Genomic DNA, 57,671 nt, shown 5'->3' with positions numbered 1-57,671 from the left:
TTGGAGCTTTTACCCAAGCAATTCCGCCATTTCTTAAATGCACGTCAGATCTAAAACCTCTTAAAAACACACTCACATTACCGTCATTAGATTGTACATAACCTCCACCAGTAATACTTTTAAAAGCAGAAGCTAAATCTGTATTTACTTGTTCTTTTAATAATGCATTTGTTACAACTGAATAAGATTGTGGATTGTTACTATTCTTTAACGGAACCTTTGCAACATATTCAGATTCCTTATGTGCAAATTGATTTAAACGTTCTGCAATAATTACAACTTCATTTAATTGCTCTTGATTTTCATCTAACTGAACATCATTTATTTTAGTTTGTAGAGAATTTACTTGAATTTGAATGCTTTTACTGTGCATTCCTATTAATGAAAACTCTAAAGTATAATCTCCGTAAGGAATATTTTTTAAAGAATATTTTCCATCAAAATTTGTAGTAGTACCAAATTTAGTCGACTTAATAATTACATTTATAAAAGATGCTGGGTTACCATCTGATGTTATTACTTTACCTGAAACACTACCTGTACTTTGTTGAGCATAGGTTGAGCTTATTAAAAACAACGCAATAATTGTTTTTAGAATTCTTGATATTTGCATAATATTAATTGATTTTTATTTTTTAAGATTTAAAAATGAAAGTGTAATTTTTAATATAAAATTAGATACCTTAATCTTTTACTGTTCTTATTTAGACTAATTATTAATAATGTTTTATTTTTGTGCAAATCTAGATAAGTAAAAATCTATTATTATAACGCAAAAGGTTTTTTAATCAACGAGAAAAGAAGAAATGAAAACAACACTAAAAAGTGCTATTTTTGATAAAAACATATTAGTAAAATCATTTCAAAAAAATTTTAAAACGTCTAATTACACAGAGGAAACAACTGAAATAAATAACAATAGTATAAAAGGAACACAAACAGAAATCTGTATTAATGGTTTAAGAATTATAATAAGAGATCTTAAAACAAAAGATTATAATATAGACGTACAGCATGATTTTCCGTTATATAAATTACAATTTGAAATAGAAGGTTATAGCCACTATGTACCTTCAGATGCATCACAAACAGAAATTTTTATTCCAAATGCGCATTATAACTTATTTTACTTACCAGAGGTTAATGGAAATCTAAATTATAAAACAAAAAGTAGAAAGACGTTAGAAATACTTTTTACAGAACAATATCTGAAGGATATTATTGGCACAAATTTTAAACAAATACTACATAAATTAGGTACAGCCATCTCTAATAAAACTCCTTTTTTAATGTGGAAAAAAAGTAAGCCAATATCCATAGAATTAAAAAACCACATTAATCAAATTATTAACTGCAAGTATCCTGATGATTTAAAAAAAGCATATCTAGAAGCAAAAATCAACGAATTGCTGATACAGTTATTAGCTAAAACTAATGAAGATAATTATGAAAAAGAAAATAGTCTTTTGCCTATAGAAGATTATAAGAATATTCTAAAAATAAGTGAATACATACATATAAATCTAGAAAAATCTTTAACAATTACTGAATTAGCTGCAACAATAGGAGTAAATACATCTAAACTTAAACATGATTTTAAAGTAATATATGCTACCACAATTTTTAAGTATATAACTAAAATTAGAATGGAAAAGGCAAAAGAATTAATATTAGAAAAAAATTACAATGTAACAGAAGCAGCATATAAAGTAGGCTACAAACATTCACAACATTTTACGGTTGCATTTAAAAAGATTTATGGTTACTTGCCTAGCAAACTAACAGATTTTAATACTTTTAAATAAGGTAAATATCTAAACTTAAATTACTAAAAAAACAAGTAAAACATACACCTAAACCAACTATTCACCCTTTACAAAATCTAAATCTAGCACATTAAAATTATTGGCTGCTTTAACTAATAAAGTAGAGCCAATCGTCTCGAACAAGTCGTTTGTTTTAAGAATAAATTGAGCTTGTTTTTCAATTTTATAATTAGGAATTCCAACAATTGTTAAATCTGTAGATTTAGAATATTTTTTTATCAAACTGTAAAAAGGAATTTGATCAACAACGTTTTCTACAATTACAATTTCTACTAGCACTCTAAGATCTTCTACTAATTCAGATATTTTTGCATGAATAACATCCGGATTCACATTATTATTATCAACAAATAAAACACGAATAGAAGTTTGATTCCATTTTGGGGCAGCAATGATAAAACGGGCAATATTTAGCATCATTTCAGCATTCTTACTATCGGTTTCTCGCCACCATAAATCGATTGTTTTATACCTACCAAATTTCGACTTTCTATCAAAATCTAAATACAATAAGTTATAATCCAAATAAAGCAAGGTTTCCGTCATTTCTGCATATTCCGAAGAACCTTCTAACCCTTTTGGCCAACCCATCATAATCGTATTCGGTTCCACTCCGGAAAAACCAAAAGTAGTAGCAATATTGGTAATTCCTTTATATAAATTATCAACCTTAACTTGTCTAGCAAAAATACCTAATTCATTATAGATGTCTTCTCTAACAACCTGATCTCTCTTCTTTAAAGGAATTTTATTCTCTTTATCAATAATCAACTTAAAGTTAGTAACCACACCCGTTTTACCAGAAACGGCTTTACTTAATTCTAATAAATACCCCTGATGCTCACTACTTCCGCTAAAAAGAATAATATTTGGGTTCCAATTAGTGTCAATATCATGTTTTGTATCAATCTTCATCAAGCCTTTATTCACCACATTTTCCCAAACGCTTTTCCAGATATCTGTAGAATTTATTTTCACTTCCTTTCGTTGCAACATAAAATACAATCCTCCAATTACAGCCAAAGCCCCAATCATTGCAATCATGTCTAATTTAAACATCACTCCAAAACAAGCTACAAAACCCACCAAACCAATCCATCTTTTAATTTTAAAAGTGGGTTGAAAATCTGGGTTTGCCCAACTTTCTAAAAAATAAGACAGATTGATAAAGCCGTAAGCGGTTAAATAAAACATAGAAACCACACGCGCAATAACATCTAATTCACCTATTAAAATTCCGGCTTCTGCAATTAAAAACACCAATAATAATGCATTTACTGGCTCATTATTTTCTCCACTTCCTTTTGCAAAAAAACGAGGTGTAACTTTATCTACAGACATGGCCTGTAAAATTCTTGGGCCACCTAAAATTCCGCCTAAAGCGGATGATAATGTTGCTCCCCAAACTCCAGCAATTACGGCAGGAGCAAAAAAGGCTATTTTCATTAGAATATTATAATCCGATTTTAAAACTTCAGAATCTATGGTGTAGGCTATAAAAACAGCCAAAACTAAATACACAATTAAACCAACCCCAATGGCAAGTAAAGTACCTTTAGGAATAGAGTTTTTAGGGTCTTTTAAATCTCCGCTCATTGCTATTCCAGCAGTAAAACCAGTAACTGCGGGGAAAAATATGGCAAAAACAACCTCTAAAGGAACCGATCCTTCCGTAGAAAACATAGATACCGTTTGTGGTGTAAAATCATGCGACCCAAAGAAGATAGAAACTATTGATAAAACAATGGCTCCTAAAATAAAATATTGAGATTTTAAGGCAACGGATGTGCTTATTAAAGCCAAAGCAGTAAGTAAAACTAAGGCAATAGTTCCCGTAATTCTAAAGTCATTTATTTCCATTCCGAAGCCCAAATAACTATTAAAACTTTCTGCAAAACCTATTAAATATAATGCAATAGAAAAAGCAGTACCTACATACAAAGCAATACCAATAGAACCACCAATTGGAACACCCATACTTCTAGAAAGGACATAATAAATTCCGCCAGCACCAATTTTTTTATCGGTGGCAACAGAAGACACACTAAGACCTGTTGAGATAGAAATAACATGTGCAATTATAATAATTAGAATAGCACCTAATAAGCCTGCGTTTCCAACTACCCAACCAAGACGCATATACATAATTACACCTAAAATGGTAAGTATTGATGGTGTAAAAACACCTGCAAATGTGCCGAATTTTTCAGTTTTTGACATTCCTTAAACCCTGTTTATTAAAATAAAGTAATCTGAATATGAATTTTTAAATTCATCAATTTTCTCTTACTGCAAGATATTAATAATTACTCAACCTAAAAACTAAGTTAATGTTGCATTTTCTAATAATATACGATAGTAATTATGATGTTTTCTTATAACTCCAAACTGCCAAACCATTCATAACAATGGCAAAAAGTAATGTTTTTATTAATTGCGGAAGAATATCTGTAAAACCAGAACCTTTAAGCATTACCATACGCATAACCTCAACAAAATATTTTATTGGATTGAATTCTGTAACTATTTGTGCCCACTCTGGCATACTTTCGATAGGTGTAAACAAGCCGCTCATTAAAATAAAAATAACGGTAAAAAACCAAGCAATAAACATGGCTTGCTGCTGTGTATCTGTAAAGTTAGAAATGAATAACCCGATGCCTAAAATCACCAAAATATAAATAGATGTGTATAAATATAGAAGTGCCAAACTACCAATCATAGGAACGTTAAATATCAGTTTTGCTAAAGTTAATCCTACTGTTAATAGCCCCATTCCTATCACCCAAAACGGAAAAAGTTTACCAATTATAAACTGACTCTTTTTAATAGGTGTCACGTTTATTTGCTCTAAAGTTCCTATTTCTTTTTCTCGAACAATATTCATCCCCGAAAGGAATAAAGTAATCATGGTAACCAGCAAAACAAGAATTCCAGGAACCATAAACGTTTTGTAATTCAATGTTTTATTATACCAGAATAAAGGAATGGTTGCAATACTAATTGGCTGTACGCCTTTGTCTGAAATTTGTAATAAATCTGTTTTTATCTGTTGATTAAAACTCTGTAAAATCTGTGTTACATATACGTTTTCTACACCTGCTGCTGCTCCATCAATGGCGTTAATAGTTACTCCTAATTTATTGTATTTTTCTTTTTGTAAATCACGTTCAAAGTAGTGGGGAATTTCTATAACTACATCTACCTTACCTTTTAGCATTTCTGAACTTGCTAATTTTTCTGAAGGAAAATCGGTTAATACATCAAAATAGGTAGAAGCATTAAATTTTTCTATTAACGCTCTAGAGGTTGATGTATGATCATGATCTATATAGCCAAATTTGATGTTTTTCACTTCAAAAGTAGCCGCATTAGATAAAATAACGAGTTGTAATAACGGTAAAACAAAAATGATTGGAAGCATTCCTTTATTTCTAAAGATTTGCTTAAATTCTTTCTGTATGATGTATAATATTGTTTTCATATTTATAAAAGAATAAAGAGAATAGAATAAAGAAAAAAGACATTTTAGTTTAGCCTATATTTTCTCTTAACTTTATTTACTCTTATCTAAATTTCACTTTTTTGTTTAACTGAATACTGCTACTCTTTACTGTGACTGCAAACTATTTCACTCTAATCTAATTTTATATTTTTTAATACTTAAGGCTATAAAAAACACGGTCATTCCTAATAAAATTAAGGTTTCTTTCCATACATATTGTAATCCAACTCCTTTTAACATAATGCCCTTTATAATGATGATAAACCATTTAGCAGGAATAATATTACTGATCACTTGCAATGGAAATGGCATACTTGTTATAGGGAATATAAAACCAGATAATAAAATTACAGGCAGCATTAACCCCATTAAAGAAATCATCATGGCAGTTTGTTGCGTTGCAGAAATAGTGGATATTAAAATACCCAAAGCCAATGCAGAAATAATAAATAAAACACTTTCTAAACCTAACAATAATAAGCTTCCTTGAACTGGCATTTTAAAGATAAAAATACTCAGCAAAACAATAACGACAGCGTTAATTATGGATAGAAAAATATAAGGAAACACCTTACCAATAATTACCTGAAATGGTTTTAATGGCGATACTAAAAGTATTTCCATAGTACCTAATTCTTTTTCTTTGGTAATAGAAATAGAGGTCATCATTGCAGAAACCAACATTAAAATAATAGTCATAACTCCAGGTACAAACATGTACACACTTTTTAGTTCTGGGTTATACACCATGCGTGTTTCCGGAATAATTTGATATGCAATTGTAATTTCTTTATTTAATTCTTGTTGATATTTTTGAAGAATCGCATTTACAAAATTACTAATGGTATTCGCCGTATTTGGGTCTGTAGCGTCCGTAATAATCTGAACCGTTGCTTTGTTTTCTTTAATCAAGTTTTTACTAAAATCTTTTTCAAAATTTAAAACAGCTTTTACATGTCCTTTTTTAAAAATAGTTTCAATATCAGCTTCTTTTTCAATAATTTGCTTGATACTGAAATATTTTGAGGCCGCTATTTTATTAATAATTTCTTCTGTAGTGGCATCTTTAGAATGATCTAAAATAGCAATATCTACATTGTTGATTTCGTTGGTAATAGCAAAACCAAATAGCATAATTTGAGCAATCGGCATTCCAAAGAGGATAAACAACGAGCGTCTATCTCTAAATATATGGTAGAATTCTTTCTTTATAAAGCCTATAAATCTTTTCATTTCCTTTAAATTATTACACTGAGATTCACAGAGAACTCACAGAGATTCGCTGAGTTTTTTCTACTGAATACTGTGACTGTGACTGAAAACTATTTTTCAACCCCTTGCAAGTTTTAAAAACACATCATTCATATTATCTACTTTAAACTGTTCTTTTAATTTTTTTGGCGTGTCTAAAGCTTCAATTTTTCCATTTACCATAATTGAAACTCTATCGCAATATTCTGCTTCATCCATATAGTGTGTGGTTACAAAAACCGTAGTTCCTTGGTGCGCAGCTTTGTAAATCAATTCCCAAAACTGACGCCTGGTAATTGGATCTACGCCTCCTGTGGGTTCATCTAAAAAAACAATTTTTGGATCGTGAAGCAAAGACACCGAAAAGGATAACTTTTGTTTCCACCCCAATGGTAATGACCCAACCAACTTCTTTGCAACACTTTCTAAGCCTAATTCTGCTATTAAAATTTCTGATTTTTCTTTGATTCGTTTTCTTGATAAACCATAAATTCCGCCAAAAAATATAATATTTTCTTTCACTGTTAAATCGTCATACAAAGCAAATTTCTGACTCATATAACCAATGTTTTTTTTGATATCTTCTGCATGTGTAAACACATCAAAACCTGCAACTTTTGCTTTACCAGAAGTGGGAGTAGAAATACCAATCAGCATTTTCATGGCCGTTGTTTTTCCAGCACCATTTGCGCCTAAAAAACCAAATATTTCGCCTTTTTCAACCTCAAAAGTAATTTTGTTGACGGCTGAAAAATCTCCAAACATTTTGGTTAATTCTTCTACTTGTATAACTTTGTTATTGTTCATTTTGTTTTATTAGAGACCTCACAGGTTTTAAAAACTTATGAAGTCTAATACGTTGTTTATTTTGCTAATTCCATAAAAGTATCCTCTATAGTTGCTGATGTTCTTTCTATTAAAACATTAGATAAATTTTTCGATTCCAAGTATGTTTTTAAATCATTCGGATTAAAATTTTCTCTTGTATCTGTATAATGCACAAACTCTCCAAAAGGATATACACTATGGTTAAATTCATACTCTTTTAAATTATTAATAAGCTGATACATGTTGTTTGCGCCTACATTATAAATTTGATACGGATAATGTTTTACAATGGCTTCTGGCGTATCAATTTCTAAAATTTTTCCATCCTGAATTAAGGCTATTCTATCACACAAAGCAGCTTCATCCATATACGGTGTAGAAACCAAAATGGTGATATCTTTTTGCTGCAAACGTTTTAACATTTCCCAGAATTCTTTTCTAGAAACGGGGTCAACTCCTGTAGTTGGTTCATCTAAAAACAACACTTTCGGTTTGTGGATTAACGCACAACACAAAGCTAATTTTTGCTTCATTCCTCCAGATAATTTTCCTGCTCTTCTATCTTTAAAGGGTGCTATCTGCACATAAATATCTTTTATTAAATCGTAATTTTCTTCAATGGTTGTCCCGAAAATAGTAGCAAAAAAATCTAAATTTTCTTCCACTGTTAAATCTTGATACAATGAAAATTTCCCAGGCATATAGCCAACATTTTTCCGAATACTTTTATAGTCTGTAATTACATCAAAACCAGCAACGGTGGCAACACCTTCATTAGCAATTAAAAGCGTGGTTAACACTCTAAACAAAGTGGTTTTACCTGCTCCATCCGGACCAATCAAGCCAAAAAGTTCTCCAGGCTTTACTTCCAAAGAAATGTCTTCTAAAGCTTTTACCTTTTTATAAGATTTGCTAATATTTTTTATAATTATAGACATTTTCTTTTTTTTCTATGTGTTACTCCGTGATATCGCTTTATGAGTTATTACACAGAGTAAAATGAGTTTCACAGAGGTGTTTTGGTAACAACTAAACTATTATATCAAATTCCTAATTTTTTAACTGCCAACTGCTACTGAGAACTGCTAACTGAATTAATCCACATTTCTGCAGGCATTCCAATTTTTAAGCTTCCGTCATTAGCCACATTCACCTTTGCAGCATATACCAAAGCAACGCGTTCTTCTTTAGTTTGAATAATTTTAGGCGTAAATTCTGCTTCAGAAGCAATCCAACTAATAGTACCTTCAAAAGATTTCATATCTTCAGTAGCATCAATTTTAACCGTAACTTTTTGTCCGATTTTAATGTTTGCCAATTGTGTTTCACTAATATAAACACGTAGTTCCATAGTACTTAAATCTGCAATTTTATACAAAGGCTTTCCAAAAGCAGTAATTTCATTTGGTTCTGCAAACTTGGTTAAAACGGTTCCGTTTACAGGGTTTATTATTTTACTTTTTTTAATTTGATCGTCAATTTGTTTTAATTGAACATCTATACTTTTTAGTTCGTTTACAACAGGTGCATTCTGAATTTCTACACTTCTAATCTGACTTTTAATAACATCTATTTCACCAGAAACATCATCTAATTGTTTTTGCGTACCGGCATTGTCTTTAATTAAATTTTCTACTCTAGTTTTATTAATTCTGGCAGTTTTTAATTTTGAATTTAACACAGAAATCTGTGATAAAACTCCTTTAGACTTGGAGTTAATTACAGACTTTGAAACGATTAATTGTTCTCGTTTTAAAGCGAGTTGTACCGTATCTATAAAACCTACAAATTGGTCTTTTTCTAATTGATCGCCTTCTTCTATAGAAAACTGAATTAATTTCCCGTTATTTTCTGCTGAAATAGTTATTTCTGTAGCTTCAAAATTCCCATAACCATCAGCTTTATCGTTGTTGTTTCCACAGGAAAATAGAGTTGTAGCAATTATGCTTAATGTTAATATGTAATTATAGTTTTTCATTTTGTATGTTTTTTCTCCCGCAGATTACAAGGATTTTCGCAGATTTTTATATTATCACTTTTCTCTGCGCATATCTGCGTTATCTGCAGAAAATATTTACTTTCCTTTTATCGTATTATAATTCGCTTTTGCTAATTGTACTTGTATTTTGTGTCTTAATAAAGTGTTTTCTGCTTCAAATAGATTGGTGAATTCTGTTACATAAACTGATGATGTTATCACCCCATTTTTAAGTTGAGAATCTAATGTTTTCAATACTTTCTTACGAAGATTGATGATTTCTTCATCCGAATTTATAAAAGCTGAAATCTTTTCAATTTCTTGTTGTTGTTTGTTAAGTTCTATATTGGTGTTTAGTTTAAATATTTCAGTTTCATTTTCTATGATATCTTTGCTAATTGCCACTGTTTCTTGTTGTTTTTTATTGGTATTCCAATCAAACACATTCCAATGTAATTTAACCCCCACTATATAATAGGATTGAAAAGAATTATCAAGCATATTCAACCCAGGATTTCCATAACCGCCAGTTGCAAAGCCATTTAATTTTACCGAATTTTGTTTAGAAATAAGTGCTTCCTGACTGTTTATTTCTTCCTTTTTCAATTGAAATAAATCTAGTTCGGGTCTTGATATTTCTGTTTGTAATTCCGTTTTAACTAAAGGTTTTTCAAACTTTGTAGCGGTACTTACAGATTGCCCAATTAAACTCGATAAAGTATTAATTAAAGTTGTTTTCTGACTTTCAATTGCTATAAATTGTTGCTTAATTTTTAATAATTCTGCCTCTAAAACACTATCCGAAGAAGGCAATAAAATGCCGTGTTTTACACCCGATTGTACTTCCTTTAGTTTAGCTTCTAATTGCTTTTTTTTAGCTTCTAATAAGTTGAACGTTTCTTGGGTTAATAGAACAGAAAAATACAGTTGATTAATTTGTGCTTTCAACTGATAGATATTCGTATCCACTTGTTTTTGTTTTGTTTTAAATTGCGCTTTTTTAACCTTTAAATTAGCAGCTGTTAAACCACCATTATAAATCAATTGATTTACAGATAAAGTTGCTTTGTATTGATCCTTATTCAAGGGATTTATATTCGCATTCGGAATCGGAATTTCAATAACATCAGATTGATACGTTGCTTGTGCATCTAAGTTAATTTGTGGCAATTTCGAATTCGAAATAATTTCTGTATCTAATTGATGTTGCGTCTTTAACAACTGATGTTGCTTAATTAAAGGATAGTTTGTTTCTACTAAATTATAACAATCATTAAGCGTTAAACGCTCTTGCGCAAATGCCGAGATACTTAGTATTGCTATTAAAATGAATACTACTTTTTTCATCTTATTTTTTTATTGAATTAATGATAAAATCGGCAACTTCAGTTTTACGATCTTCTATGAGTTTCTGAAATCCGTCTTCTTCAACTGCAATTAAACCTTGAATTAAAGGCTTGGCTATAAAAGGAAATACATTTAAGGCTAGAATATTGATAAATAATTGTGCTGCATTAACATTTTTGATAGTACCATTTTTAACTTCAAGAGCTACCTGTTTTTTAAATTTTTCTAGATTTGGAAATCCATTATTTTCCTTCATTTTTAACATAAAATCAGGATTTCTATTCAATTCTTGAATAATGAAATTAGGTAAATAAGGATGCTTCTCAATAAAGGAAATATAGTTTGATGAAAAATTTCGTACCTTTTCTTCTATGGATGAATCGTCATTTAAAACTGCATTTAATTGAGGCGCCAATAATGAAAATGCATTTTTAAATACAGCTTCAAAAAGTAATTGTTTACTTCTATAATAATAGTGAAGCATCGCTTTGTTTATGCCAGCTTCATTGGCAATTTCTTGCATGCGAGCACCATCCATTCCTTTAGATTGAAATACATTTTTTGCTGCATTTAAAATTTGTTCTTCTGTATTTTCGTTTTTAGTCCCGCTCATTAACTATTTAGTTTAACCAATTGGTTAACAAATGTATAATGAATTGAAACTAGATAAGATGACTTATATCATGTAAGCTATATAAACAGTTATTTATTAAGCTTATTATAGATTTTTTTAATGATAATCAACCCTAAAACACCTCCTAAAACGGAGACGATGCAGTTAATTATAAATAATGAAGTATTAAATGTACCATGTTGCATTATCGATTGCGGATTAAAGCCTAATCGTCCAAATGATTTAATGAAAAAGACACTTCCAAAAACACCCGCTATTGTATTGCCTACAATACCAAATGAATATTTTTTAAACAGCATACCAAAACCAATCGCTCCAATTATTCCTAACAAAATACTCAGTAAAGAAATTAATGTTTCTGTCATAATATTAGATTTAGACTAATGACCGTAATCCATTTTATCAACTTTACCACCCTTTAATATTTTTTGGATAATTGCGTAAATCACAACTAAGATAATACCAATAATCCCCCAAATAAATGCAATAGACAAACCGTATTCTGGTGCCGCAGTATTGTATATAGTAAGTGGCTCGTGAACATCGTTAACAGAAGGTAAAATAACTGGAAATAAAGAAGCCAAAGAAGAAGTAATTCCTCCTAATATTAATAACGTTGATAACCAAAAAGCATGCACATCTTTTTTAATTTTTTTGATAAAAAACAAACCAACTAATCCTGTAAAATACAGCATTGGGAATACTAATAAATAAGGTTTATCAACAAAATTATTTAAAGAGTCTGGATTTACAATTTGCCAAACTGCTACCGAAAAAATAGTAAGAATTGTTAAAACAATATTCAACTTAAAAATAACACCTTTTAATTTTAAATTGATAGACGAATTAGTTTTTAAAATTATCCAATTAGCACCGTGTATTGCTAAAGTTACTACAGAAATTAAACCTATAATAATCGTAAACCAATCGATAACTCCTGGATGTTCTGTTAAAGGGCTAAAACTACTATCCCAAAGTGGTAAGAAAAAATAATGTCCTTCGTAAACAGAGGTTCCGTTTTCTACGCCACCTAAATTTACACCTCTCACAATATTCCCTAGCGCAATTCCAAAAAATAAGGCTAATAATAAACTAGAAACTCCAAAAGAAACATCCCAAATATCTTTCCACATTTGAAACTTAAATTGACTTCTAAATTCAAGTCCAATTGCTCTAAAAATAATCAACCATAAAACGATGATTAAGGGCAAGTAGAACCCGCTAAATACAGAAGCATAAAAAGTAGGGAAAGCCATAAAGAGCATTCCACCTGCAGCCACTAACCAAACCTCATTAGAGTCCCAAAATAAACCTGCAGATTTTGTAATTACTTCTTTATCTTTTTCTTTTTTCGCAAAAAATAAATGAATAATTCCTGTTCCGAAATCATATCCGTCTAAAACAAAAAAGATCCCTAAAACAGTTGCTATTATAATGTACCAAAATATTTCCATCGTTTAATGTTTTTGAAGTTTAGGACCTTCGTTTATCGTTTTGCCAACTAAAACTAAAAATAATAGTCCTAATAGCATGTATAAAGCAACAAAACCCAATAAGGTAAATAAAGTATTTCCCGAAGACACCGTTGGTGAAACACCATCGCTTGTTTTTAGCAATCCGTATACTAAATAAGGTTGTCTCCCCAATTCTGCCGTGTACCAACCTGTAAGGTTAGCAATGTATGGAAACGGAACCAAAAACAGAATAAACCAGAGCAATGGCTTAAAAGTGTACAATTTTTTTCGCCATAAAAAGAAAAGTGCTAATGCCATAATACCAATAAAAATAGTACCTAAACCAACCATTATATGATATGAATAATAAAGTGCTGGAATATTATCTGGCAATTCTTCTTCTTTAAATTGATCCATTCCAGGAATTTGCTTATTCCAATCTTGATGCGTTAAAAAACTTAAAATATTAGGAACTGCAATTTTATTATCTAACTTTTTTTCAACCATATTTGGCTGACCAATCAAAACAATTTCTGCTCCAGCTTCTTCTGTTTCAAAAATTCCTTCCATGGCTGCAAAAGCAGCTGGTTGGTATTTGGCAACATTCTTAGCGTTCCAATCTCCCGTGGGAAAAGCCACCAAAACACTCGAAACCAACCCAAATATTACACCTGTTTTTAGAAATAGTTTTCCGTATTCTATTTGTTTCTTTCTTAAAATATAAAAAGCACCAATACTGGCTACCACAAAAGAAGACGTTACTACAGATGCAAATTGATTGTGTAAAAAAGCAGGTAATAACCAAGGGTTTGAAAACAATGAAGAGAAATTTTCTAATACAAATTTTCCATTATCTAAAATTTCATACCCTACAGGATGTTGCATCCAAGCATTGGTCGCTAAAATAAACCAACCACTTGCCCAAGAACCTAAAAAGACTAAAAAACCTGTTAAAAGATGGAGTTTTTGCCCCATTAATTTTTCACCAAAAATAAAGAGTGCTAAGAAAGAGGATTCTAAGAAGAAAGAAAACAGACCTTCCATTGCTAAGGTTTGCCCAATAATACTACCCGTTAACTCAGAAAATTTTGCCCAATTGGTACCAAATTGAAATTCCATAGGAATTCCTGTAATAACTCCCATTGTAAAATTAATGGCAAAAATTTTCATAAAAAACTTTGCAGCATCATTATATTTTTCATCATTATTTCTTAAATACTTCCATTTAAAATAAACAATCATTAAAGAAAGTCCCATTGTCAATTGCGGAAATATGTAGTGAAAGGTGATAGTAAATGCAAACTGCAGTCTATCATAAAAAATCATGTCTTCCATATTAAAAATACTTGTTATACTTATTAATATCTGCAAAAATATACATTGTCTTACACTCCCTATGTAACATAAGTAGCTAAACCATATTTTACATTGGTAAATTTAATAAAACAAGAACACATAGAGGTGCTATTATTTAATATTACTTTAACAAGTTTGGTAACTAGTGTTACCTACGTAAAGTCTTATTTTATTTATGTTTGTACTTTATAAAAATGTAAAATAAATTAGAAATTATGTTGCTTTTTAATTTTCTTAAAAATTAAGGATATTGATGGGACAAACTTTATAATTACCAATTATAAAACATCCTACATAAATTGACATTAGAAATAGAAAAGTTAAAAAAAGATATAATTTCTTAAAAAATAATAAAATGAAGAAAGATAAAAACACCAAGAAAACGTGGATTCAGAACGGAGTTTTTGTCTTCATAATAATTACACTTTATGTTACAGGTTTGCATACAGAAGTTATTGGTTTCGTACAACGAGGCGTATTGGCTACTGGGTTAATGAACCCTAATGTAAAGGAAATAACAAATAAAAATGCTTCTGAAACCATTTCTGAATACACAAAAGCTGATTTAAATGTAAAGTTGATAGATGGCGATGGTAAAATGACATCTTTAGCAGATTTAAAAGACAAAGTAATATTTCTAAATTATTGGGCAACGTGGTGTCCTCCTTGTATTGCAGAAATGCCAAGTATTAGTAAATTACATAAAGAAATGGGTAATGATGTCGCTTTTATACTGCTGTCTTTTGATAAAGATTTTGAAACAGCAAAGGCTTTTAATAAGAAAAAAGGATATAATTTACCAATATATACACTTGCCAGTAACTTGCCTGCAATGTTACAATCGTCTGCATTACCAACAACTTACATCATTGATGCTGATAAAAATATTGTATTAACACATGAGGGAATGGCTAATTATAATACGGATGAATTTAAAGTATTTCTAGAAAACATCAAATAGATTAAGACTCACATAAAACACACCTTTTAGACTCTCGTATATTACTTCTTCAAAAACTTCACAAACAACTCCATTTCTTGTCTGTTTGGGTAAGAATTATAACATGCTGTAAAAACATCCATTGTAAAATGAGAATCGAAATAAGTGATGTATTCTGTTTTACTTCCACCAAAAGGTGGATGATCATCATTTAGTTTTGCATCAAAAAGCAAGCCTACTAATTTCCCGTTTTCGCCTAACAGACGATTCATTTTCAATGCATACTTTTCTCTTAAATCCGGATGAATTGCACAGAAAAAAGTTTGTTCAATAATCAAATCAAAAGTTTGATCTACATCAAAAAAATCTCCTAAAATTAATTGTGATTCTGGAAAACCTGAAACTCTATTTTTAATATTTTCTAAGGCACTTTTAGCTAAATCTACCACATAAACATTGGTAAATCCATTATTAAAAAGATATTCTGCTTCGTAAGAATTTCCTCCACCAGGTATTAAGATCTTTAATTCTTTGTTTGTTAATTGATCGAAATATGTTTTTAATGGAGGTGAAACCGCTCCTAAATCCCAACCAACTTTGTTTGTTTGGTACTTGTTTTCCCAAAATTTTTCAGATAAGTTCATTTTTTAGCTTATTATAATCATAATTTAACAGAATGATGGCAATCATTTTCCTACCAACAAAATAGAGTTTATATTTGCAACGTAGTTAATAATAAACACTTTTTATGAAAACTTTAGTTAGTGCAAAAAAAAACCTCAACAAAAAAGGATTTTTAGATATTGAAACTCCTAATATTGATTATGTTGAGGAGATTTTGAAACTAAAAAAAGAGAAGAATGCAGTTATCTTAGCGCATTATTATCAAATAGATGAGATTCAAGAAATTGCAGATTTTGTAGGTGATAGTTTAGCCTTAGCACAACAAGCAGCAAAAACAGATGCAGACATTATTGTTTTTGCAGGAGTTCATTTTATGGCAGAAACCGCAAAAATATTAAACCCTACTAAAAAAGTTTTATTACCAGACTTACTAGCAGGTTGCTCTTTGGCAGATTCTTGTCCGCCAGAACAATTCTCAGAATTTAAAAAGAAACATCCAGATCATTTAGTTGTTACTTACATTAATTGCTCTGCAGAAATAAAAGCATTAAGCGATTACGTTTGTACCTCTTCTAACGCTAGAAAAATTATTGATTCTATACCACAAGATCAACCCATTATTTTTGCTCCAGATAGAAATTTAGGAGCTTACTTAAATAAAGAAACAGGAAGAGATATGTTACTTTGGGATGGCGCTTGTATGGTTCATGAAGCTTTTTCTATGGAAAAGTTAATTGACTTATATCAAGAACATCCAGATGCAGAATTAATTGCGCATCCAGAATCTGAAGCGCATATGCTTAAAGTAGCCAAATATATTGGCTCTACTTCTGGTCTTTTAAACCATGTAAAAAACAGCGATAAAAAGAAATTTATTGTTGCTACAGAAGCTGGTATATTGTTTCAAATGTTACAAGAAAATCCTGATAAGGAAATAATTCCTGCTCCTGCAAAAGAAGATAATACTTGTGCTTGTAGCGAATGTGCTTATATGAAAATGAATACAATGCAAAAATTGTATTTATGTTTAAAACACGAATTACCAAATATAGAAGTGGAAGCAGAATTATGTGAAAAAGCAATAATTCCTATCAACAGAATGCTAGAACTTTCTAAATAACGCCTTAAAATGTTACCTGATAAAAACATAATCTCTACCGATTTTTTAATAATCGGTTCTGGAGTTTCTGGATTAACTTTTGCTTTAAAAGTTGCTCTTGAACACAAAGACGCTAAAGTTGTTATTGTTACTAAAGACAAACAAAGCGAATCTAACACAAAATATGCCCAAGGTGGTATTGCTACCGTTTATAATAAAACAGTTGACACTTTTAAACAACATATAGAAGACACTTTAATTGCAGGTGATGGTTTATGTGACGAAGAGGTTGTTAAAATGGTGGTTAGAGATGCTCCAGAAAGATTACAAGAATTAATAGATTGGGGAACAAAGTTTGATAAAAACGAAAAAGGAAATTATGATTTAGGTAGAGAAGGCGGACACTCTCAAAACAGAATTTTACATCATACAGATATTACAGGTGCAGAAATAGAACGTGCTTTATTAGCGCAAGTAAATGCACAACAAAATATAGAATTTCTTACCTATCATTACGCGATAGATTTAATTACAGAACATCAAACTAAAAAGACTAAAACAAAGCGAAATGGCAAAATTTCTTGTTATGGTGCTTATGTTTTAGATATTAATGAAGATAAAGTAAAAACCTTTGTAAGTAAGTTTACACTTTTAGCTTCAGGAGGAAATGGGCAAGTTTACGAAACTACTACAAACCCAACTGTGGCAACTGGAGACGGAATAGGAATTGCATACCGTGCAAAGGCAGAAATTTCTGACATGGAATTTATACAGTTTCATCCAACAGCGTTGTACAACCCAGGCGAATATCCTGCCTTTTTAATATCCGAAGCTGTGCGAGGATTTGGTGCAAAACTAAGAAATTACAATGGTGATTTTTTTATGCATAAATATGATGAAAGAGAAGAATTAGCCTCTAGAGATATTGTTGCAAGAGCCATTGATAATGAATTAAAAAAGAGTGGAAAACCGCATGTATATTTAGACTGTACCAATTTAGACATGGTAAAATTTAAAGAACATTTTCCTAATATTACAGAAAAATGTGCTTCTTTAAATATTGATGTAAACAAAGACTATATTCCTGTAGTACCAGCATCTCATTACATTTGTGGTGGTGTAAATGTGAATAAAAAAGCAAAAACATCTATCAAAAAATTATACGCTTGTGGCGAAGTTACAAGAACTGGTTTACATGGCGGAAATAGATTGGCTTCTAATTCTTTATTAGAAGGTTTGGTTTATGCTCACAACGCCTTTTTAAGTATTTCTAAAAAATACAATAAAGCCAAAAGACCAAAAGATATTCCGGTTTGGAATGATAGTGGTGTTATTAAAAACATGGAAAAAGTATTGCTTACGCATGATAGAAATGAAGTAAAAACTATTATGACGAATTATGTAGGTATTGTGCGTTCTAACGAGCGTTTGTTACGAGCAGAAAAGCGTTTAAAAGTACTTTATGAAGACAACAAACGCCTTTATGACCATTCTGAACTTTCTATAGATTTATGCGAATTAAGAAACTTAATTACAACGGCATATTTAATTACTCAATTTTCTAAAAAGAGAACCGAAAATTGTGGTGGTTTTTATAGTTTAGATTGTATTTCTAAATAAAAGAGGCTGTCTAAAAAAAGGTTTAAAAGACTTAACTTTTTCAAAACATCAACTTAATCAAGTTCTACCTTCATAAGAATCTGAAATAAATTTAGATTGACAAAAATGTCCTTTTTAGAAAACTATTTCTAATCAACCTAGTATTAAATTACTTACCACTGTTATTTATAATAGTGATTAACTGGTTTTTAGGTACTGCACCAGATTGTCTCCAAACTTGTTTGCCAGACTTGTATAAAATTAAGGTTGGTACACCTCTAACTTCATATTTTGCAGCTAACGATTGATTTTTATCAACATCTATTTTAACAATAGAAACTGCATCACCTAATGCATCTTTTACTTCTTTTAAAATTGGACTCATGGTTTTACATGGTCCGCACCATTCTGCGAAAAAATCTACTAAAACAGGTTTATCTTGATTTATAATTTCTGAAAAATTACTCATGCCTAAGAACTTTATATGATTATTTATTAAAGGTAATACTCCAAATTCCTCTTACTTGATTTTCACTATATCCAAATGCTAAATCCTTTGGATATAACTTGTCTATTTGTGCCAATGTAGTGCTTTTAATATCTGAGGTTGGTTTTCCATGGCATTGCAAACACATACTATTTGTTTTGATAGGATAATATACTTTTACCTCCTCGGAAGATACTACTACAATTGGTTCTGACTCTTTATTTTTTTTAGCCTCTTCTTTAAAAATATTAATATAACCTTTTTCTAAAGTGTTTGCAACATTTTTAATATTTCTTGGTTTATCAGAGACTCTTTTTATGGTTGCTTTATGTACAACAGACATACTATCTGTTAAAGGAAAAGCTTGCACATTACAAAAATTTAATGATGCTAGAGTTCCTTCTTTTTGAATTTTACTCATTAAGTTTTTGCCTAAAACAGCCTTGGTGGATAGCGCATATTTTAAACCTCTTTCGCTATAAGATAAGTTTTTAAAATTATTTCCTTGCTGCTGTCTTTGTTTTCCGTTTCCAGTGCTATTTCCCATTCCTTTACCGCCTCCGTTTCCATTACCATGTTGTTGATTATAATGTTCCTCAAACCATTCTGGTTTTTCAATTTCAAACTCAAACATATAATCTGAAATTTCTTTGATAGTTTCTTCAGGAAAAGCTTGTTTTGGCATTACTCCAAAACGTTTTACAGCCCCATACATTTTAGCATTTTCTGCTGTTGGGTTTTTAATAAAATCTTGTATCGACTTTATAAATGCTTCTTTAGAGTTATTCCCCATTAAATAACGCTTTTTTATAGCAATCATTGGTGGTGCAATTCTATTATCTTCTATCGTTGTTGGGTTGTGGCAAACGTAACAGTTTGTTTCTAATAACTTTTTACCGGCATGTTCTTGAGTTTCTAAGACATCGTTTCCTTTAGAATATGTGGGTTTTTTAGAATCTTTGCAACCAAAAACTAAGACAATTACGACGATTAATGTAAGAGATTTCATCTTTTTTATTACAAAAATAAGACACCACTTTAAATTACACAGTAACTAATGTTACAGTTCTAAAACCTTAATACTATTTCTAAATAATTGAATTTTACTTTCGTTTTCTAACTTTTTAAGCAATCTAGAAATGACAACTCTAGACGTATGTAAATCTTCAGAAATTTGTTTGTGGGTAACATTTAAAACATCATTGTGGGTAACCATTGCCTTATCTTTAAGATATTTAAAAAGGCGTTCGTCCATTTTTAGAAAAGCGATGGTATCTAAGGCTTCTAAAAGCTCATCCATTCTATTATGATACGTTTGTAAAATATAAGATTGCCAAGATTTATATTTTCCTAACCACTCTGCCATTTTTTCTTTTGGCAACATAATTAATTCAACATTTGTTTCTGCAACCGCTCTAATCTTACTTTTTGTTTGTCCCATACAGCAAGAAAGTGTCATGGCACAAGTATCTCCTTTTTCTAAATAGTATAAAACAATTTCATCTCCTTTTTCATCTTCTCTAAGAATTTTAATAGCTCCAGAAATTAATAAAGGCATCGATTTAATATAATCTCCAACTTCTATAATGGTTGTATCTTCTTTAAAAGTTTTAGAAACACCCAATTTTTCTATTTCTAAAATTAAATCTTCCTCAAAAAGGTAACCAAAATTAATTTCTAACTTACTTGTCATTATACTTTATTTTTTACCTATAAAAATAGTGAAACCTAGTGTAAAAATAAAGTATATTCTAGTTTATTGCAATAACAAAAGCCCAAGATAAACTCAGGCTTTTATTAATATTAGGGGGAAAATAAAATTATTTTGCTTTTTTATCTGTGCTCATTAATAAGTAAACGGCTACAACTAGGCCAACAACAACCAATGCAAAAATGCCTATCATAATGGTACCGTTTACCCAAGAGACTTGTGGTATATTTAAAAAGCTCATATTCATATAATTTTGAATTCAAAAATAAAACATAAGATTATTTTAAAATATGACCAAAATCAGTTTTTAAAAATTGACATTTAAAATATCTCCACTTAATTGTAAAAGTTGTAATTCTATCAGTTTTGCATCAAATTTAGCATTGTTAAAAGATGTTTTAGAGTTTAGTAAATTAATTTGTGCTTGCCTAAATTCTATAGATGTTATTTGTCCCAATTTATAACGCTCTGTACTTCTATCGAAATTATTCTGTGTTGTTGACACATTTTTTTCTTGTGCTTTTATAATAAATAATTGGTTCTGATAATTCTCCCAAGTATTTTTTAAATTATTATTGATGGTCACTTTTTGTTGCTCTAATAGTATTTGCTGATTTTCTAAATCAATTTTTGCATTGGCAACCTTCGTTTTTGTGCTTCCACCATCAAACAAATTCCAAGACAAACTTAAACCAGCATTTAACCCGTTAGATGATGTAGATTTTGGCTGAAAGGCATTGGCAAGGTTTTCATTATCATTCTGGTTCCAACCATAAGATGTATTTAAAGCTAAAGAAGGTAAATAATTAGCCTTATTTACTTTAATATTAAACTCACTAATTGCAATGTTTTTTTCATTTTGTTTAAGGGTAGAATTATTAGCAATTGTTTTTTGCTGAAGTTCCTCTAAATTCATCATTTTATTAAAAACAACCTCCGTTTCAACATTATAAGTTACTACTTTTTCAATTCCTAAAATAATGTTTAAACCACGTTTTGCATTGCTTAACTGCTGTTTAGCACTTATTAATGTTATGCTATCATTATTTACATCTACCTCTGCATTTAACAACTCTAACTTGGTAGATTGCCCGTATTCGTATTGATATTTTGCACGCAGTAAACGTTGTTTAGAAATAGACAATGCTTCGTCTAAATTTGTTTTATTTTCTGATAACCTTGCAATTTGAAAATACGCCGTAAACAATTGTAAATACGTATTTTCTATCGTTTCTCTAGCTTGTAATTCGGTTAAATTATAGGTTTCTTTTAATTGCTGATAATTGTATTTTCTTCCCAATCCATCAAAAAGAGTATAATTTAAACCAATACTTGCGTTATAAGACTTAGTTACAGCACCTGTAGTAGATGTTGCCGCTCCCGTTTGTGGTGTGTTGGTTTGATTATTATTACTATAATTTGCACCCGAAGTAACGGTTGCGGTTGGCAAAAAACCAGTATTGTAAATACTTTTATTGTTGTTTGCAACTTCTAAGTTATTGTTTGCTATTTTAATTCCGAAATTATTTTCTAAGGTAATTTCTAGTGCCTCTTTCTTCGTTAAAATTTCTTGTGAAATTCCTTGTAAAGTCGATAAAAACCCTACTAATAATATGGTTTTTCTAATGATCTTCATGTTCGTCGAATTTAGATTCTATAATTGCTCTTTCTACTTCCTCTTTATTTACTTTATCTCCTGTTTTCAACCATTTAAGTCCAACTTTTATAGAATTAGAAACAGACAATAATAATGGTAACATTACCAAGGTTAAAATAGTAGCAATTGCAATTCCGTAAGAAATAGAAATTGCCATCGGAATTAAAAATTGTGCTTGTCTACTTTTTTCTAACATTAAAGGGGCTAAACCAGCTACTGTAGTTAAAGAAGTTAAGAAAATTGCTCTAAAACGAGATTGACCAGCCAAGACTAAAGCGTCATCAAATAACATTCCTTCTTTTAAATAAGCGTTAAATTTACCTATTAAAACCAACCCATCATTTACCATAATACCTACCAGTGCAATAATACCTAGCCAAGATAAAATGTTGATTGGAAAATCGTGAATATAATGCCCTAAAACGACCCCAATCATACTAAAAGGAATCATTATAAGTAATAACAACGGCTGACTATAAGAACGAAATGTAAACGCTATTACAATATAAATTAAGCCTAAAATAATCCACTTTAACCATTCTAAAGAATCTATGGTTTTTTGGGCCTCTCTATTCTGACCTTCGTAAAGTGGAGATACAGAATGATATTTAGAAATTATTAACGGCATTACTCGTGTTTTAATATCATCTAAAATTTCAGTTGCACTTTCTTTTGGATCTTTTAAATCTGCAGAAACTTGAATTTCTCTTTTTCCGTTTAAGTGATTTATAGCAATATCTCCTCTTTTAATTTGATACGTTCCAATTTCTGAAAACGAAATTCTTGATCCGTTTGGAGCTACAATTTGCATATCATCTAAGTTTTTAATAGAAGATCTATCTTCTCTATTATATCGTACCCAGACTTTAATTTCGTCTTGTCCTCTTTGAAAACGTTGTGCTTGAAATCCGAAGAAACCATTACGAATTTGCGCCATTACAGATTGTAAATTCAAGCCCAATAAATAGGCATTGTCTTTTAAAGTAATGCTTACCTCTTTAATTCCTGCCGGATCATTATCAGAAATATCTTTTAATAAAGGATTATTTTCTAACTCTAGCTTTAATTCTGCTTTTGCAGCTTTTAACTCTTCAATATTATTTCCCAATAAAGAAACTGCAACTGGACTTCCTCCAAAATTACCTCCAGAACCAAAAATTAAACTTTCTACACCGTACACTTTTCCTACTTTTTCTCTAATAGAATTTGTTATTTCTGGTGATGAAAACTCTCTACTTTCTCCTGCCAATAAATTGATATTTAAAGTAGCATTCGCACTTCCTGGACCAACTCTTTTTATGATATTTTGTACAACCTGCTCGTTTCCGGATTGTTTTGCTGTGTATTCTTTATTTATCAACCAAACTTTTTCTTCAATTTTAGAAATTATAGAATCCGTAATTTGCTCGTTTGTACCTTGTGGCATTTTTAAGGTTACTTGTATTTTATCACTTGCAATAGAAGGAAAAAACGATGTTCTTACAATTCCTCCACCAATAGATGTTATACTAAAGATTAACAACGCAATAGGCATTGAAAAAGCAAATATTTTATTTTTTAAAGAAAACTTTAAAAAAGGTACGTATAGTTTTTCATTTACTTTTGTTAACCATCCGTCTGCAAATCTGTTTATTTTATTAAAAAAAGCATCAATTACATTCTTCTTTTTCACTTCACCATTTTCTTTCCTTTTTCTATCTAAAGCTTTAGAGTGTGCAATATGTGCTGGTAAAATAATTAAGGCTTCAATTAAAGAAACTGTTAATGTTAAAAGTACAACTGTAGAAACTTCACTAAAGAAATTACCAATTCTACCATCTACAAAAAATAAGGTCGAAAAAGCAATAATAGTCGTTAGTATTGCCGAAACAATTGGCGGAATTACTTCCATTGTACCATCTATGGCTGCTTGAATTTTAGATTTACCTAAATCATAATAATGATGATAAATGTTTTCTCCAATTACAATTCCATCATCCACCAAAATACCAATAACGATAATCATACCAAACAGCGATAAGATATTTATAGTAACATCAAATTGTGCTGCTAAAATAAACATTCCAAAAAATGAAATAGGCAAACCAAAGGCCACCCAAATTGCCAAACGCAGATTTAAAAACAATGCTAAAAAGAAAAGTACAAGTAAAATACCTACAACTCCATTTTCTATTAAAAGTTTGGTTCTACCCTGTAAAGTAACACTTCTATCATCTGTAATATCTAAATGAATATTTTGGTTTTGCTGATTAAATTTGTGGATGTATTCTTTAATTTTATCCGCAGAAGAAAGTAAATCTTCATTGTTTGTATTACTTATAGAAATATCAATGGCCAAATTACCATTGTAGTATAATCTATCTGGAGTTTCAGACCAAGTATCTTTAACCTCTGCAATATCTTTTAGGCGAATTATATGTCCGTTTGTTTCCGTTCTAACGATAAGGTTTTGTAATTCTACACCATAATAAGAACGATTACTTGCTCTAATTAAATAATCTTCTTGAGCAGTTTTAATATTACCTCCAGTTATTAAAAGATTAGAGTTTTGAATAGCCGTTGCTACATCTGTAAAAGACAAATTATACGCACGTAAATCGTTTTCTTTTACAGCAATTTCTATTTCTTCGTCTGGAAATCCAGAAAGAGACACTTGAGAAATTCCTTCAATCCCTCTAATATCATTTTCTATATTTCTAGCATACTGTTTTAAAGAACCTAATGAAATATCGTCTCCACTAATCGTAAAACTAATGGTTGGTCTAATATTTTCTACTTTTGCAATTACAGCAGGCTCCATACCAGAAGGAAAAGACGGAACTCTATCTACCGCATTTTTAACATCTGTTAAAACAACATCTATATCTTTCCCTTTTTCTACCTCTATATTTACCGTTGCAGAGTTCTCACTAGAAACAGAGGTTACACGGTCTACACCAACAATTCCTTTTAAATTATCTTCAATTTTAAGAACAACACCTTCTTCCATTTCTGCAGGAGAAGCACCTGGATATGCTAAAGATATGTTTATCAATTCTGAGTCTGTCAACGGAAAAAAAGACGATTTCATTGTAAGAGCGCCCACTAAACCAAAAGCTACAAATGCAATAATAAAGACATTTACCGCAACAGGATATTTAATAAAATATGTAATTATTTTTTTCATCTAATTACTGTTTATTAATTTTTACAATCATACCGTCAAAAGCACCTGGCAATACTTGTGTTAATATTTTTTGATTATTATCTAAACCTTTAATCACCACTTTTTCGCTACCAAAATAAACTGGTTGAATATTTGTTAACGTTAAAATACTGTCGTTTTTAATTGTATAAACAGATTGGTTATCTACTAATAATTTTCTAGAAATTTCGATAGCATCAGTTTCCGATTTTGCAACTAAGTCTGCTTCTAAAAACATACCTTCTTTTAAATCGGCATGTATTACATCTACATATGCTTTTATAGTTTGTGTTACTTGGTCAACTTTTCCGTTAACACGAACCACTTTTCCTGTGTATTTTTTTGTTTTTTCTAAATTAGATAAGTCAACAGAATTACCAACTTTTAATAAGTCTGCATATTCTGAATTTACAGAAACTTCCATTTCATATATTTTAGGATCTATAAATTCACCTAATTTCTGACCAACTCTAACCAAAGTTCCAGGGCTAACTAAAGCTTCAGTTAAAACACCCGAAAAAGGAGCTCTAATTTGATGTTTAGACAAACGTACTTCTAGGTTTTTAACATTATAATATGCTGTTAAAATTCCTCGTCCAGAAATAAAGTACTTTTCTTTATCTGATGAGAATTTAGGTAATTTTGGTGTTGATTTATTCATATCAAAACCTTGTAAATAATTTTCCCAATTCTTAAATTCAACCGGATAATCTAAACGTAAATCTGGTAAAATAGCTGTAATTAAATTATACAAGTTACTTTTCTGAGACTGTAAGCTCGCGTAAAATTCATCGCTATTTATACCTAATAAAGTTTCACCACGGTTATATTTTGTACCTGCCTTAAATAATTTATTAGAAACTTTTAAAACTCCAGAAACTTCAGAGTAGATTTCTATTTTATTTTTTGCAATTAAGCTTCCGCTTGCAGTTAAAATAATAGGAATATTTTTATTAATTACATTTTCTACAAAAACAGTTTTTATTTGTCTTTCAAATGTTGGTTTTGGTTTTTGGTTTTTATCAATAAGGTAATTGCCTAATAAGATAGCACCTACAATTGTTAAAACACCTAGGATCGCTAGAATAATCTTTCTCATAATTGGTTAGTTGTACTTTTAATTTATACTTATAAAGTATTGGATTTTTGCAAATATACTTTTAAGACGTTCAGCACGTTAAATAGTTTACAAGTAAGAATGTTAAAGAAACGTTATAATTTTTAATTGTTGAGTTAAAAGTTAAAGATTATAAACCAATTAGTAAGCAGTTACCCTTGTATTACGACTTATTACTTACCAGTAAAAAAACATAAATTAGAATGTCATTTTTAGGTACCATCGTTTTAGGAATTAAAAATCTTAAAATAGGCTGTTTTTTAATGCTGAAAACAATCAGATAACAGTTGTTTAAATTGTTAATACCTAAATTTACCTTAGAAAAAGTAATATTATTACTAAAGAAAACGGAACTTTGCACCTAAAGAAAGTCCTTTTAGAAAACTAAAACTATATAATTAATTTGATTTGTTGCACCCATACAAATACTGCCAAATTTTTCTCTTCTATTGATGAAATTCCTTCCCAAATATGGGATGCTTTAAATTGTAGAAAAAACAGTTATTTTCATCCAGATTTCTTAAAGTATTTAGAACAAAATCACCCAGAAATAACGTTTTCATATATTGTTTTGGTTGATCAAAAAAATAAGCCAACAGCTTTTGCTTGTTTAACAATAATTAATTTTGAACTAAATTCTATAAAAAACGACTTCGAAGTTTTAAAAGATATTGGAAAGAAACTGCATGTATTTCCTGATAAAAAACCGTTACAACTGCTTATCTGCGGAAATCCTTTTGTGAGTGGAGAACATGGTATTTTTATAGCGGAAAATCAAGATAAAAAAGCCATTCTAAAAGAATTAGCAGAAAGCATTAATCACTTTGTAAATTCTGATAAAAAACTAAAAAAACAAATTGATGCACTCCTTGTAAAAGATTTTACAAAGGAATCGTTAGACATAACAGATACCTTAAAAAAATTTAGTTATCATCCGTTTTCTGTAGAGCCAAATATGAAGCTTCAATTACATGAAAATTGGCAAAATTTTGATGATTATTTAGCTGCTATGAAAACCAAATTTAGGGTAAAAGCTAAAAAAGCTTTTAAACAGAGCGCTGCAATTATAATAAAAGATGTCACTTTAGAAAACATTGATAAGATATTGCCAGAAATGACTACACTGTATGAAAAAGTAGCCTCTAATGCAGATTTTAATTTAGGTGTTTTTAATCTAGAAACTTACAGAGATTTTAAAAAACTGTTCGGAGAAAATTATATTTTAAAATCTTATTGTTTGGATGATAAAATTGTAGGATTTGTATCTGGAATTATCAACCAAGAATCTTTAGACGCACATTTTGTAGGCATCGATTATCAATTAAATAGAGAGCATGCTATTTACCAAAGAATGTTGTACGATTATATAGAAATTGCCATCGATAAAAATTTAAAAACCATTAATTTTGGAAGAACTGCCAGCGAAATAAAAAGTTCTGTTGGCGCAGTTCCTCAAGATTTAACCATGTATCTTCGTCATCAGAAAACTATTAAAAACAAAATTTTAAAGTTATTTTTGCAAAGAGTTCAACCAACTCCATTTCAACAAAAATTTCCATTTAAAACTTTAGAAACTAAGTATGAAAAACACTAAAGAATTAATTTCACTTTTAAATTTAGAAGATTTAGGCAATCATAATTTTAGCGGAAATAGCGTAACCATTGGTAGTCCAAATGTTTTTGGCGGACAAGTTATAGCACAAGCAGTTAATGCCGCTTATAAAACCATACCAGAAAATCGTTTTTTACATTCTTTACATTCTTATTTTTTAGAGGCTGGAGATTTAACAATTCCTATTAATTATCATGTACAAGAAGTAAGAAATGGAGGTAGTTTTTCTACAAGAAGAGTTACTGCAAGCCAAAATGAAAAAACTATTTTTATTCTAGCGGCTTCATTTCATAAAGAAGAAGATGGTTTTGAACATCAAGCTACATTTGATGCTAGCATAAAACAACCAGAAAAATTATTGAGTTGGGATGATATGTTGGAAAAATTTGGTGATTTTTTACCAAAATCTATGAAATACTTTTTAAGTATAGAAAGACCTATAGAGTTTAAACCGGTAAGAATACCAAACCCGTTACAACCAGAAAACTTACCTCCCAATGAGCAAGTTTGGTTTCGCTTAAAAGGTAAAAAGCAAGAAATGGATTTTAGAACAAAACAAGAAATTCTTGCCTATATTTCTGATTATAACATACTAAACGCCGCTTTTAATCCGAATGCAAGTAATTACAATTTTGGAAATACTCAAACTGCAAGTTTAGATCATTCTATGTGGTTTTTTAGAGATTTCGATTTTGATGATTGGATGTTGTATTCTGTAGAATCTCCAAATGCTTTTGGAGCTAGAGGTTTATCTAAAGGAAATATTTTTACAAGAGACGGTAAATTAATTGCCTCTGTAGCGCAAGAAGGATTGTTAAGACCTCTGAAAAAGTAGGTAGTAGCAAAATTAAAAAATTAGAATTATGAGTGAAACTTTAATATATATACTTACCACAAACGGTTTATTATTTTTAATCAGTATTCTTTTTTGGAAATTCCCTCCAAAAAAAGTGAATGGAATTTATGGTTACAAAACACCAAAAGCAATGCTAAACCAAGAAATATGGGATTTTGCAAATGCTAATTTCAATAAAAGTTTTTTAATCTACTCTGGTATTTCGTTTTTAGGTGCTTTAGCTCTTGTAAACTTTGCTACTATAGAATTAACTTGGCAACCAATGGTTTTAGCGCTATTGTCTATTTTAGTTAGTGTTATAAAAACAGAAAGAGCAATAAACGATAATTTTACTGAAGAAGGTAAAAAGAAGAAAAATTAAAAGTTTTTTCAAACTAAAAAATAGTTGATTGAAAAAATCTTATTTCTTGTATCTTTTAGCGAAGTGGTCTTGAGTCTTTTTAGCTGAACACTTTGGTGTATCAACTAAAAACAGTTTCTAAAATTTGAAGTGATTTTGGCTTTCGAAATCCATCTAAGTGTAGTTCGAAATACTGAATTATAATTTTTAAAACGATCTGTCTTTCTTGTTTACCAAAAGATACATTTTCTATTTCATCAAAAGTAATTCCTAACAGTTTTTTGAATTGGTAATAATAATTACCAGAAATGAGGTTTTTTTGAGAGGTTAAATCAGAGAAAACCCCTTCGCTTAAATCAAATCCCAATTTATCAGCATCAGACAAATCTGGATAAAAACCAAGAAAACGGGTTAAATTCAGTAAAAATAACAAATGAAAATTTGCAATTTTATTATGTAAATCCAACCAAATAAGTCCCGATTCTAAATACTCATAAAGCCCTTCATTCTTTTCCTCTTCTTTTATTGCATAAGACAATACTTCAGATAAAAATAACACCACAGATTGCTTCACAATATCTCTATAGATAGTTTGATAAGGGTATGAAACCTGAACCTCTTTAATAGAATTTAAAGTCCCTTTATTATTGTGGCTTGCAACAATTGTTAACTGCGTTAATGGCTGAAAATAAGCTGCTTTCAACCCTCCTTTTTTAGCTTTTAAAATACCTCTAATTAAATAAGACTTTACCCCTTCTTCTTCCGTAAAACATTTTACAATTAAGCTTGAGTCTCCAAATTTTAAAGCACTTAAAACAATCGCTTTTGTAGTTACAACAGCCATTTTAATTTACAATTGCAATTTTAGTAACCCCTGTTTCCGTTGCATCCTCATTAGATAACAACACAATATAAATTCCGGAAGCGACATTAGTACCTGCAAGGTTTTTTTTATCCCAAACTACTTTTCCTCCTTGCAACTCCTGTCCTTCTACCACATTGGTTTCATATACTAAGTTACCGGCAACATCAATTATTTTTACGTTGGTTCCTTTTGGTAAATGTGTACCGTTTCTACCATCAATAGTAACCGTTTCATGATTTTTTAAAGCAGGATTTGGGTAGGCGTAAATATCTGGAATAACATCGCCAAAAGGCGCCACCTTACTATTATAAACTACAATACCTTTGTTGGTTGCAAAATAAACTTTACCGGTACTTTCATCAACCGCTATTTTTACAATTTTATTAGATGGTAATGGCGAATTGTCCATACTAAAATTGGCAAGAGTTGTTTGTCCGTTTGGATTGGTATAAATTACACCACCATTATCTGTACCAAACCATTTATTATCTGCACCATCTACCACAATGCTATTAACCCGTTGATCTCCTAAAAGTCTTTCTCCAAAACCTTCCGCGTTTCCGTTAATAACTACTGCATTTGCATTTGGTGTAGCATCATCAAAAACACCTGATGCATTACTATACATTACCAAACCAGACCTAGTACCAATCCAAACTCTATTACTACCATCCACAGCCACTGCTTCCACATTTGCATCCGGAAGGTTTCCTAAATTTGGTGTAGCAACTAATGCTTTTTTTCTATTTCCGTTCTCATTAAAAACATAGACTCCGTTTCCTCTTGAGCCATACCAAAGACTATTATTGCTATCTATATCAATTTCACTTAAACCAGCCTTAGTAGCATCTGTTTCTACAGATCTCATATCAAAATTAGACCAATTACCACTTGCAGAAAATTTGACTAACTCGTTATCTACACCTATATTGGTAATCCATAAATTTCCTTGAGAATCGAAAACGGTACCACTAACTCTTATGTATGCATTATCAGGGTTGTTCCTTTCTATAGCACTATTACTGTTATTGTGATTATAAAATGTTTTAATCTCATCATTTTCTACCACTAATAAACCTCCTGTAGAAACGCTATTAATGTCATCTGTTTGTCCAAAAGAACTAATATATACTCTATTTTCTGCATTTGGATCTATAGAAATATGGTTTAAATCTATAACAGGATAATTTACATCAAACTTAGTGTTTAACCAATTTTCTCCATTAAAGTGACTAAACCCCTTACGATTCTGAATTACCGCATAAACATCTGTATAACCACCATAAACAACCCAAACATTATTATTGCTCGCTGCTATTGAAAACACATCATTTTCTAAAGGTCCTTCTGGGTGAATTTCTAAATAATCGACGCTAGTACTATTACTTTGCAAAACACCAAATTCTGTGGTTGCTAAAAAAATGGTATCATCTTCAAAAAAAGAATTGTTAAGCGTAAAGTTGAAATCTGGTGTGGTGTTAAATTGAAAAGCGGTATTTAAAGCAGTATCAAAAATTACAGAATTTTGACCTAAAGTAACCGTTAAAAAAGAGGCTGAACTTTTAATAGAAATAATGGGTTGAGAAAAATCTCTTCTTTCATTTAAAACACTTCCATTTATTTCATATAATTTCGATCCGGAAATTGTAAATACCTTATTATTAAACGTTACTAATTCCTTAAAATAATTGCCGTTAAATTGCTGATTCCAATTATTAAAATCTATCAACGATGTATTGTTTATATCGGCTGTATAAATTCCGTCTTCGGTAGCTGCATAAATAACATCATTTAAAACAGTCGTTGCATTAATCCTTATAGCACTAGAACCCGAACCAATAAAATAGGTGTCTCCAAACTCTAATCTATCAATATCATATACTACAATAGCAAATGGCGTAGACAAATACAGTTTGCCATTATACTCTGTAATATCGTTGATACTTTTCTCTCCAGATTGATTAAAACTAACAATATCCGAAGAAATAGTTATGATACCATCCTCATCTACAACCTCTACCAATCCGTTTTCATAACCAATTACAAGCCTTCTAAAAGCACTATTATAATGAATAGAGCTTGTAGTTTCTCCAGACAAACCTTGTACGGAAGACAGTTTTTCAATCTCTTTTGTAACCACATCATACGTAAAAACAGCATTGTCTGATAAGGCATAAATTACATCATCTACCTTCACAAAATCTTTTACATTGTTGTAAGAATAAAAGTCTTCCCAAGAAGCACTATAATCTGTCTGAGCAGAAAACGATACTGAGAAAAATAAGATAGAAAGTATAAAGAGTTTTTTCATCGATTAAGTTTAATATCTCAAAGATATTTCTTTTTTATCATTAAACGTAAACATGCTAGTATTAGTACACTTTTAAACCCTATTTCTAAGATATATTCTAATTTGTTATAAATAATCTAACTAAAAAGAATACTTATAGAGGATGACAGTTTATTTTAAAAAAGTATTTTTGTACCAATTGTAAAATAGAATATGAAACTGATTACTTTAGATGACTTTATAGACACGTATTTTAAAGCAATACAACGAGGTAGCAAGTTTTTCTTTTCTAAGTTTACGTTTAACAAAGAAGGTAGAACAAAAAGTGCTTTTAACAATACTGCCTCTATTTCTTCTAACTTTTGGTCTATTCCTAAGGTTGTAGAACGATGGAATCTTTTAATTTCTGGTGATAAAAATATAGGTTATATTCAATTTCTTACGGATGATTTTTTGAAAGACAAAACCAACCTAAGGCTTCTTTCTTTAGGTTCTGGTATTTGCAATCCAGAAATTGAATTGGCTAAAAACAATACCATTTTTAAAGAAGTTGTTTGTTTAGATATTGCTGACAACTTACTACAAAAAGCAGCGAAAAAAGCAGCAAAAAATGGTCTAACAAACATTAAATTTATTGCTAAAAACATTGATGATTTTGAGTTTAAAGAAAATGATTTTGATGTTATATTCTTTAAAGCTTCTTTACATCATTTTGATAAAATAGACTCTTTATTATCCGGTAGCATACAAAAAGTATTAAAGCCAGATGGATTGCTTATAATTAATGAATTTGTAGGCGCAACAAGGCATCAGTTTTCTAAAACACAAATTACAGCCATCAATGAAGCGTTAAAATCTATTCCTAAGAAATTTAGAACACGGTTTAAAAGTAAGCAACATAAAAATAAATACCGAGGCGTTGGTGTACTTCGAATGATTATAGCAGACCCTTCTGAATGCGTAGATTCTGAGAGTATTATTCCGGCAATTCACAAACATTATAACACCCTTATAGAAAGACCTTATGGAAATAATTTATTGATGAGCACACTTAGAGATATTTCTCATCACTTTTACGAATTAGACACCGAAAAAGAACAAGTTTTAAACAACCTTTTTGCCCTAGAAGACAAGTATCTAAAAGAAAACCAATCTGATTTTGTGTTTGGCATTTATCAGAATAAAAAATAACACTATTTATTACAATACTTAAATTACAGCAAAAAACATCCATTTTATGAGTTTAGAAATAGAAAGAAAATTTTTAGTGAAAAATGACGATTTTAAAAGTGAAAGTTATGCTCAAAAAAGTATTAAACAAGGGTATTTAAATTCTGATAAAAACAGAACTGTAAGAGTTAGAATATCCGATGAAAAAGCTTTTATGACTATTAAAGGAAAATCTAACGCTACAGGAACAACCCGTTTTGAGTGGGAAAAGGAAATTGAAAAATCGGAAGCCGAAAGTTTACTTTTATTGTGCGAACCAAGTATTATTGATAAAACAAGATATTTGGTTAAAGTTGGTGATCACACTTATGAGGTGGATGAATTTTATGGCGACAACCAAGGTTTAACGGTTGCAGAAGTAGAATTAAACTCAGAAACTGAAACTTTTATAAAACCAAATTGGTTAGACCAAGAAGTTACTGGGGATGTAAAATACTATAATTCTAGCATTAGTAAACATCCTTTTAAAGACTGGATTTAAAAACTACAAGTAGTAAATTGCTATAAAATGACTGATACTGCCCAATAAAACAAATACGTGAAAAATGGCGTGGTTATATGGTATCTTTTTAATGGAATATAAAATAGCTCCGATGGTGTAAAAAACTCCTCCACCAATTAATAAATTTAAATTAAAAGTGGGTAAAGCAACCATTAAAGGTTTTATGAAAAACACTACTTGCCACCCCATTAAAAGATACATTGCTGTAGAAATTTTATCGAACCTTCCTGTAAAAAATAGCTTTAAAATAATACCTGTTAAGGCAAAAACCCAAACAGCTATAAACATATACCAACCTAAATCAGAATTTAAAGCGACCAAGCAAAAAGGGGTATAACTCCCAGCAATTAAAGCATAAATAGCCGCATGGTCAAAAATATTTAACCGTCTTCTTTTCTTCGGATTTTTTGCTGCATGATAAAATGTAGAAGCTGCATATAAAACAATTAAACTCAACCCATAAATCACAAAACTTGTAACCTCCCAAAAGTTAGTATAGTTGGATGCTTTTACAATTAAAAAAGGAAAAGCAATAACACTTGCAAGCAATCCTAAACCATGAGACCAAACATTTAAGCGTTCTTCTGTTTCTGAATATCCGGGATTTAATTTTACATTCATTTTGTGCTATTTGTATCTTTCATAAACTTTTTATCATTTGCCAAATCGTTGTAAATGATATTGAATGTTTTGTCTTTTAACTGATCTCTTTCTTTTATAGACAATCCTTTTGTAGCAATAAAATTGTGCTGGCGCACTCTAAAAACTCCCATACCACCTTTAAAAACGTTCCAAGAAAACAACCGTTTACAATCGTAATAAACTTGTGGTACAATTGGTATCTCAAACTCTATAGCTAAACTAAAAGCTCCTTTTTTAAATGGTGCTAAAATTACATCTTCCTCAGGCACTAATCCTTCAGGAAAAATAGCCATACTTACGCCGTTTTGCAATCTCTTTTTAGCCATGCTAAAAACTCTTCTTCTACTTTCCGGATTATTTCTATCTACCATAATAACCACTCGTTTATAAAAAAAACCAAAAACAGGAATTTTAACCAACTCTTGCTTACCAACAAATACAATAGGGTTTTTACTGATGGCAATCAAAACAAAAGGATCCATTAAAGAAGTATGATTGGGGCAAAACATATAACTTTTATTAGGTTCTAATTCTTCATCAAATTGCACATCTAAACGAAACCCCATTCCGTAAATTAGCACTTTAGATAAAACTCTAGCGATTCTCCAAAAAATATGGTAATGCTCTTCTTTAAAAGTAAATAACAATAAAAGTGGTGACATCACTAAAATTGTTACAATCATTAAAAGGTAAAACCACAAGCGCCAAATTAAAAGAAAAGGAATTTTAAGGTACTTCATAGAATCAATAAAAGTTGCTTGATTATTTAAATAGTAATCACTTAAGAGAATAAAGTTACTATCCTAAATGCTACTTAAGAAACAAAAATACTAATATTCTTTTGTTTGATAGGTTTTCTTAAACAAAACCTTATTTTTGTAATTGCAGAGAGTAATGAGAAGCTCTCCATCAAAAAAAAGATAAAAACAATATAATGTCTAGAATTTTAACAGGTGTACAAAGTACAGGAACTCCACATTTAGGAAATTTATTAGGAGCTATTTTACCAGCAATAAAGATGGCAAATAGTCCAGGAAATGAATCTTTTATATTTATTGCAGATATGCATTCTTTAACCCAGATTAAAGATGGAAAAGAATTAAGAGAAAACACGTATAGTGTTGCTGCTACTTGGCTTGCTTGTGGATTAGACATTAATAAAACTATATTTTACAGACAAAGTGATATACCACAAACAACAGAATTAACGTGGTATTTAAGCTGTTTTTTCCCGTATCAAAGACTAACTTTAGCACACGGATTTAAAGATAAAGCTGATAGATTAGGAGATGTTAATGCAGGTTTATTTACCTACCCAATGTTAATGGCTGCAGATATTTTATTATATGATGCAGAGATTGTACCAGTTGGTAAAGATCAATTACAGCATTTAGAAATGACCCGTGATGTTGCTAATAGGTTTAACAATATCGTGGGAGAAACATTGGTTCCGCCACAACCAGGAATACAAGAAAACACAAAATTAGTTCCCGGAATTGATGGTGAAAAAATGAGTAAATCTAGAAATAATCTTATCAATATTTTCTTACCAGACAAAAAGTTAAGAAAACAAGTAATGTCTATTAAAACAGATAGTTTAGGTTTAGAAGATCCTAAAAACCCTGATACCGATAATGTTTTTGCTTTGTATAAATTACTTGCAACCGAAGAACAAACAGCAACCATGAGAGCTAATTACGAAGGTGGTAATTACGGTTATGGTCATGCAAAACAAGCTTTATATGAATTGATTCTTGAGCAATTCTCTCCAATAAGAGACCGCTACAATCATTATATGGAAAATAAGCATGAACTTGATGAGGCTTTAAAAATTGGAGCAGAAAAGGCAACTGTTGTTGCTAACGGTGTTCTAAAAAGAGTGAGAGCAAAAATTGGTTACTAACGGAATAAAATCCGTAAAAAATATATGAGAATTCATTTTTAATTAAATTTGGGTTGAATTACATAAAAAAATCCGAAAGCAGTTGCTTTCGGATTTTTTTATATTTATAAAGTACTTTTATTTATTTAATCTTCATAGATTTTGCAGTTGCTTCCAACTCAAACAAAAATGCTCTTTTATTAACAGAAGGAGCGTAAGTGAACCCTTCAAAAATAATTAATCGGTTGTTCTTTTTATCCACCACTGTATAGTTTAAAAATGGTCCTGCCATAAAATCGTTTTTAACTTCCCACTTCCCTCTAGTTTCATACGCTTTTTTACCATCTATAGTTGCATCAAAGGTAAAAGGAGTATATGCTTTTTCTGTAATCATGTGCATGGTTTCTGGATCTGAACCTGGTATGTATTTCTTTCCAATTCTATTTCTAACAGCTACAATACTATCAGAAACTTGTGTTTCATCATCTAAAGGAACAGAATACACTAAAATATTATTACTTCCTGTTTTTGCAATTCCGCTTGATAAATGCTGACGTAACCATAAAAAATCTCCCGTATCATCTACGATGTTAAATTTATTATTGATGGTTAATGAAATTCCTAAATTTTGAAGTGTTTTAAATTGAGAATCATCTAATTTATTTTTGCGAAACAAATTTTGAAGCATTTTAACATCCGACTCGATAAAGGTTTTAATAATTTCTTCATGATGTTTTTTAAACAAGTTTACAACGCCTTCTTTGTCTTTAGCATACACATAAACAATAGTCTGTGGTTGTGCATAAACATTGTTTCTAACAAAATATTTCTCTTCATCGGCAACACCAATAACCATAATATTTCTACCAGCTTGCATCATCTTTCCAAAACCATTAGGAGCCACTTGAGAAACAGATAAAAGAGGCTCTGGTTGTGGCAAACCGACCATCAATTCTCCAAAAGAATTTCTTATTTCTTTACCAATATCACCAGCCCAATCACTAGCTTTAGTAACTACCATTACTTTGTTTACTTTACCAACAGATGATCGTAAAGTAATTTTATCATTACCTCCACCACATGAGGTAAATAAAACTGTAAATGCAAGTAGCGTAAATATTTTTTTCATGAGTTTAGTTATTTTTATGTTATAAAGTTGGTTCTAACTTCTAAAAGTTTAACACTCCAAATACTGTTCCACTTTTAAAGTATTTCTAAGAAAAACAAAAATGTTTATCAGAAATACTTTACAGCAGGTTTACAATGTATTTTTTCTGTTCTGTTTTAATACTTTACTGTCTCTTTATACAGAGACTATTTCCCTAACTTTTTAGGATAAACAGACAATCTTTGCCCTATTTTTAATCGGCTTGTTTTTAAACTATTCCAACGTTTTAGATCACTTACTCGAACGCCAAATTTATTTGCTATTTTACCTAAAAAATCTCCATTAACTACTCTGTAACGGATACGTTGATCCATTTCGAAATACTTAGGTAAAGGTTTTTCTCTTTGCGCATCATCTGTATCTGCCAAAGCATAAATTTCTTTTTCCTTATCTAAAAACTCAATAATCTTGTTACTTGGTAATATTAAAGCATATTTTTTATCTTCTACAAAAGGAATAATATCCAATTTATAAGACGGATTTAACTCAGACAACACCTCTTCATCAATAGCGATCTTCTCTGAAATTTGATCGAAACTAATGGTTCTTTTAACATGAATTGTATCTGTCTGAAAATTAAAAAACTGTGGAAGTTCAGAATAAATATTATGTTCATTTGCATATTCAAAAATATACATCGTTGCATAAAAAGCAGGCACATAACTTGCAGTTTCTCTCGGCAAATAAGGCCTTATATTCCAATAATTTGTATATCCTCCAGAACGCTTTATTGCTTTTCTTACATTTCCAGGTCCAGAATTGTAAGCTGCTAAAGCTAAATCCCAATCTCCAAAAACAGTAAATAACTGACTTAAATATTTACAAGCAGCAATGGTTGCTTTTACCGGGTCTTGGCGCTCATCTACATAAGAACTCACTTTTAAATCGAACTCTACTCCTGTGCCATACATAAATTGCCACAAACCTGTTGCACCAGCTCCAGACTTAATTTTTGGTCTTAAAGCAGACTCTACAATAGCCAAATACTTCATTTCTAAAGGAATATCATATTGATCTAGATATTGCTCGAACATTGGAAAATAGTATTTTGCTTTTGCCATTAAAGCTGGATAGTATCTTTTACGATGCAATAAATAACTATTAATTACTTGTTCTAAAGAAGGATTAAACGCTAAATTAAAAGGCGTTTTATTATTTAAAGCAGTAAGACGTAATTTTAATAAATCTGTTGTTAAAACAGTGCTTGTGTTTCCTATAATATCTATATCATTTATTACATAACTTAACGAATCTACTAAAGCCGAATTAAATTTTTCATCAACTAATAAGCTATCAATTGCATCTAAATCAGCATCAGAAAAAAAACTTTTTCTAACAGGCTCTTTTAAGGTGTCTTTTTTTATTTGAGAAAAAATAGTACTAGTAAAAAGGAGGAATATAATTAATTTATTCATGTTTTGTTTTAAATGTCGAGTTCTACTGCAATTGGGCAATGGTCAGAATGTTTTGCTTCTGGTAAAATATAGGCTCTAGAAATTTTTTCTTTTAAAGGTTCTGAAACCATCGCATAATCTAAACGCCAACCTTTATTATTTGCTCTAGAATTTGCCCTGTAACTCCACCAAGAATATTCTTGTTTTTCTTGATTTAAAAAACGAAAACTATCTATAAATCCGTTCTTAATAAATTCACCAATCCATGTTCTTTCTACTGGTAAAAAGCCAGAAACATTTTTCATTTTTGGATTGTGAATATCAATTTCTTCATGACAAATATTATAATCTCCACAGATTACTAAATTCGGAATTTCGAGTTTTAAATTATTGATGTATTCTTGAAATTCATCCATGTATTTAAACTTAAAGTCTAATCTTTCAGAATTAGTACCAGAAGGTAAATACAAGCTCATTACAGAAACACCATCGAAGTCTACACGTAAATTTCTACCTTCAAAATCCATAGATTCAATTCCAGTTCCATACTCAATATGATTTGGTTTTTCTTTACAAAAAATAGCTACAGAAGAGTATCCTTTTTTCTGTGCAGAAAACCAATAATGATATGGGTAACCTGCATTTTCAAAATCGGTAAGATCTAATTGTTCTTTATGTGCTTTGGTTTCTTGTATGCAAATTACATCTGGATTTGCGGCTTCTAACCAATCTAAAAATCCTTTTTTTAATGCGGCTCTAATTCCGTTTACGTTGTATGATATTATCTTCATGTATGCTTTTTAATTTCCTGATAAAGGAAAACACTCTTATTTTTAATTTATTGTTCTAGCACTATTGGATCCTTTAAAAATATCCAAGTAATCTGCTTTTTTTTTCCTGTTTGAGTTAGAATTATTTTTTTTCTTGGCGATATTATAAATGCTAAAACGGCACAAATACCTCCTTTTAAAAGGAAGTTATCCATTGTATATAATTGATCAAAAATGAACATAAATACTACAATAAGAATTGGATAAATTAACCAATATGTTTTCTTAAATAAATTCATTTTAAAACTTCATTTCTGGTATTTCTCCATTAACTACCAATGTTCCTTCTGTTGCATTCTTAATATCTTCTACAGAAACACCAGGAGCTCTTTCTAACAAGTGAAACACATTATCTCTTACTTCTAAAAATGCTAAGTTTGTTACTATTTTTGTTACACAACCAACTCCCGTTAAAGGCAAAGAACATTTCTTTAAAATTTTAGACTCACCACGTTTATTGGTGTGCATCATGGCAACAATAATATTTTCTGCAGATGCAACTAAATCCATTGCGCCTCCCATTCCTTTTACCATTTTACCCGGAATTTTCCAGTTGGCAATATCACCATTTTCTGCAACTTCCATTGCTCCTAATATTGTTAAATCTACATGTTTCCCACGAATCATAGCAAAACTCATAGAAGAATCGAAAAAACTTGCTCCAGGCATCGTTGTAATCGTTTGTTTCCCTGCATTTATAATATCTGCATCCTCTTCACCATCAAAAGGAAAAGGTCCCATTCCTAGAACACCATTTTCACTTTGAAACTCAACCTCAATACCTTCACGGACGTAATTTGCAACCAAGGTTGGAATACCAATACCTAAGTTCACATAAAATCCGTTTTGAACTTCTTGTGCGATTCGCTTTGCGATTCCTATTTTGTCTAACATATTATTAATTTGATGATTAATAGATTTGATAATTAGAAAATGTATTAATTCGATCTCATGTTATTCCTGTAAAAACAGAACTTTATCATTAATTTAAAATTAATACAGTATCGATTCCTGTCTACGCAGGAATAACAAACGAATAATTATTCGCGATTACGCACCGTTCTTTGTTCAATCCTTTTCTCGTAATCTTTACCTTGAAAAATACGTTGTACAAATATTCCAGGAATATGAATATTGTTTGGATCTAGTTCTCCAACCTCAACCATCTCTTCTACTTCAGCCACTGTAATTGTTGCGGCGCCACACATATTCGGATTAAAATTTCTAGAAGTTCCTTTAAAGATTAAATTACCTGCTGCATCACCTTTCCAAGCTTTTACAAAGGCAAAATCGGCTTTAAAAGCAGGCTCTAAAACATACATTTTGCCATCAAACTCTCTGGTTTCTTTTCCTTCTGCAACTTCTGTTCCGTAACCTGCAGGTGTATAAAATGCAGGAAAACCAGCTTGTGCAGCTCTACATTTTTCTGCTAACGTTCCTTGTGGAGTTAACTCTACTTCTAACTCTCCAGATAACATTTGCCGTTCAAACTCATCATTTTCTCCTACATAAGAAGAAATCATTTTTTTGATTTGTTTATTTTGAAGCAATAAGCCTAAACCAAAATCATCTACACCTGCATTATTAGAAATACAAGTAACATTTCTAATATCTAGTTTTACAAGTTCTGAAATTGCATTTTCTGGGATTCCACATAAACCAAAACCACCCAACATAAAAGTCATTCCATTTTTAACGCCTTTTAAAGCATCTTCTACGTTTTTTACCTTTTTATTGATCATAATGTTCGTGTTTTAGAGCTTCCCGACTATGCGCGAAGTGACATTCTTGTAATTTACTAAAAAATAAATTTAGCACAAAATAAAGAATTTATTGAAATAAAGAATCTCCTAAAAACTTAGGAAACTCTTTCTATACTAAAAATCGGTATCTACATCTATAGGAGTATCCTCATCATCAGATGTATCATTACAGTCGATATTGATTGATAAATTAGCTGGTTTTTCAAAATCTTCCTTACTCACATTTAACGTTTCATCTGCATATACTTTTTGCATATATAATGCCCAAGAAGGTAAAGCCATTGTAGCCCCTTGTCCTTTTGCAATACCTGCAAAATGAGTTGCTCTATCTTCTCCACCAGTCCAAACACCTGTTGCTAAATTAGGTACAATCCCCATAAACCAACCATCTGATTGATTTTGAGTAGTCCCTGTTTTACCAGCAATTGGATTTTTAAATCCATAAGGATTACCTGTAATATAATCTGCTCTTTTCCAAGTCAAACGTAAACGAACACCAGAACCAGATTGGGTAACTCCCTTTAATAAATCTAACACAACGTAAGCAGATTCTTCGCTTAAAACTTCTTTCGTTTCTGGTGTAAATTCTTCTAAAACAGTTCCATTTTTATCTTCGATTCTTGTTAAAATCATTGGTGCAACTCGTAAACCTTGATTTGCAAATGTAGAATAGGCACTTACCATTTCTAATAATGATAAATCTACGGCTCCTAATGCAATAGAAGGGTTTGCAGGGATATCACTTTCTATACCAGCAGATTTTGCTAAACGCACTACATTTTCTGGACCAACCATATCTATTAATCTTGCAGACATTGTATTTACAGAACCCGCTAAACCATCTTTTAAACTTAGCATTCCACCATACTTTCTACTTGCATTTTCTGGAGTCCAAGCTTTAGGTATTCCATATTTTCCTTTTGGAATTGTATAAGGTATGTTTGGAAACTCATCGCAAGGAGATAGTTTTAATTGATTAATTGCAGCAGCATATACAAATGGCTTAAAGGTAGAACCTACTTGCCTTTTCTGTTGCGCAACAGCATCATATTTAAAATGTTTGTTATTAACACCTCCTACCCAAGCTTTAATATGACCAGATTGTGGCTCAATAGATAACAATCCAGCACGTAAAAAGTATTTATAATATCTTACAGAATCTATTGGAGACATAATAGTATCAATATCACCTTTCCAAGAAAAAACACTCATTTCTGTTTTTGTTTTGAAAACTTCATCAATATACTTATTAGATTTTCCTGCAATTTTTAATCGCTTATATCTATCTGAGTTTTTCTTAGCTCTTTCTAAAATTCTGTTAATTTCAGATTCTTTTATATCATAAAAAGGTGCTGTTTTGTTTCTTTTTTGTTCTGTAAAAAAGTAAGACTGTAAATTAGACATATGTTCTTCAATAGCTTCTTCCGCATATTTTTGCATTCTAGAATCTATAGTTACATAAATCTTTAAACCGTCTCTAAAAATATTGTATTCTTCTCCATTTGGTTTCGGATTTTCCTCTACCCATTTTCTTAAATATTTTTGTAAATACGTTCTAAAATAAGTTGCAGAACCATCACTATGTCCTTCTTTATGAATATCTAAACCTAAATCTAATGCCTGTAAAGAATCTTTTTCTTGTTCTGAAATAAATTCGCTACGGTTCATTTGTTTTAACACAACATCCCTACGATTTTTTACACGTTCAGCTCTTCTTAAAGGATTAAATAGTGATGCATTTTTTAACATCCCTACCAACATTGCAGATTCTTGCACCTCTAATTCTTTTGGTTCTTTACCAAAATAAATACGAGCTGCAGAACGAATACCAACTGCTTGGTTTATAAAATCGTACTTATTTAAGTACATTGTAAGAATTTCGTTTTTAGTATACTGTCTTTCTAATTTTGTAGCAACCACCCATTCTTTTACTTTTTGACCAACTCTTAGAAAGATATTTCTAGAAGCTCTACCAGTAAATAACATTTTTGCTAATTGCTGTGTAATTGTACTAGCACCTCCACTTCCGGGTTTTAAGATAGCTCTTGCAGTTCCTTTAAAATCGATACCAGAATGCTCAAAAAAACGTTCATCTTCCGTTGCTACTAATGCTTTTATTAAATTATCTGGTAAATCAGTAAATTTAATAGGTGTTCTATTTTCTGTAGCATATTTACCCAATGTTTTACCATCTGAAGAAATAATTTCTGTAGCTAAGTTATTTTCTGGATTCTCTAACTCTTCAAACGTTGGTAATTTTCCTAAACCACCCCAAGAAGCAATTAAAAACAATAATAATATTGATGCAAATCCACCTAGGACTAGCAACCAAAACCATTTAATATATTTTTTAAAATCTGTCGTTTTCTTCTGTGTCATTTTCTAATTTAATTTTCTATGCTAAAACCAACATCCTGAATTCCTTTTAAAAATTCAATTGGTTTTACTTCTCCATTTTTACGCATTGCATGGCGCACATTAAATGTATAATTTCCAGAAACTGGAAATGCCTTTTTTTCTTTATAAAATAATTTATTTTCTTTAATCTCTGTAAAACCAACACCTAAAAAACGTCCTGTTTTATCTGCCATTTCGTATTGTAAAGTATCTACAACCTTTGTTTCATTAGGAAAAACAAGCTCTGTAATAAGGTACAAATTACTATAGGCATACTCATTATTATTTCTAATATTGATAAATAGATTTTTTGGAGAAATAGTGTCTTTTACATCAAACTCAAAAAATATTTTCTCATTCGCTTTCCAACCATCATTATCTATTGATTTATATAGATTAAAATCTGATTTATCATCACAAGAAAACAGCAATAAAAGAGATCCTAAAACAATTAAAAAAGGATTACTTTTCAGAATTGTTGTCATTTTTAGGGTTATTATTTTTACGGTTTCTATTATTTCTTCTTGGCTTATTTACCTTTTTAACTTCACCTTCTGGCTTTTTTATATCCTTAGATTCTCCTTCAGGTTTCTTTACATCTCCTTGAGGTTTCGGTCTGGGTTTTCTTTGTGGCCTTGGTTTAGGCTGAGTGTTTGCATTAGCCTTCTGATTTGGGTTTGCATTTGCATTCGGATTCAGTTTGGCTTTAGGCTTCTGATTTGGATTTGTATTTGGTTGTTTCTTAGCCTGTGGCTTTCTTTTCTGATTTGGGTTCGGCTTTTGGTTATTGTTCGGCTTTTCGTTAGGATTTGGTTTTTGATTTGGGTTAGACCTTGTCCTTGGCTTATTGGAATTATTATTAGCAACTGCCGCCGGTTTTTTCTTATTTCTTCTCTTACGATTGCTTGTTTTAGGAGCATCAAAACGCGTTAAACTATCTTGCCCAACAGCATCTTCGAAATCTACTTTTACAGGAATTTCTACATCCGCTTCATATTCTTCTAACGAAATAGATTTTTCATTATTTTTATTAAGCGCTATGATTTCTAAAACTTGTTCTAACGTAAGTCTAAACCATTTAAAACGTTCTTCTTTGTAGGTATACCAAAGATGGTTCTTAAAAATATCCATCTTTACAAAAACAGCATCTCCTTTTTCGGTTTTTAATACCAAATCTTGTTTCGGAAATGATTTTAAAGCATCTAAATACGTGTCTAATTCAAAATTTAAACAACACTTTAGTTTACCACATTGTCCTGCTAACTTTAGCGGATTTAAAGATAATTGCTGATAACGTGCCGCAGATGTTGTTACTTTTCTAAAATCTGTTAACCAAGTAGAACAACATAATTCTCTACCACAAGAACCAACACCACCTAAACGCGCAGCTTCCTGTCTTGCACCTACTTGTTTCATTTCTACACGAATAGAAAAAGCACTTGCTAAATCTCTAATTAACTGTCTAAAATCTACTCTTGTATCTGCTGTATAATAAAATGTAGCTTTGTTTCCATCACCTTGATATTCTACATCAGACAATTTCATTTGTAAACCTAAACGACCTAGAATTTCTCTACCTTTTCTTTGCGTTTCTTCTTCTTTCCCTCTTGCCTCTTGCCAAATATCGATATCTCTCTGACTCGCTTTTCTGTAAATTTTCTTTACATCTTCATGATCTGCGGTAATTTTGCGTTTTTTCATTTGCACTTTTACCAACTCTCCTGCCAGAGAAACCGTACCAATATCATGTCCTGGAGATCCTTCTACCGCCACAATATCTCCCATAGTGATGGGTAAATTATCTGGGTTTGTATAAAAATGTTTCCTTCCGTTTTTAAAACGGACTTCAAAAATATTAAATCTTTCTTGTCCGCTTGGTAACGTCATGTTAGACAACCAATCAAAAACGGCTAGTTTATTACTACCACTTCCGCAGGTTCCTGACCCACAATTACCATTACTCTTGCAACCTTTTGGTACTCCATTTTCTGTTGTACCACAACTTCCACATGCCATGTAAGTATATATATTTTTATAGTTGATAGTCTTTAAAGTTTATTATTAGCAGCAAATCCACTAAAAACATCGCTATAAAACCTAAAAACCTCTTGGTTCATAAATTGATTATCAAGCAGATACTAACACACCGCCTCATCTTCACTAATTCGTAAATATACGCATTCTCAAAGAATGAAAAAATAGCTTTATGAAAGTTAACAAAACTAGTTTTTAATTTATTGATACTTCAAATGTAGTCTGAAAAATTGTTTACTTCTTAATCCGTTTAGTATTTGCATGGGTTTAATTAGTATTCGTGTAAAAACCTCTTTTTTTAACAAAAAAAAGCCCTCAATAGATGAGGACTTTATTTTAAAACTTATCTTATGTAATTCTTAAACTTGTTTTACTTCAATAATTTTTACAGGACATGCTTTTTTAGCTTCTAAAGAAGGATAAAAAATAGATTCGTCAAAAGATTTTATAGTGAAAAAACCTTTCTTCTCTATGGAATGTAATAACACAGATTTTCCGTCTTTTTTTGACATCTGAAACTGACTTGGAGCAACTTCTACACAATAATTACAACCAATACATTTGTTTCTTTGTAATGTAATTACTACCATTAGTTCTGTGCGAATTCTGTTTTTACAATCTTATATAACTTGTCGCTTCTTCTTATTTTGAAATCTAATTTCATGGTAACTTCGTCTCCTTTGGTTGCTTTTTCAGCCGCAACATCATTCACAAACATTTGCTTAACTTCCATTTCTTGTGCTCCTGTTGTTGGCCCGGTTATTAGAATTGTATCGCCTAAAGCAACATCATACGCATCAATTTTAAACTGACCGATTTTTGCTTTGTCAAAATAATGTTCTCCTTTCCCTAAGTAGACTTTCTTTTGCGTTGCATGAGAACCAGACTCTTTACTCCATTCTCCTAATTTCTGACCTAAATAATATCCGTTCCAAAAACCACGATTGTAAACTTTCTCTAGCTCTTGCATCCAAGAAATTACTTTTGCTTTATCGTAGGTTCCGTTTGCCAAACTATCAATAGCATCTCTGTAACATTTAATTACTTTGGCAACATATTCTGGTGCTCTTCCTCTACCTTCTATCTTTAAAACTTTTATTCCGGCATCTGCAACTTGGTCTAAAAAATCAATCGTACACAAATCTTTTGGAGACATTATGTATTCATTATCCAACTCCATTTCAAAACCAGTTTCCTGATCGATAACCGTATATTTTTTTCTGCAATTTTGTTTACAAGCACCTCTGTTTGCTGATGAATTTGAAGAATGCAAACTCATATAACATTTACCCGAAACCGCCATACACAAAGCTCCATGACCAAAAATTTCAATTTCAACCAACCTACCTGAAGGTCCTTTTATTTGATCTTTCTCAATTGCTTCTGTAATCTTTTTTACTTGTCGTAAACTCAACTCTCTACTTAAAACAATAGTATCTGCAAAAAGAGCGTAAAACTTTACAGTTTCTATGTTTGTAATATTGATTTGCGTAGAAATGTGCACTTCCATTTGTTGTTCTCTCGCCATAGAAATTACGGCTTGATCCATGGCAATTACCGCCGTAATATTTGCTTCTTTTGCGCGTTTTATCAATGTTTTTACTATTGATAGATCATGATCATAAACTATGGTATTTAATGTAAGATATGTTCTCACATTTTTTTCTGAACATCTTTTAGAAATCTCTTCTAAATCATCTAAAGTAAAATTAACAGAAGCTCTTGCACGCATATTTAGTTGCTCTACCCCAAAATAAATAGAATCGCAACCATTATCTAAAGCAGCTTGCATAGATTCAAAATTACCGGCTGGCGCCATTAATTCGATTTTTTGCATGACTTTATTTTTTAAATTTTAAAGCTTCAGAGCGACCTTTCTTAAAGATTTTGTTGCTGTTTCCTTTTCCTTTTCTTAATTCCTTTTGCTCCTCAAAAGATAATTGAATTATTTCTTGGCAATCTGCAGAACAAGTGTTTTCTGTTCTTTCTGCACATTCATCACATTGAATAAATAATAAATGACATGCTTCGTTTGCACAATTTGTATGCTCGTCACACGCTTTACCACATTGGTGACAGTTAGAAACTACATCGTCTGTAATACGTTCTGCTCTTCTATGATCAAACACAAAGTTTTTACCAATAAATTTATTTTCGATGCCTTCTTCTTTTACCTGACGTGTGTATTCTATAATTCCGCCTTCTAATTGAAAAACGTTTTTAAATCCTTTGTGTTTGTAATAGGCTGATGCTTTTTCACAACGGATTCCGCCAGTACAATACATCAACAAATTTTTGTCTTCTTTGTTATCTTTCAAATCCTCTTCTATAATATCTAAAGAATCTCTAAACGTATCTACATCTGGAGTAACAGCACCATCAAAATGACCAATTTCACTTTCGTAGTGGTTACGCATGTCTACACAAACCGTATCTGGGTTTGCTAACATTGCATTGAATTCCGCAGCATTTAAATGCACACCTTTGGCAGTAACATCAAAAGTTTCGTCATTTAAACCATCGGCAACAATTTTGTTTCTCACTTTTACTTTCAGCTTTAAAAAAGACTTATTGTCTTGCTCTACAGCAACATTTAAACGAATGTCTTTTAAGAAAGAAATACTGTCTAACTGGTCTTTTAAAGCGTAAAAGTTTTCTGATGGAACAGATAATTGAGCATTGATCCCTTCATATGAAACATAAATTCGACCTAAAACATCGAGTTCATTCCATTCTAAGAATAACTTATCTCTAAATAATTGTGGGTTTTCTATCTTAAAATATTGATAAAAAGAAATTGTTAAGCGGTCTTTGCCAGCTTCGTCTATTAATGCAGCGCGCTCTATTGCGCTTAACTTATTGTACAGTTGCATGCTATACTAATTAGGTTAACGTTTTAAACTGAACTCGTTTCAGTTTTTTTTATAAGCCGCAAAGTTACTGATTTTAGAAAGAGATTTTATGATTTATATCATGGATTTCATAGGTTTTACTTGGTAAACAGGTAAGTTTAGCTTTGATAGTGCTCGTTTGTAACGAGTACCCGAATTACTTTCAGAACCAATCTTTAACAACACCCGTTATAAACTAGCGTTAGCGGGGTTCAACGTTACGTTATCCTTGTTATGTGACTTCTCACGCTGTTCGAAGTGACAATTGTTGTGGTTTTTGTGTTTTTTTATTATTAATTACTCAGTAATAAAAATAGCCAATTATATGCGCAATATAGTTTGGATATAACAAATAATCTGCAAACAAGTTTAGCCCTGATTGAACGGTTTGTTTGAGCTCTTTTTTGTTTTTTACAAAAAAAGCGAGTAGTGAAAGCAGGAAATAGCTTCAAAAGAATAAAGAACCTATTATTTAAAAATTACCACAAACTGTTTAAATTTAAACATTAGAAAAATTTGTGATTCAATTTTAAACTTTGGTTGATTTATAAGGGATTAAGTGATTTATATAATTATAATTTTTAGGATATTTGCAACTCAATATAATATTAAATTTTTAGGCGATGAAAATAGCTGTAGTAGGTGCAACTGGAATGGTGGGCACAGTAATGTTAAAAGTTTTAGAAGAGCGTAACTTACCAATAACGGAATTAATTCCTGTAGCTTCTGCAAGATCTGCTGGAAAGAAATTATCATATAAAGGGAAAGAATATACCATAGTTACTTTAGAGGATGCTGTAAAAATGAAGCCAGATGTTGCTTTGTTTTCTGCCGGTGGAGACACTTCTGTAGAATGGGCACCTAAATTTGCTGAAGTTGGTACAACAGTTATCGACAATTCTTCTGCTTGGAGAATGGACCCAACAAAAAAATTAGTGGTTCCAGAAATTAATGGAGACGTTTTAACAAAAGACGATAAAATAATTGCAAACCCTAACTGTTCTACAATTCAGTTAGTAGCAGTTTTATCTCCGTTACATTTAAAGTATAAAATGAAACGTGTAGTTATTTCTACATATCAATCTGTTTCTGGTTCTGGCGTTAAAGCTGTGCAACAATTAGATAATGAAGAGGCTGGTATAGATGGCGAAATGGCATATCCTCATAAAATTGGTAGAAATGCAATTCCGCATTGTGATGTTTTCTTAGAAAACGGATACACCAAAGAGGAAATGAAATTAGTAAAGGAACCTAAGAAAATTTTACGTGATGATTCTTTTTCTGTTACTGCAACTGCGGTTAGAATTCCTACTGCGGGTGGACATTCTGAAGCTGTAAACGTTCAGTTTGAAAATGCCTTTGATTTAGCGGAAGTTCGTAAAATATTAAGTGAAACTCCTGGTGTAATTGTAGAGGATGATTTGGCTAACAACGTGTATCCGATGGCAATAAATGCACATGATAAGGATGAAGTTTTTGTTGGTAGAATTAGAAGGGATGAATCTCAAGAAAATACCTTAAATTTGTGGATCGTTGCAGACAACTTACGTAAAGGTGCAGCTACAAACACAATACAAATTGCCGAATATTTAATTGCAAATAATTTGGTATAAAATAAACATTTTTAATGGCAACATTTCATAAAGTAAATATACACGAAGTGATAAGAGAAACCGCATCTGCGGTTTCTCTTGTATTTAAAATACCCGGAAATTTAAAGTCTAAGTTTGCTTTTCATCCAGGGCAATACTTAACACTTAAAAAAACAATTAACGGTAAAGAAGTTAGAAGAGCTTATTCTATTTGTTCATCTCCTAGCGATTCTTATTTAAAAGTAGCAATTAAAGCAGTAGAGAATGGTACTTTTTCTACGTATGCAACTACAGAATTAAAAGAAGGAAATTTTATTGAAATTTCTGAACCTGAAGGTCTGTTTACATTAGAAACAAAACCTAATAAAAACTACATCGCTTTTGCTGCAGGATCTGGTATTACACCAATTCTATCTATGGTTAAAGATGTATTAGAAAACGAAGTTTCGTCTACTTTTACATTAATTTATGGTAACAAAACTGTTGCAGATACTATTTTTAAAGATGAATTAGATGCTTTAAAAGAAGCAAACCCAGATCGTTTTAACCTACACTACATTTGTAGTCGAGAACAGATAGAAGGTTCTTTATTTGGCAGAATAGACAAAGCACACACCAATTTCTACATTAACAATAGTTACAAATCTACTTCTTTTGATGCTGCCTTTTTATGTGGACCAGAAAGTATGATTGATGAAGTTTCTGCAACACTTACAGAACGTGGTTTTGCTAAAGGAAATATTCATTTTGAATTATTTACAACCTCTATAGACGAAGAAGCTGTAGCGGAGATAAAAGAAGGTACTACAGAAGTTATTGTAATGCTAGATGATGAAGAAACTACTTTTACTATGAACCAAACTGACGATCTTTTATCGGCCAGTTTACGTAACAATTTAGATGCTCCTTATTCTTGCCAAGGCGGAGTTTGCAGCACTTGTATGTGTAAAGTTACAGAAGGAAATGCTATTATGGTTAAGAATTCCATTTTAACAGATAGCGAAATTGAAGAAGGATTGGTTTTAGCTTGTCAAGCGTATCCTACAACTTCAAAAATCTCTATAGATTTTGATGATGTTTAAAATTATTTAGTTGTCCTGCAAGGTTTCAAAAGCCTTGTAGGTATCAACTTTTATACATAACACTATTTTTTGGGCGTTCGAGCGGGCTTTCCGCTATATCTTTTTGCTAAAAAACAAAAAGGATGTCGCTACTATCCCTAACGCGGATTCAGTTATGTGTATTACATATCGCAAGAATATCACTTCAAAGTATTAAAAAATCTATTAAAAGTAAGCACACAAAGTTTAACTACTTTATGTAATTTCTTCCAAAAGGATCGAAAAGACAAACTGTGGAATGAAAAAACCATCTGGTAAAATAAGTTTTAAACGCCCCAAAAATCACAATCGTGTAACTTGGAACCTAGAGAGAAGTCTCATAAAACTGACAACATTATTCTACTTAAACTTGCTACATTACTAAGACAATTTAAAAAACTGATAATTGGTAAATCGTAATTAAACAATTACCTTTATCCAATGGATATTTACGACTTTAAAAATGCTTTTCTAATAGGTTTTTTCATGGCTTTTATGATAGGACCTGTTTTTTTTATGCTTATTCAAACTAGTATATTAAAAGGAGCAAGAGCCGCAATTGCATTTGATCTTGGTGTACTTTTGGGTGATGTTACTTTTATATGTATGGCATATTTTGGAAGTAGATCTTTTTTAGAAAAAATTAAAGATGATCCTAGACTATTCTTTATTGGTGGTCTTGTTCTTATTGTATACGGTCTAATAACTTATTTTGACAAACAAAACAAAAAAGAGGCTTTAGCATCTGCAGAAACAATAGTCGTACCTGTTAAAAACAATTATATAAAACTGTTTTTTAAAGGTTACTTTTTAAACTTTATAAATATTGGGGTGTTAGCATTTTGGTTAGGTACCGTGTTGGTAATTGGACCTACTTTAAACATGAATTCTAACAGTATCTTTTGGTATTTTGCTACCATAATTTTAGGTTATGCAATTACAGATCTTGGAAAAATACTCTTGGCAAAACAGCTAAAAAGCAAAATGACTCCTTTAGTAATCTATCGACTAAAGAGAATTATGGGAATTATATTAATTATCTGTGGTGTATTCTTAATTCTAAAAGGGTTTATACCTAATGATAAAATAGATAATTTTATCAGTTAGAATCGTCATTTATTAAATTAAAACGATACATCAAAGCATCATACTTTACATTTATATCAATTGATATCTCTTTAGTTTTCTAATGATAACGAATACTATTTCTGTACAATAACAGCCATTGAATTGAGTACTAATGTTAAATTACATGTGTAAAAATTCTACTATTTAAGTTTTGAAAAGTTTTAAAAAAGCTCTTTTAAAGACCTATTATTCTGATCCCTAATGGAATTTATTATAAAGTAAAAACGCCGCATTAGTAAGCTATCATAAACTCTAAAACAGCTAACAATAACTTGTTCTACTTCAGTTGTTATGCTTTTCTACATATAAATACTTTATTAATTCATTAGAGACAAAATCACTCAACAACCACACTTTCTAACGAATACTATAAACACTTATAAAAACAAAAAAACCAGTGAATAAATTCACTGGTTTTATATCTTAAATATCATTTAAAACTAAATGATGTATTTTATTTTCTAAGAAGGTTCTTCACCCTCTAATAATGGCACAGTTTGTAACACAAAGTCTTCACCATGTAAATAAGCACTATCATCATCTTCTGGATCTACACGCTTACTATAATCATATGCCCATCTATGTACTTCTGGTAATTTCCCTGGCCAGTTTCCGTGTACATGATCTACAGGAGTTGTCCATTCTAAAGTAGTTGCATTCCAAGGATTCATTGTTGCTTTTTGTCCTCTATAAATAGATATAAAGAAGTTTGCAATAAAAAATATTTGAGCAAAACCACCAACTAAGGCAAACAATGTAATTACTATATTAATATCAGATAAATCATCGAACATAGGAAATGCTGTGTTAGAATAATATCTTCTTGGTAAACCAGCTAAACCTATAAAGTGCATTGGCCAGAAAACTCCGTAAGCACAAATGATGCTTAACCAGAAATGCCAATATCCTAATGTTTTATTCATCATTCTACCATACATTTTAGGAAACCAGTGATACACACCAGCAAACATTCCAAAAATAGCAGAAACCCCCATTACTAAGTGGAAATGCGCTACAACAAAGTACGTATCATGCACATTAATATCTAAAGCTGAATCTCCTAAAACAATACCTGTTAAACCTCCTGTAACGAATGTAGAAACCAATCCGATAGAGAATAACATGGCGGGGTTTAATTGAAGATTACCTTTCCACAATGTAGTTAACCAGTTAAATGATTTTACTGCAGATGGAATTGCAATTAATAACGTTGTAAATGTAAATACAGACCCTAAGAAAGGATTCATACCTGATACAAACATATGGTGTCCCCAAACAATTGTAGATAAAAATGCAATTGCTATAATAGAACCAATCATTGCACGGTAACCAAAAATAGGCTTACGTGAATTGATTGCTAAAATTTCTGATACAATACCCATGGCAGGTAAGATTACAATATATACCTCAGGGTGACCTAAGAACCAAAATAAGTGCTCGAATAATACAGGAGAACCACCTTGATAATGTAAAACTTCACCAGCAATAAAAATATCTGATAAATAGAAAGAAGTACCAAAACTTCTATCAAAAATTAATAATAAAGAAGCAGACAATAATACAGGGAAAGAAACTACACCAATAATGGCAGTTACAAAGAATGCCCAAATTGTTAAAGGCAATCTTGTCATTTTCATTCCTTTTGTTCTTAAGTTAAAAACAGTAGCTATATAGTTTAAAGATCCTATTAAAGAGGATGCAATAAAAATAGCCATAGAAACTAACCATAATGTCATACCCATTCCAGAACCTGGAATTGCTTGTGGTAAGGCACTTAATGGAGGATAGATTGTCCATCCTGCTGCTGCAGGACCAGCTTCAACAAACAAAGAGCACACCATGATGATACATGAAACAAAGAACATCCAGTATGAAACCATGTTTAAAAAACCAGAGGCCATATCTCTAGCTCCAATTTGCAATGGTATTAATAAGTTAGAAAATGTACCACTTAAACCTGCCGTTAATACAAAGAATACCATTATAGTACCATGTATTGTTACCAAAGCTAAGTACATATCTGGATTCATTACACCGTCTGTTTGGTGATCTCCTAAAAATGCTTCAATTATAGAAAATGATTTTTCTGGCCATGCAATTTGCATACGAAATAACATAGACATAAATACCCCAATAATTCCCATAAACATACCAGTTACTAAGAACTGCTTAGAAATCATTTTATGATCTTGGCTAAAAATATATTTTGTTACAAATGTCTCTTTATGATGATGTTCTGACATAATCTTATTTATTTGTAGTGTCTTTTAATTATTATTGTTTAAAACTGATGCTAATGTTGGTTGCTCTGCAATCCATTTGTCATATTCTTCTTGCTCTACAACTGTAATTTTCATTTGCATGTTATAGTGAGAAGCTCCACAAATTTTATTACATAGCAATAAATAATCAAACTCATAAGGATCTTCTCCATTAGCTTTTCTTATTTTATTGATACCTGCAGTTTTCTCTACTACCTCAGATTGTTGTCTCATCTCTGCAGTAGTATATTTTGGAGTAAAACCAAATTCAGTAACCATACCTGGTACACAATTCATTTGCGCTCTAAAGTGAGGCATATAAGCGGAGTGTAAAACGTCTTGAGAACGAAACTTGAAATGAACTTTTCTACCTTTAGGTAAATACAATTCAGTTACTTGTTTATCATCTAAAGCATTTTTATCATCCATATCAACACCAATAGTGTTCATACCTTTAATATAGTTTACGTTTCCTAAACCTAACGTATTATCTTCACCTGCATAACGAGCATCCCATCTAAATTGCTGAGCATAAACCTCTATCACTACAGGATCTTCTAAGTCAGATAAATCCATAATGTTATTCCATTGCCATAATCCATAACCAATTAAAACAACTAAAACAACAGCTGGAGTAATGGTCCAAATAGCCTCTAATTTGTGACTATCTGAATAGAATTTTGCTTTCTTTCCTTTCTCTCCTTTATACTTAAAGGTAAAATAGAAGATTAAGAATTGCATTAAAAATTGAACAATACCAATTAACCAAAATGTAATATCAAAAAGGTTATCATCATGTTCTCCTTCATAAGAAGCAGATTCTGGTAACATTACAACATTCATGAAGATTAAACAATAAATCATCATTGCATATAAAAAAACCATAAAGTAAATGGCATTTCTACCTTGGGTTGCGTTGTCTTTATCAGTAGCGATTACGCTTCTTAAGTTTAATATTCTGGTTATTTGCCAAAAACTTACACCGATTGCAACAGCTATAAAAATATAAAATAGAGCTAGCATATTTATCTCGTCTTAATTATTTTAATTCAAATTATTTATTAATGATGATCTCCTGAACCTTCTCCTCTGTGTTCAATATTATAATAGTGGTAATGTTTACTTTCTTCTATGAAAGGATTACCAGTTGGTATAGCACTTGCTTTTGCAAAAGAACTAAAAGTAGCATATATAAAGACTCCTAAGAAGAACAATATTGCTCCAATTTCAGGGATACCGAAAGACCATTGAGCTCCAACAGTACCAGGCATAACCATTACAAAAATATCTATATAATGTCCGCAAAGAATTGCAACACCTCCAATAACGATAAACCAAGGAATACTTTTAAAGTCACTGTTTAATAATAACAATACTGGAAAAGCAAAGTTCATTACTACCATTGCTAAGAAAGGAAAGTTATATTCATTAAATCTCATCGCAAAATAAGTAGTCTCCTCTGGAATATCTGCATACCAGATTAACATAAATTGAGAAAACCATAAGTACGTCCAGAATATAGAAAAACCAAACATATATTTTGCTAAATCATGAATATGACTATCGTTTACACCAGGTAAAGCTCCTTTAGAACGTAAGTATATTGTTACTAGTGCAATTACTGTTAATGCACTTACTAATAAACTAGATAAAACATACCAACCGAATAATGTAGAGAACCAGTGAGGGTCTAATCCCATAATCCAATCCCAAGACATCATTGTTTCAGTTATCATAAATACGAAGATAAAAGCAACAGACGCATTATAACTCAACTTATATGTTTTTCCACCATCATTTGCCGTATCTTCTTTAATAGAATTTCTACGGATAAACCATCTGTATGCATTCCATAAAGCTAAATATATAATACTTCTAATAGCCCAACCTGGTACGTTTATCCACCAAGATTTACCATCTACAATAGGATCATAATTAGGACTTGTAGGATCAAATACTCCTTCTGCCATCCATGGAAACATATGATTCCAATGCATTACAGCCGAAATTACTATAAGAACCATTACAATTGAAGTTGGTACTAAGTTAGCAGTAATTGCTTCCATTACCCTAAACAAAAGTATAGACCAACCCGCTTGCGCAACTCTTTGAATTGCATAAAAAGCTAATACCAATAAAGTAATTCCTAAAAAGAAAAACAATGCTACATATACTGCAGACCATGGTTTATTTTTTAACTGATGTAAAACATGTTCAGCATGTGCGTCATCATGAGATCCATCTACTGAAGCATGGCTTTCACCATGTGCTTCACTTTTATGCCCATCAGCACTAAC

At 30.9% G+C, this 57,671-nt stretch carries 52 protein-coding genes (2 of these 52 only partly in view); 13 read left to right on the top strand and 39 right to left on the bottom strand.

The genetic code is table 11. The features are described 5' to 3' along the window. Positions 1-613 carry the 5' portion of a TonB-dependent receptor gene (locus tag WHD08_RS13180; protein WP_165731712.1) on the bottom strand. The gene continues 1,754 nt to the left of window position 1, outside the view, so 613 of the gene's 2,367 nt are visible here — the first part of the coding sequence; the start codon lies at positions 611-613; its stop codon lies off the left edge, out of view. A gap of 193 nt (positions 614-806) precedes the next feature. Here WHD08_RS13180 and WHD08_RS13175 point away from each other — a divergent pair, with 193 nt between their 5' ends. After that, positions 807-1,805 (top strand): helix-turn-helix transcriptional regulator, encoded by a 999-nt coding sequence (locus WHD08_RS13175; protein ID WP_165731711.1) that lies wholly within the window; start codon positions 807-809, stop codon positions 1,803-1,805. A gap of 57 nt (positions 1,806-1,862) precedes the next feature. On the opposite strand, the gene WHD08_RS13170 is transcribed toward WHD08_RS13175, so the two are convergent. From WHD08_RS13170 to WHD08_RS13120, 11 genes are all read right to left on the bottom strand, one after another. After that, entirely contained in the window at positions 1,863-4,046 is a 2,184-nt protein-coding gene (locus WHD08_RS13170; RefSeq protein ID WP_208890515.1) for an amino acid permease, read from the bottom strand. Positions 4,047-4,188: 142 nt separating this feature from the next. Continuing rightward, positions 4,189-5,310: an ABC transporter permease gene (locus WHD08_RS13165; RefSeq protein ID WP_208890516.1), complete on the bottom strand. Its 1,122-nt coding sequence runs from the start codon at positions 5,308-5,310 to the stop codon at positions 4,189-4,191. A 147-nt stretch (positions 5,311-5,457) separates the two neighbouring features. After that, positions 5,458-6,564, bottom strand: a complete 1,107-nt coding sequence (locus WHD08_RS13160; RefSeq protein ID WP_208890517.1) for an ABC transporter permease — start codon at positions 6,562-6,564, stop codon at positions 5,458-5,460. Positions 6,565-6,660: 96 nt separating this feature from the next. Then, the gene (locus tag WHD08_RS13155) at positions 6,661-7,389 is read right to left on the bottom strand and encodes an ABC transporter ATP-binding protein (RefSeq protein WP_208890518.1); all 729 of its coding nucleotides are present in this window, start codon (positions 7,387-7,389) and stop codon (positions 6,661-6,663) included. A 56-nt stretch (positions 7,390-7,445) separates the two neighbouring features. Beyond that, positions 7,446-8,348 (bottom strand): ABC transporter ATP-binding protein, encoded by a 903-nt coding sequence (locus tag WHD08_RS13150; protein WP_208890519.1) that lies wholly within the window; start codon positions 8,346-8,348, stop codon positions 7,446-7,448. Positions 8,349-8,482: 134 nt separating this feature from the next. Then, positions 8,483-9,388, bottom strand: coding sequence for an HlyD family secretion protein (locus WHD08_RS13145; protein WP_208890520.1), 906 nt, complete (start codon positions 9,386-9,388; stop codon positions 8,483-8,485). A gap of 96 nt (positions 9,389-9,484) precedes the next feature. Then, complete coding sequence (locus tag WHD08_RS13140; RefSeq protein ID WP_208890521.1) at positions 9,485-10,735, bottom strand: TolC family protein; 1,251 nt, start codon at positions 10,733-10,735, stop codon at positions 9,485-9,487. A gap of 1 nt (position 10,736) precedes the next feature. Then, positions 10,737-11,348: a TetR/AcrR family transcriptional regulator gene (locus WHD08_RS13135; protein ID WP_208890522.1), complete on the bottom strand. Its 612-nt coding sequence runs from the start codon at positions 11,346-11,348 to the stop codon at positions 10,737-10,739. 89 nt (positions 11,349-11,437) lie between these two features. Then, complete coding sequence (locus tag WHD08_RS13130; RefSeq protein ID WP_165731702.1) at positions 11,438-11,734, bottom strand: hypothetical protein; 297 nt, start codon at positions 11,732-11,734, stop codon at positions 11,438-11,440. 15 nt (positions 11,735-11,749) lie between these two features. Then, on the bottom strand, positions 11,750-12,823 hold the full coding sequence (gene cydB, locus WHD08_RS13125) for a cytochrome d ubiquinol oxidase subunit II (RefSeq protein ID WP_208890523.1): 1,074 nt from the start codon (positions 12,821-12,823) through the stop codon (positions 11,750-11,752). Positions 12,824-12,826: 3 nt separating this feature from the next. Beyond that, the gene (locus tag WHD08_RS13120) at positions 12,827-14,158 is read right to left on the bottom strand and encodes a cytochrome ubiquinol oxidase subunit I (protein ID WP_208890524.1); all 1,332 of its coding nucleotides are present in this window, start codon (positions 14,156-14,158) and stop codon (positions 12,827-12,829) included. A 376-nt stretch (positions 14,159-14,534) separates the two neighbouring features. Here WHD08_RS13120 and WHD08_RS13115 point away from each other — a divergent pair, with 376 nt between their 5' ends. Then, positions 14,535-15,140: a TlpA family protein disulfide reductase gene (locus WHD08_RS13115; protein WP_208890525.1), complete on the top strand. Its 606-nt coding sequence runs from the start codon at positions 14,535-14,537 to the stop codon at positions 15,138-15,140. 41 nt (positions 15,141-15,181) lie between these two features. On the opposite strand, the gene WHD08_RS13110 is transcribed toward WHD08_RS13115, so the two are convergent. Then, on the bottom strand, positions 15,182-15,763 hold the full coding sequence (locus tag WHD08_RS13110) for a methyltransferase domain-containing protein (protein ID WP_208890526.1): 582 nt from the start codon (positions 15,761-15,763) through the stop codon (positions 15,182-15,184). Between the two features lie 104 nt (positions 15,764-15,867). On the opposite strand from WHD08_RS13110, the gene nadA reads away from it, so the two are divergent. Continuing rightward, entirely contained in the window at positions 15,868-16,863 is a 996-nt protein-coding gene (nadA, locus tag WHD08_RS13105) for a quinolinate synthase NadA (RefSeq protein ID WP_165731697.1), read from the top strand. Positions 16,864-16,872: 9 nt separating this feature from the next. Beyond that, on the top strand, positions 16,873-18,462 hold the full coding sequence (gene nadB, locus WHD08_RS13100; protein ID WP_244183312.1) for an L-aspartate oxidase: 1,590 nt from the start codon (positions 16,873-16,875) through the stop codon (positions 18,460-18,462). A gap of 148 nt (positions 18,463-18,610) precedes the next feature. Here nadB and trxA read toward each other — a convergent pair whose 3' ends face one another. From trxA to WHD08_RS13065, 7 genes are all read right to left on the bottom strand, one after another. Next, positions 18,611-18,910, bottom strand: a complete 300-nt coding sequence (gene trxA, locus WHD08_RS13095) for a thioredoxin (RefSeq protein WP_208890527.1) — start codon at positions 18,908-18,910, stop codon at positions 18,611-18,613. 19 nt (positions 18,911-18,929) lie between these two features. Further along, the gene (locus WHD08_RS13090; protein WP_208890528.1) at positions 18,930-19,937 is read right to left on the bottom strand and encodes a Tll0287-like domain-containing protein; all 1,008 of its coding nucleotides are present in this window, start codon (positions 19,935-19,937) and stop codon (positions 18,930-18,932) included. A 51-nt stretch (positions 19,938-19,988) separates the two neighbouring features. After that, positions 19,989-20,621 carry a Crp/Fnr family transcriptional regulator gene (locus WHD08_RS13085; protein WP_208890529.1) on the bottom strand — a complete coding sequence of 211 codons (633 nt, stop codon included), beginning with the start codon at positions 20,619-20,621 and terminating at the stop codon, positions 19,989-19,991. Positions 20,622-20,748: 127 nt separating this feature from the next. Continuing rightward, positions 20,749-20,880 carry a hypothetical protein gene (locus tag WHD08_RS13080; RefSeq protein WP_261972279.1) on the bottom strand — a complete coding sequence of 44 codons (132 nt, stop codon included), beginning with the start codon at positions 20,878-20,880 and terminating at the stop codon, positions 20,749-20,751. Positions 20,881-20,946: 66 nt separating this feature from the next. Continuing rightward, a complete protein-coding gene (locus tag WHD08_RS13075) occupies positions 20,947-22,275 on the bottom strand; it encodes a TolC family protein (RefSeq protein WP_208890530.1) in 1,329 nt (442 codons plus the stop codon). Then, positions 22,262-25,462: an efflux RND transporter permease subunit gene (locus tag WHD08_RS13070; RefSeq protein ID WP_208890531.1), complete on the bottom strand. Its 3,201-nt coding sequence runs from the start codon at positions 25,460-25,462 to the stop codon at positions 22,262-22,264. Before WHD08_RS13070 ends, WHD08_RS13075 begins: the two co-directional genes overlap by 14 nt. Before the next feature lie 4 nt (positions 25,463-25,466). After that, entirely contained in the window at positions 25,467-26,579 is a 1,113-nt protein-coding gene (locus WHD08_RS13065; protein ID WP_208890532.1) for an efflux RND transporter periplasmic adaptor subunit, read from the bottom strand. Between the two features lie 421 nt (positions 26,580-27,000). Between WHD08_RS13065 and WHD08_RS13060 the strand changes: the two genes are divergently transcribed. The 3 genes from WHD08_RS13060 to WHD08_RS13050 are packed head-to-tail and all read left to right on the top strand — an operon-like array spanning position 27,001 to position 29,426. Next, positions 27,001-28,191: a peptidogalycan biosysnthesis protein gene (locus WHD08_RS13060; RefSeq protein ID WP_205860219.1), complete on the top strand. Its 1,191-nt coding sequence runs from the start codon at positions 27,001-27,003 to the stop codon at positions 28,189-28,191. Next, positions 28,178-29,044, top strand: coding sequence for an acyl-CoA thioesterase (locus WHD08_RS13055; RefSeq protein WP_208890533.1), 867 nt, complete (start codon positions 28,178-28,180; stop codon positions 29,042-29,044). The genes WHD08_RS13060 and WHD08_RS13055 overlap by 14 nt, the downstream gene beginning before the upstream one ends. 28 nt (positions 29,045-29,072) lie before the next feature. Continuing rightward, positions 29,073-29,426: an SdpI family protein gene (locus tag WHD08_RS13050; RefSeq protein ID WP_165731689.1), complete on the top strand. Its 354-nt coding sequence runs from the start codon at positions 29,073-29,075 to the stop codon at positions 29,424-29,426. 100 nt (positions 29,427-29,526) lie between these two features. Here WHD08_RS13050 and recO read toward each other — a convergent pair whose 3' ends face one another. Beyond that, the gene (gene recO / locus WHD08_RS13045; protein WP_165731688.1) at positions 29,527-30,249 is read right to left on the bottom strand and encodes a DNA repair protein RecO; all 723 of its coding nucleotides are present in this window, start codon (positions 30,247-30,249) and stop codon (positions 29,527-29,529) included. Between the two features lies 1 nt (position 30,250). Further along, complete coding sequence (locus WHD08_RS13040) at positions 30,251-32,581, bottom strand: hypothetical protein (protein WP_208890534.1); 2,331 nt, start codon at positions 32,579-32,581, stop codon at positions 30,251-30,253. Positions 32,582-32,773: 192 nt separating this feature from the next. Here WHD08_RS13040 and WHD08_RS13035 point away from each other — a divergent pair, with 192 nt between their 5' ends. Continuing rightward, positions 32,774-33,751 carry a class I SAM-dependent methyltransferase gene (locus tag WHD08_RS13035; protein WP_208890535.1) on the top strand — a complete coding sequence of 326 codons (978 nt, stop codon included), beginning with the start codon at positions 32,774-32,776 and terminating at the stop codon, positions 33,749-33,751. A 46-nt stretch (positions 33,752-33,797) separates the two neighbouring features. Then, the gene (locus WHD08_RS13030; protein ID WP_165731685.1) at positions 33,798-34,271 is read left to right on the top strand and encodes a CYTH domain-containing protein; all 474 of its coding nucleotides are present in this window, start codon (positions 33,798-33,800) and stop codon (positions 34,269-34,271) included. Positions 34,272-34,274: 3 nt separating this feature from the next. On the opposite strand, the gene trhA is transcribed toward WHD08_RS13030, so the two are convergent. Together trhA and WHD08_RS13020 are read right to left on the bottom strand one after the other, a co-directional pair. Continuing rightward, entirely contained in the window at positions 34,275-34,913 is a 639-nt protein-coding gene (gene trhA, locus WHD08_RS13025; RefSeq protein ID WP_165731684.1) for a PAQR family membrane homeostasis protein TrhA, read from the bottom strand. Continuing rightward, a complete protein-coding gene (locus WHD08_RS13020) occupies positions 34,910-35,674 on the bottom strand; it encodes a lysophospholipid acyltransferase family protein (RefSeq protein WP_165731683.1) in 765 nt (254 codons plus the stop codon). The genes trhA and WHD08_RS13020 overlap by 4 nt, the downstream gene beginning before the upstream one ends. Before the next feature lie 194 nt (positions 35,675-35,868). Between WHD08_RS13020 and trpS the strand changes: the two genes are divergently transcribed. Continuing rightward, on the top strand, positions 35,869-36,837 hold the full coding sequence (gene trpS / locus WHD08_RS13015; RefSeq protein WP_165731682.1) for a tryptophan--tRNA ligase: 969 nt from the start codon (positions 35,869-35,871) through the stop codon (positions 36,835-36,837). Between the two features lie 121 nt (positions 36,838-36,958). Here trpS and WHD08_RS13010 read toward each other — a convergent pair whose 3' ends face one another. The 12 genes from WHD08_RS13010 to WHD08_RS12955 all read right to left on the bottom strand — a co-directional run bounded on the left by WHD08_RS13010 (position 36,959) and on the right by WHD08_RS12955 (position 49,275). Further along, entirely contained in the window at positions 36,959-37,945 is a 987-nt protein-coding gene (locus WHD08_RS13010) for a DUF4837 family protein (RefSeq protein ID WP_165731681.1), read from the bottom strand. Between the two features lie 185 nt (positions 37,946-38,130). Then, positions 38,131-39,399, bottom strand: a complete 1,269-nt coding sequence (locus tag WHD08_RS13005; protein ID WP_165731680.1) for a lytic transglycosylase domain-containing protein — start codon at positions 39,397-39,399, stop codon at positions 38,131-38,133. A gap of 8 nt (positions 39,400-39,407) precedes the next feature. Further along, positions 39,408-40,169 (bottom strand): exodeoxyribonuclease III, encoded by a 762-nt coding sequence (locus tag WHD08_RS13000; protein WP_165731679.1) that lies wholly within the window; start codon positions 40,167-40,169, stop codon positions 39,408-39,410. A gap of 47 nt (positions 40,170-40,216) precedes the next feature. Then, positions 40,217-40,447: a hypothetical protein gene (locus WHD08_RS12995; RefSeq protein WP_165731678.1), complete on the bottom strand. Its 231-nt coding sequence runs from the start codon at positions 40,445-40,447 to the stop codon at positions 40,217-40,219. A gap of 1 nt (position 40,448) precedes the next feature. Continuing rightward, complete coding sequence (locus WHD08_RS12990; RefSeq protein ID WP_165731677.1) at positions 40,449-41,102, bottom strand: 3-oxoacid CoA-transferase subunit B; 654 nt, start codon at positions 41,100-41,102, stop codon at positions 40,449-40,451. Between the two features lie 146 nt (positions 41,103-41,248). After that, positions 41,249-41,950 (bottom strand): CoA transferase subunit A, encoded by a 702-nt coding sequence (locus tag WHD08_RS12985; protein ID WP_165731676.1) that lies wholly within the window; start codon positions 41,948-41,950, stop codon positions 41,249-41,251. A 135-nt stretch (positions 41,951-42,085) separates the two neighbouring features. Continuing rightward, positions 42,086-44,350, bottom strand: coding sequence for a penicillin-binding protein 1A (locus WHD08_RS12980; RefSeq protein WP_165731675.1), 2,265 nt, complete (start codon positions 44,348-44,350; stop codon positions 42,086-42,088). Positions 44,351-44,358: 8 nt separating this feature from the next. Continuing rightward, a complete protein-coding gene (locus tag WHD08_RS12975; RefSeq protein WP_165731674.1) occupies positions 44,359-44,853 on the bottom strand; it encodes a gliding motility lipoprotein GldH in 495 nt (164 codons plus the stop codon). Continuing rightward, a complete protein-coding gene (gene ricT, locus WHD08_RS12970) occupies positions 44,831-46,384 on the bottom strand; it encodes a regulatory iron-sulfur-containing complex subunit RicT (protein WP_208890536.1) in 1,554 nt (517 codons plus the stop codon). Before ricT ends, WHD08_RS12975 begins: the two co-directional genes overlap by 23 nt. A 377-nt stretch (positions 46,385-46,761) precedes the next feature. After that, positions 46,762-46,992 carry a ferredoxin gene (locus tag WHD08_RS12965; RefSeq protein ID WP_165731672.1) on the bottom strand — a complete coding sequence of 77 codons (231 nt, stop codon included), beginning with the start codon at positions 46,990-46,992 and terminating at the stop codon, positions 46,762-46,764. Next, positions 46,992-48,239, bottom strand: a complete 1,248-nt coding sequence (locus WHD08_RS12960; protein WP_208890537.1) for a peptidase U32 family protein — start codon at positions 48,237-48,239, stop codon at positions 46,992-46,994. The genes WHD08_RS12965 and WHD08_RS12960 overlap by 1 nt, the downstream gene beginning before the upstream one ends. A 4-nt stretch (positions 48,240-48,243) precedes the next feature. Further along, positions 48,244-49,275, bottom strand: coding sequence for a rhodanese-related sulfurtransferase (locus tag WHD08_RS12955; protein WP_208890538.1), 1,032 nt, complete (start codon positions 49,273-49,275; stop codon positions 48,244-48,246). A 641-nt stretch (positions 49,276-49,916) separates the two neighbouring features. Between WHD08_RS12955 and WHD08_RS12950 the strand changes: the two genes are divergently transcribed. The 3 genes from WHD08_RS12950 to WHD08_RS12940 all read left to right on the top strand — a co-directional run bounded on the left by WHD08_RS12950 (position 49,917) and on the right by WHD08_RS12940 (position 53,092). After that, positions 49,917-50,906, top strand: coding sequence for an aspartate-semialdehyde dehydrogenase (locus tag WHD08_RS12950; RefSeq protein WP_208890539.1), 990 nt, complete (start codon positions 49,917-49,919; stop codon positions 50,904-50,906). Positions 50,907-50,920: 14 nt separating this feature from the next. Next, entirely contained in the window at positions 50,921-51,967 is a 1,047-nt protein-coding gene (locus WHD08_RS12945) for a ferredoxin--NADP reductase (RefSeq protein WP_208890540.1), read from the top strand. 459 nt (positions 51,968-52,426) lie between these two features. Continuing rightward, entirely contained in the window at positions 52,427-53,092 is a 666-nt protein-coding gene (locus WHD08_RS12940; RefSeq protein WP_208890541.1) for a LysE family translocator, read from the top strand. Positions 53,093-53,574: 482 nt separating this feature from the next. On the opposite strand, the gene WHD08_RS12935 is transcribed toward WHD08_RS12940, so the two are convergent. The 3 genes in view from WHD08_RS12935 to WHD08_RS12925 are tightly spaced (at most 38 nt apart) and all read right to left on the bottom strand, a layout consistent with a single transcriptional unit that may run on beyond the window. Continuing rightward, on the bottom strand, positions 53,575-55,356 hold the full coding sequence (locus WHD08_RS12935) for a cytochrome c oxidase subunit I (protein WP_208890542.1): 1,782 nt from the start codon (positions 55,354-55,356) through the stop codon (positions 53,575-53,577). A 24-nt stretch (positions 55,357-55,380) separates the two neighbouring features. Further along, positions 55,381-56,397: a cytochrome c oxidase subunit II gene (locus WHD08_RS12930; RefSeq protein ID WP_208890543.1), complete on the bottom strand. Its 1,017-nt coding sequence runs from the start codon at positions 56,395-56,397 to the stop codon at positions 55,381-55,383. A 38-nt stretch (positions 56,398-56,435) separates the two neighbouring features. Next, positions 56,436-57,671, bottom strand: partial view of a quinol:cytochrome C oxidoreductase gene (locus tag WHD08_RS12925; RefSeq protein WP_208890544.1) — the 3' portion only. Its footprint extends 171 nt past the window's final position; 1,236 of the gene's 1,407 nt are visible here — the last part of the coding sequence; the start codon falls outside the window, past its right edge; its stop codon occupies positions 56,436-56,438.

It is taken from the genome of Polaribacter sejongensis, from assembly GCF_038024065.1.
GTDB classification, from domain to species: domain Bacteria; phylum Bacteroidota; class Bacteroidia; order Flavobacteriales; family Flavobacteriaceae; genus Polaribacter; species Polaribacter sejongensis.
This window is presented reverse-complemented; position numbering and strand designations above follow the sequence as displayed.

What these genes read in the sequence shown, in the direction of transcription:
- nadA (WP_165731697.1), top strand. Translation starts at nt 15,868, where the DNA reads ATGAAAACTTTAGTTAGTGCAAAAAAAAACCTCAACAAAAAAGGATTT.
- WHD08_RS13070 (WP_208890531.1), bottom strand. Translation starts at nt 25,462, where the DNA reads ATGAAAAAAATAATTACATATTTTATTAAATATCCTGTTGCGGTAAAT.
- WHD08_RS13065 (WP_208890532.1), bottom strand. Translation starts at nt 26,579, where the DNA reads ATGAGAAAGATTATTCTAGCGATCCTAGGTGTTTTAACAATTGTAGGT.
- ricT (WP_208890536.1), bottom strand. Translation starts at nt 46,384, where the DNA reads ATGGCATGTGGAAGTTGTGGTACAACAGAAAATGGAGTACCAAAAGGT.
- cydB (WP_208890523.1), bottom strand. Translation starts at nt 12,823, where the DNA reads ATGGAAATATTTTGGTACATTATAATAGCAACTGTTTTAGGGATCTTT.
- WHD08_RS13080 (WP_261972279.1), bottom strand. Translation starts at nt 20,880, where the DNA reads ATGAGCTTTTTAAATATACCACAAGTCTCTTGGGTAAACGGTACCATT.
- WHD08_RS13035 (WP_208890535.1), top strand. Translation starts at nt 32,774, where the DNA reads ATGAAACTGATTACTTTAGATGACTTTATAGACACGTATTTTAAAGCA.
- WHD08_RS13135 (WP_208890522.1), bottom strand. Translation starts at nt 11,348, where the DNA reads ATGAGCGGGACTAAAAACGAAAATACAGAAGAACAAATTTTAAATGCA.
- WHD08_RS12990 (WP_165731677.1), bottom strand. Translation starts at nt 41,102, where the DNA reads ATGTTAGACAAAATAGGAATCGCAAAGCGAATCGCACAAGAAGTTCAA.
- WHD08_RS13175 (WP_165731711.1), top strand. Translation starts at nt 807, where the DNA reads ATGAAAACAACACTAAAAAGTGCTATTTTTGATAAAAACATATTAGTA.
- WHD08_RS13150 (WP_208890519.1), bottom strand. Translation starts at nt 8,348, where the DNA reads ATGTCTATAATTATAAAAAATATTAGCAAATCTTATAAAAAGGTAAAA.
- WHD08_RS13110 (WP_208890526.1), bottom strand. Translation starts at nt 15,763, where the DNA reads ATGAACTTATCTGAAAAATTTTGGGAAAACAAGTACCAAACAAACAAA.
- WHD08_RS13000 (WP_165731679.1), bottom strand. Translation starts at nt 40,169, where the DNA reads ATGAAGATAATATCATACAACGTAAACGGAATTAGAGCCGCATTAAAA.
- WHD08_RS13010 (WP_165731681.1), bottom strand. Translation starts at nt 37,945, where the DNA reads ATGAAAAAAATATTTACGCTACTTGCATTTACAGTTTTATTTACCTCA.
- WHD08_RS13050 (WP_165731689.1), top strand. Translation starts at nt 29,073, where the DNA reads ATGAGTGAAACTTTAATATATATACTTACCACAAACGGTTTATTATTT.
- WHD08_RS13155 (WP_208890518.1), bottom strand. Translation starts at nt 7,389, where the DNA reads ATGAACAATAACAAAGTTATACAAGTAGAAGAATTAACCAAAATGTTT.
- WHD08_RS13130 (WP_165731702.1), bottom strand. Translation starts at nt 11,734, where the DNA reads ATGACAGAAACATTAATTTCTTTACTGAGTATTTTGTTAGGAATAATT.
- WHD08_RS12950 (WP_208890539.1), top strand. Translation starts at nt 49,917, where the DNA reads ATGAAAATAGCTGTAGTAGGTGCAACTGGAATGGTGGGCACAGTAATG.
- trxA (WP_208890527.1), bottom strand. Translation starts at nt 18,910, where the DNA reads ATGAGTAATTTTTCAGAAATTATAAATCAAGATAAACCTGTTTTAGTA.
- WHD08_RS12945 (WP_208890540.1), top strand. Translation starts at nt 50,921, where the DNA reads ATGGCAACATTTCATAAAGTAAATATACACGAAGTGATAAGAGAAACC.
- WHD08_RS12985 (WP_165731676.1), bottom strand. Translation starts at nt 41,950, where the DNA reads ATGATCAATAAAAAGGTAAAAAACGTAGAAGATGCTTTAAAAGGCGTT.
- WHD08_RS13160 (WP_208890517.1), bottom strand. Translation starts at nt 6,564, where the DNA reads ATGAAAAGATTTATAGGCTTTATAAAGAAAGAATTCTACCATATATTT.
- WHD08_RS12940 (WP_208890541.1), top strand. Translation starts at nt 52,427, where the DNA reads ATGGATATTTACGACTTTAAAAATGCTTTTCTAATAGGTTTTTTCATG.
- WHD08_RS13055 (WP_208890533.1), top strand. Translation starts at nt 28,178, where the DNA reads ATGAAAAACACTAAAGAATTAATTTCACTTTTAAATTTAGAAGATTTA.
- WHD08_RS13030 (WP_165731685.1), top strand. Translation starts at nt 33,798, where the DNA reads ATGAGTTTAGAAATAGAAAGAAAATTTTTAGTGAAAAATGACGATTTT.
- WHD08_RS12960 (WP_208890537.1), bottom strand. Translation starts at nt 48,239, where the DNA reads ATGCAAAAAATCGAATTAATGGCGCCAGCCGGTAATTTTGAATCTATG.
- WHD08_RS13120 (WP_208890524.1), bottom strand. Translation starts at nt 14,158, where the DNA reads ATGGAAGACATGATTTTTTATGATAGACTGCAGTTTGCATTTACTATC.
- WHD08_RS12975 (WP_165731674.1), bottom strand. Translation starts at nt 44,853, where the DNA reads ATGACAACAATTCTGAAAAGTAATCCTTTTTTAATTGTTTTAGGATCT.
- trhA (WP_165731684.1), bottom strand. Translation starts at nt 34,913, where the DNA reads ATGAATGTAAAATTAAATCCCGGATATTCAGAAACAGAAGAACGCTTA.
- WHD08_RS13115 (WP_208890525.1), top strand. Translation starts at nt 14,535, where the DNA reads ATGAAGAAAGATAAAAACACCAAGAAAACGTGGATTCAGAACGGAGTT.
- WHD08_RS12930 (WP_208890543.1), bottom strand. Translation starts at nt 56,397, where the DNA reads ATGCTAGCTCTATTTTATATTTTTATAGCTGTTGCAATCGGTGTAAGT.
- WHD08_RS13140 (WP_208890521.1), bottom strand. Translation starts at nt 10,735, where the DNA reads ATGAAAAAAGTAGTATTCATTTTAATAGCAATACTAAGTATCTCGGCA.
- WHD08_RS12965 (WP_165731672.1), bottom strand. Translation starts at nt 46,992, where the DNA reads ATGGTAGTAATTACATTACAAAGAAACAAATGTATTGGTTGTAATTAT.
- WHD08_RS12935 (WP_208890542.1), bottom strand. Translation starts at nt 55,356, where the DNA reads ATGTCAGAACATCATCATAAAGAGACATTTGTAACAAAATATATTTTT.
- WHD08_RS13085 (WP_208890529.1), bottom strand. Translation starts at nt 20,621, where the DNA reads ATGACAAGTAAGTTAGAAATTAATTTTGGTTACCTTTTTGAGGAAGAT.
- WHD08_RS13075 (WP_208890530.1), bottom strand. Translation starts at nt 22,275, where the DNA reads ATGAAGATCATTAGAAAAACCATATTATTAGTAGGGTTTTTATCGACT.
- WHD08_RS12955 (WP_208890538.1), bottom strand. Translation starts at nt 49,275, where the DNA reads ATGCAACTGTACAATAAGTTAAGCGCAATAGAGCGCGCTGCATTAATA.
- WHD08_RS13090 (WP_208890528.1), bottom strand. Translation starts at nt 19,937, where the DNA reads ATGAAATCTCTTACATTAATCGTCGTAATTGTCTTAGTTTTTGGTTGC.
- WHD08_RS12995 (WP_165731678.1), bottom strand. Translation starts at nt 40,447, where the DNA reads ATGAATTTATTTAAGAAAACATATTGGTTAATTTATCCAATTCTTATT.
- WHD08_RS13170 (WP_208890515.1), bottom strand. Translation starts at nt 4,046, where the DNA reads ATGTCAAAAACTGAAAAATTCGGCACATTTGCAGGTGTTTTTACACCA.
- WHD08_RS13005 (WP_165731680.1), bottom strand. Translation starts at nt 39,399, where the DNA reads ATGAATAAATTAATTATATTCCTCCTTTTTACTAGTACTATTTTTTCT.
- recO (WP_165731688.1), bottom strand. Translation starts at nt 30,249, where the DNA reads ATGGCTGTTGTAACTACAAAAGCGATTGTTTTAAGTGCTTTAAAATTT.
- WHD08_RS12980 (WP_165731675.1), bottom strand. Translation starts at nt 44,350, where the DNA reads ATGACACAGAAGAAAACGACAGATTTTAAAAAATATATTAAATGGTTT.
- WHD08_RS13145 (WP_208890520.1), bottom strand. Translation starts at nt 9,388, where the DNA reads ATGAAAAACTATAATTACATATTAACATTAAGCATAATTGCTACAACT.
- nadB (WP_244183312.1), top strand. Translation starts at nt 16,873, where the DNA reads ATGTTACCTGATAAAAACATAATCTCTACCGATTTTTTAATAATCGGT.
- WHD08_RS13040 (WP_208890534.1), bottom strand. Translation starts at nt 32,581, where the DNA reads ATGAAAAAACTCTTTATACTTTCTATCTTATTTTTCTCAGTATCGTTT.
- trpS (WP_165731682.1), top strand. Translation starts at nt 35,869, where the DNA reads ATGTCTAGAATTTTAACAGGTGTACAAAGTACAGGAACTCCACATTTA.
- WHD08_RS13165 (WP_208890516.1), bottom strand. Translation starts at nt 5,310, where the DNA reads ATGAAAACAATATTATACATCATACAGAAAGAATTTAAGCAAATCTTT.
- WHD08_RS13020 (WP_165731683.1), bottom strand. Translation starts at nt 35,674, where the DNA reads ATGAAGTACCTTAAAATTCCTTTTCTTTTAATTTGGCGCTTGTGGTTT.